Source organism: Aequorivita sp. Q41, from assembly GCF_039831855.1.
Taxonomy (GTDB): Bacteria; Bacteroidota; Bacteroidia; order Flavobacteriales; family Flavobacteriaceae; genus Aequorivita.
On sequence record NZ_JBDPMS010000001.1, the window covers coordinates 1497558 to 1555228 of the forward strand.

Here is a 57671-nt window from a genome sequence, read left to right on the forward strand (position 1 = left end):
ACCAAATGGCTTACAACCGTTGTGTGGGTACACGTTACTGTGCCAACAACTGTCCTTATAAAGTACGTCGTTTCAACTGGTTTTTATACAGTGAAAATGATGAGTTTGATTACAACATGAACAATGACCTTGGAAGAATGGTGCTTAACCCAGATGTGGTGGTTCGTTCGCGTGGGGTTATGGAAAAATGTTCTATGTGTATTCAAATAACACAAAAAACAATTCTTGATGCGAAGCGTGATGGAAGGGCAATTAAAGATGGTGAATTCCATACAGCTTGTTCAAGAGCTTGTGATACTGGCGCAATGACATTTGGAGATGTAAACGATAAAGATTCCGAAATCTTAAAGTTGAAAAACGACGATCGTATGTACCATCTCTTAGAAAACGTTGGTACTAAACCAAATGTTTTCTATCAAATGATAGTTAAAAATACCTCGGAAGCATAAAAATTTTAATCAAGAACCAATTATTTAAGAATTAAATATGTCGTCACACTACGAAGCACCTATAAGAGAGCCTTTGGTTCTGGGAGAGAAGTCCTATCATGACATCAGTGTAGATGTTGGGGCGCCCGTTCTGGGAAAGGCCAATAAATCTTGGTGGATTGTATTTACCATCGCCCTGATAGCATTTTTGTGGGGATTGGGTTGTATTATTTACACCGTCTCAACCGGTATTGGAGTTTGGGGATTGAACAAAACCATTGGATGGGCTTGGGATATCACAAACTTTGTATGGTGGGTAGGTATTGGTCACGCAGGAACACTGATTTCAGCAGTACTTTTACTTTTCCGTCAAAAATGGAGAATGGCTGTTAACCGTTCTGCAGAAGCAATGACCATTTTTGCGGTTGTGCAAGCAGGGTTATTCCCTATTATCCACATGGGTCGCCCATGGTTGGCATATTGGGTACTTCCAATTCCAAACCAATTTGGGTCGCTTTGGGTAAACTTTAACTCACCATTGCTGTGGGATGTATTTGCAATTTCAACTTATTTATCGATATCATTAGTGTTCTGGTGGACAGGATTGCTTCCTGATTTTGCGATGATTCGCGATAGGACTAATAGCCCATTTCAGAAAAAAATATACGGCATTCTTAGTTTTGGATGGAGTGGACGTGTAAAAGATTGGCAACGTTTTGAAGAAGTTTCCCTTGTCTTGGCAGGTTTGGCAACTCCGTTGGTACTTTCTGTGCACACCATTGTATCGTTTGACTTTGCTACTTCGGTAGTACCAGGGTGGCACAGTACTATCTACCCGCCATACTTTGTTGCGGGAGCGATTTTCTCTGGCTTCGCAATGGTGCAAACGCTACTTATTATAATGCGTAAAGTTTCAAACCTTGAAGACTATATTACAGTGCTACATATTGAATATATGAACAAAGTAATCTTGCTAACGGGTGGTATTGTTACTGTAGCATACCTAATCGAATATTTTATCGGTTGGTATTCTGGAGTGCCTTATGAAAACTATACCTATCTTTCTTTTGGTGCCGCAACTGGTCCATACTGGTGGGCATTCTGGGCATTGATTATTTGTAACCTTATTGTGCCCCTAACACTTTGGGTGAAAAAATGGAGAAGAAATATTGTTTGGACGTTTATCGTAGCGCTTATTATAAACATAGGAATGTGGTTTGAGCGATTTGATATTATCGTTATCGACTTAAGTAAAGATCGATTAACATCTACTTGGGCAATGTTTGAACCTACATTTATAGATATTGGAACGTTTATGGGAACCATTGGTTTCTTCTTTGTGCTCTTCCTTCTTTATGCTCGTACTTTCCCAGTTATTGCACAAGCAGAGGTAAAAACAATTCTGAAATCTTCAGGAGAATCTTTTAAAAGATTACGTGCTGAACATGGGGATGACTGTAGTCATGTGCCTGCAGGAGCAGTAAGTGCTAGACCCACTGCAAAAAAGACTAATGTTGTTGTAGAAAACAATGAAGTTGACTTGGTGTTACACAGCGAAAAAATAGAAAGCTTGCTTAGCGGCATTGGAGCTTTTGATCCAACAACTCAAAAACAAGATGATTTAAAGAAGATTAGTGGCGTAGGTCCAGTTATGGAACAAAAACTTCACCAATTGGGAATCTTTACTTTTGAACAAGTAAGCAAAATGACCGATCGTGAATACGATTTGTTGGACGAGATAATTAGTGATTTCCCTGGAAGAGCCAAACGTGATGATTGGGCTGGTCAGGCACTAACGCTAAAAAACAAAAACTAATTATGGCTTCAAAAAAGATACACGCAATTTATACGGATGACGACCTGTTGATGCAGGCTGTAAAACAAACCCGTGAGGCAAATTATCATATTTCAGACGTGTTTACTCCATTTCCTGTTCACGGTTTGGATCACGCAGTGGGATTAGCACCTACACGATTAGCAATTACTGCCTTCCTTTATGGATTGGTTGGGTTGAGTGTTGCTGTTACCATGATGAATTTTATGATGATTCAAGATTGGCCTCAAAATATTGGTGGTAAACCTAGTTTTACTTTTTACCAAAACATGCCAACCTTTATACCAATTATGTTTGAGCTTACAGTATTTTTTGCCGGACATTTAATGGTTATTACTTTTTATATGCGAAGTAAGTTATGGCCCTTTAAGAAAGCCGAAAATCCAGACCCTCGTACGACTGATGATCACTTTTTGATGGAAGTTGATGCTGATAATCACGACCTTGAAATGCTTTCGAAATTTTTATACGACACAGGCGCATCAGAGATTAGTTTAATTGAAAATGAGCAAGACCACTAATATGAAAACATTGAAAAACATAGCGATTGCAATTTTTGCCTCTGTAATTATGGTTTCTTGTTTTAACGATAAAAAACCAAATTATCAGTACTTTCCAAACATGTACGAGCCAGTAGGGTATGAAACCTATGGTGAATACGAAGTGTTTCCAGGACAACAAGCAGCCATGATGCCAGCTGAGCATTCTATACCACGTGGTTTTAAGCCTTATGATTATGAAAATACTACTGCTGGATTGGAATTAGCAAAGGCTGAACTTAAAAGCCCATATAAGGTAACCAAGGAAAATCTAGCCGCAGGAAGCCAATTATATACCGTTTACTGTGCAGTTTGTCACGGAGATAAAGGGGATGGAAAAGGAATTTTAGCAACTCGCGAAAAATTTCTTGGAATTCCAAGCTATGCTGATCCAGGAAGAAATATTGTTGAAGGTGGTGTTTATCACGTAGAAACATATGGTTTAAACTCCATGGGGTCTTATGCTTCACAAACCAATGAGAAAGAACGCTGGCAAATAGCAATGCACGTTATGGATTTAAAAGCAGCACTTAATGGAGAGCCAAGTATTTTGGAAACATCAGATGCTACTGCAACAGACGATAACGCTAAAGGTGAAATGACTCCTACTGAAGCTACTGTAGCTTCAGAAATGGATCCTAAATAAAGATTTTAAAAGAGAATAGCTAAAGATATGTATACGCTACCAAGAAATTTAAAACTGTTTTCTATTGTTCTAATAGTCCTAGGACTTGTAGGAATAATCTTCGGGTTTTTAAACACACCGAAAACCATAGACGATGTTAAAAAAATAATGGCCGAACAAGAAGGTCATCACGGTGAAAGCCATGCAACCACTGACCATGAAGATGATCATACTGCAAATTTTGTTGATGTAGCGCGAGGTGAAGAAGGATATTCTGGAGCAGCAATGGAACATGCTACAGATTTAAAAGCAGAAGGCCATGGTTCAGCTTCACACGATGAACACGTTTTACATCAAATGCAAACAAGACCTTGGTCTGCAACTTTTGTAGCAGCATTTTTCTTTATGATGCTTGCGCTTGGGGCATTGGTTTTTTATGCAATACAGTATGCTTCACAAGCAGGTTGGTCTCCCGTTTTGTATAGAATTATTGAAGGAATTACAAGTTATTTGTTGCCAGGTTCTATAATTGTATTTTTAATTGTGGTATTTGCCGGCACACACTTTTTTCCATGGCAAAACGAAGAATTGGTAGCTGAAGATAAAATACTTCAAGTGAAAGCAGGTTATTTAAACTTCCCATTCTTTGTAATTCGTGCAGTAATTTATCTTTTAGGATGGAACTTATACCGTTACTTCTCAAGAAAGAACTCACTGAAACTTGCAGAATCAAATACCTATGAGCCTTACAAAAAGAACTTTAAAGCTTCTGTATTGTTTCTAGTATTTTTCTTAGCAACGGAAGCTACTATGTCTTGGGATTGGTTTATGTCTATGACGCCACACTGGTACAGTACCCTTTTTGCTTGGTATATTTTTGCAAGTATGTTTGTTTCAGCAATTACAGTAATTGCTTTGGTGACAATTCATTTAAGAGGAAAAGGGCTTATACCATTTGTAAGTGATAAACACCTTCATGATCTTGGTAAATTTATGTTTGCATTTAGTATTTTCTGGACTTACTTATGGTTTGGGCAGTTTATGCTAATTTGGTATGCAAACATTCCTGAGGAAGTAACGTATTTCATTATAAGAATCCAAGAATATAAATTGTTGTTTTTCGGAATGCTTATTCTTAATTTTGTATTCCCTATTCTAGTATTGATGAATAGTGATTATAAAAAGATTCCTTGGTTTGTTGTTATAGCTGCTGTATTTATTTTGGTAGGACACTATATAGATATTTTCTTATTAGTGATGCCTTCAACAGTAGGACATAACTGGGGCTTTGGAATCCCTGAAATAGCCGCTTTGTTATTCTTTTTAGGTTTATTCATTTTTATTGTTGGACGAGGACTAGGGAAAGTTCCATTAAGACCGAAAAATGATCCATTTATTAAGGAAAGTGAAAACTACCATTTTTAATCATTTAGTTTAAAGAAGATATTTTAAGATGACCGCATTTCTAGTTGTATTAGTAATTATTCTTTTTGGAATCTCTGTTTGGCAAATGAACAGGATTTTCCAATTGGCAAAAATAAAGCCATCTGTCAATTCTGAAGTAGCTTCAGATAAAGACAACAATACTCAAGGTTACTTGATGATGGGCTTTTTAGCTTTTATGTATATTCTAACCATTGTTACCTTTTGGCTTTGGGGAGATGTTCTATTACCTGAATCAGGTTCAGAACATGGTACTAGAATAGACAACCTAATGTTGATTTCGATGATTGTAATTTTCTTCGTTGGAATCCTTACCCAATGGTTATTGCATTATTTCGCTTTTGTATATCGTGGAAATATTAATAAAAGAGCAACTTTCTACGCAGATAACGATAAACTTGAATTTATTTGGACGATAATCCCTGTAATAGTACTTGCCGGACTTATTATATACGGCTTGTTTACTTGGACTGATATCATGAACGTAGATAAAGACGATGACCCGTTGGTTGTTGAGCTTTACGCGCAGCAGTTTAACTGGAAAGCACGTTATAGCGGTGCAGATAATACTCTTGGTGATGCCAATGTTCGATTAATTGAAGGGATTAACCAATTAGGAGTTGATGCATCAGACCCAAATAGTAAAGATGATAAAGTTGTAACCGAACTTCACTTGCCAGTAGGTAGAAAAGTTTTATTTAAAATGCGATCACAAGATGTGCTTCACTCTGCATATATGCCACACTTTAGAGCCCAGATGAACTGTGTTCCTGGTATGATTACTCAGTTTGCTTTTACGCCAACCATTACCACCGAAGAAATGAGGAATAATGATAAGATAGTGGAGAAAGTGGCTAAAATTAACCAAATTAGAAAGGATAAAAGTAAAACTCTCATTGCGAATGGGGAAGAAGCTTTAGAGCCTTATGAATTTGACTACTTATTATTATGTAATAAAATATGTGGAGTCAGTCACTATAATATGCAAATGAAAATTATAGTAGAATCTGAAGAAGATTATAATGCTTGGTTGGCAGAACAGCCTTCCATAGAAGAACAACTTAGCAAAGAAAATCAATAATATTAGCTTAAAAAGATATGTCAGCAAACGCACAGGTCCACGCAGTAGAAGATCATCACGATGACGATCACGGGCATCATCATAAAGAAACATTTATAACCAAGTATATCTTTAGTACAGATCATAAAATGATCTCCAGACAATACCTTATTACAGGTTTGTTTATGGGAACTATCGGTATCTTGATGTCACTTCTTTTTCGCCTTCAATTAGCATGGCCAGATCATAAATTCACCATTTTTGAAATTTTCTTAGGAAAATGGGCGCCAGATGGAGTTATGGATCCAAGTATTTACCTTGCATTAGTAACAATACACGGTACCATAATGGTATTCTTTGTATTAACTGCAGGTTTGAGCGGAACATTTAGTAACCTCCTTATTCCCCTGCAGATTGGTGCACGAGATATGGCCTCTGGATTCCTAAATATGGTTTCGTATTGGTTGTTCTTTTTATCGAGTGTAGTAATGTTAATGTCGCTATTTGTTGAAGCTGGACCAGCTTCTGCAGGATGGACTATTTACCCTCCATTAAGTGCATTGCCACAGTCTATTCCAGGTTCTGGTGCAGGTATGACGCTTTGGTTGGTATCTATCGCAATTTTTATTGCTTCGTCACTTTTAGGGTCATTAAATTATATTGTTACAGTTATTAATATGCGTACTAAAGGAATGTCTATGACAAGACTTCCATTAACTATATGGGCATTCTTTGTAACTGCAATTATCGGGGTAGTTTCTTTCCCTGTATTGTTTTCTGCAGCGCTTATGTTGATAATGGATAGAAGTTTTGGTACTTCATTCTTCCTTTCTGATATCTATATTGCGGGTGAAGTATTACACCATCAAGGAGGTTCTCCAGTATTGTTTGAACACCTTTTCTGGTTCCTTGGTCACCCTGAGGTTTACATCGTAATTCTTCCTGCAATGGGAATTGTTTCTGAAGTAATGGCTACAAATGCTAGAAAGCCAATTTTTGGTTATAGAGCGATGGTTGCTTCTATACTTGCAATTGCATTTCTTTCAACGATAGTTTGGGGTCACCATATGTTTATTTCAGGAATGAATCCATTCTTGGGATCAGTATTTACCTTTACAACATTATTAATTGCAATCCCTTCAGCTGTAAAGGCATTTAACTGGATTACAACACTTTGGAAGGGAAACCTGCAAATGAACACTGCCATGTTGTTCTCGATAGCCTTCGTTTCCACATTTATTACAGGTGGTTTAACAGGGATTATTCTTGGGGATAGTGCCTTAGATATTAATGTTCACGATACGTACTTTGTTGTTGCTCACTTCCACTTGGTAATGGGTATCTCTGCACTTTATGGTCTTTTGGCAGGTGTCTATCACTGGTTCCCAAAGATGTTCGAAGGTCGGATGATGAACAAAAAACTGGGGTATATTCACTTCTGGGTTACTGCTATAGGTGCCTATGGTATTTTCTTCCCAATGCACTTTGTGGGTATGGCAGGATTGCCACGTAGATATTATACAAATACGAATTTCCCATATTTTGATGATTTAGCAGATATAAATGTGGTGATGACTATTTTTGCAATCTTTACAATTGCTGTTCAGGTTATCTTTTTATACAACTTTTTCCACTCTATTTTCTTCGGAAAACGTGGGCCTCAAAACCCTTGGAACTCAACAACACTAGAATGGACTGCTGAAATGAAACACATCCACGGAAACTGGGCTGGTCCAATTCCACATGTACACCGTTGGTCTTATGATTATAGTAAGTTAAACAAAGACGAAACAGATTATGTAATCCCAGGACAGGATTTTATTCCGCAACACATTCCGCTTCAAGATAACGAAGACGAACTGGATCATTAACAGTTTAAACTATATATTTAAAAAAAGCCCTTTCATTTTTGGAAGGGCTTTTTTATTTGCATGGGGGTTTTTATTATTAGGTCTTTAATTTTATAGCTACAGTCAAAAAGTATGGTTCGCTTTTTAAAGTAGCTTCCAAAGGATTACTATATTTGTAATATGAATGAAAACCTCGATCCAACAGGAGAAAACCTTTCACCCCAAGAACTCGATCTTGAGAGAAAACTCCGCCCCCTTAGTTTTGATGACTTTACTGGGCAGGATCAGGCATTGGAGAATCTTCAAATTTTTGTGCAAGCAGCAAATTTGCGGAGTGAAGCGTTAGATCATACACTTTTTCATGGCCCTCCAGGTTTAGGAAAAACCACCTTAGCATATATTTTAGCAAATGAACTTAATGTTAACATACGGGTTACTTCTGGCCCTGTATTAGATAAGCCAGGCGACCTTGCAGGGTTGCTGACTAACCTCGACGAACGAGATGTGCTTTTTATTGATGAAATACATCGGTTAAGCCCTATTGTGGAAGAATATCTCTATTCGGCAATGGAAGATTATAAGATTGATATTATGATTGAATCCGGTCCAAATGCACGCTCGGTTCAAATCAATCTCAATCCTTTTACTCTTGTTGGTGCTACTACACGTTCCGGATTATTAACGGCGCCAATGCGGGCTCGTTTTGGTATTTCATCCCGATTGCAATACTATACCACCGAATTGCTTACTACAATTTTACAGCGAAGCGCAGGAATATTAAATGTGCCAATAACAATGGAAGCAGCAATCGAAATTGCTGGCCGGAGTCGAGGTACTCCGCGAATTGCAAATGCGCTTTTGCGTAGAATTCGTGATTTTGCACAAATAAAAGGAAATGGTAAAATTGATATTGAGATCGCAAAGTACGGTTTAGACGCTTTACATGTTGATGCTTTTGGGTTGGATGAAATGGATAATAAAATACTTTCAACCATTATTGAAAAATTTAAAGGAGGTCCAGTTGGAATAACAACAATTGCGACCGCAGTATCTGAAAGCCCGGAAACTATTGAAGAAGTTTACGAACCTTTTTTAATTCAACAAGGTTTTATAATGCGTACCCCACGTGGACGCGAAGTAACTGAAGCAGCATACAAGCATCTGGGGAAACTGAAAGGACCTAGTCAGGGCGGACTTTTTTAAACAGAAATGTCTTCTCGAATACAGTCGAAGCCTTAAAAAATGCTTCATCCAAGTGTCAGGCTGAGCGCAGTCGAAGCCTTAAAAAATGCTTCATCCAAGTGTCAGGCTGAGCGCAGTCGAAGCCTTAAAAAATGTTTCATCCAAGTGTCAGGCTGAGCGCAGTCGAAGCCTTAATGAATGAAAAACCATGATGTATTATTGCTACTATGTCTATATATTAAAATGTTCAGATAACTCGTTTTACACAGGGATAACAAACGATCTTTCAACAAGATTTGACCAACATAAAAAAGGGTTGAATAAAAATTGTTACACATATAAAAGAAGACCTTTGGTATTGAAATTTCACCAAGAATTCAATGATGTGTTACAGGCAATCTATTTTGAAAAGAAACTTAAGGGTTGGACTAAAGCAAAAAAGCAAGCGTTGATTGATGGAGACGGAAAAATGCTCCAAATTTTATCTGAATGTAGAAACGCCACACATTATACGTATAACCCAAATGATAAAAATGACACGAACAACTAAGCGCTTCGACTGCGCTCAGCGTGACATTCACTATTAAAAAATTGAATTCAAAAAATAAATATACCCAGCTTATCAAAACCGAAGCCAAACGCCTCGGTTTTCTTTCCTGTGGAATAAGTAAAGCGGAATTTCTAGAAGATGAAGCGCCACGGCTAGAAGATTGGCTTAAAAAAAATAGAAATGGTGAAATGGCGTATATGGAAAACCATTTCGACAAACGTTTAGATCCCACAAAGCTGGTTCCCGATTCTAAAAGTGTTATTTCGCTTTTACTAAATTATTTTCCTTTAGAACAACAGACTTCCGAAAGCTATAAAATCTCAAAATACGCTTACGGCACCGATTATCACTTTGTTATAAAGGATAAATTAAAGCAATTAATGCATTTTATTTCAGAAGAAATCGGGGAGGTTCACGGCCGTGCTTTTGTAGATTCCGCGCCAGTTCTTGATAAGGCTTGGGCTGCAAAAAGTGGCTTGGGCTGGATAGGCAAGCACAGTAATTTGCTTACAAAACAATTAGGCTCCTTTTATTTTATTGCAGAATTAATTGTAGATCTCGATTTAGAATATGATTCTCCCGTTACGGATCATTGCGGTAGTTGCACTGCATGTATAGACGCCTGCCCCACACAAGCTATTGTTGCAGATAAAGTTGTGGACGGCAGTAAATGCATTTCATATTTTACAATCGAATTAAAAAATGAAATCCCTGCTTCTGAAAAAGGGAAATTTGAAGATTGGGTGTTTGGGTGCGATATTTGTCAAGATGTTTGCCCCTGGAATCGATTTAGTAAACCCCATAATGAACCACTTTTTAATCCAAATCCGGAAATACTTTCAATGACCAAGAAAGATTGGGAAGAAATTACAGAAGCGGTTTTTCAGAAAATATTTAAAAATAGCCCCGTAAAAAGAACCAAATTTTCAGGCTTGCAGCGCAATATAAAGTTTGTGAAAGATTAGCAGTTTATATTTCTTCATTTAAGTTAACCTTTTATCTTTGTTAGTTATGCTTTTTGAAGTTAAAAATGGCATAGGAACATAATACTAAAATCAGAAATATGAGTAAGCAAAGCAGACGACGCGAGGCATTATTATATCACGCTAAGCCAAAACCGGGTAAGATTCAGGTTGTTCCCACTAAGAGTTATTCTACACAACGAGACCTTTCATTGGCGTATTCCCCTGGGGTAGCCGAGCCTTGTCTTGAAATTGAAAAGGACACAAACAATGTTTATAAATACACCAATAAAGGGAATTTAGTTGCAGTAATTTCTAATGGTACGGCTGTTTTAGGATTAGGAAATATTGGTCCCGAAGCCTCTAAACCAGTGATGGAAGGAAAAGGCTTGCTGTTTAAAATTTTTGCAGATATAGATGTGTTTGACATTGAAGTAAACACTGAAAATATAGATGAGTTTGTTGCAACGGTAAAAAACATTGCACCAACCTTTGGTGGAATTAATCTGGAAGATATAAAAGCACCTGAAGCCTTTGAAATTGAAAGAAGACTGAAAGAAGAGTTGGATATTCCTGTAATGCACGACGATCAACACGGTACTGCAATTATTTCTGCAGCTGCTTTATTAAATGCTTTAGAAATTGCTGGAAAAAAAATAGATGATGTATCAATAGTAATTAGTGGGGCAGGGGCGGCAGCTGTTTCGTGTACCCGACTTTATAAAGCCTTTGGTGCTAAATCAGAAAATATTGTGATGCTGGATAGTAAAGGCGTAATCCGTAGCGATCGCGAAAGTCTTTCAAAAGAAAAAGCTGAATTTGCTTCACATAAAAAAATAGATACTTTAGAGGAAGCAATGAAAGATGCTGATGTTTTTGTGGGGCTTTCAGTAAAAGATATTGTTACACCTTCCATGCTGGAAAGTATGGCGCCAAACCCAATTGTGTTTGCTATGGCAAATCCAGACCCAGAAATTGAATATGATTTGGCTATAAAAACCCGTAAGGACATTATAATGGCAACAGGGCGTAGCGATCATCCTAACCAAGTTAATAACGTGCTTGGTTTTCCATTTATTTTTAGAGGAGCACTGGATGTTCGGGCAACAAAAATTAATGAAGCAATGAAAATGGCTGCTGTGAAAGCATTGGCTGAGCTTGCAAAAGAGCCTGTGCCAGAGCAGGTTAATATTGCCTATGGTGAAACAAAGCTTAACTTTGGTAGGGAATACATCATTCCCAAACCCTTTGACCCTCGCTTAATAGCCACCGTTCCGCCTGCTGTAGCAAAAGCTGCAATGGAAAGTGGGGTAGCCACTACCGAAATAACCGATTGGGGAAAGTATCAAGATGAGCTTTATGAAAGAATGGGGAGCGATAATAAAATTATTCGTTTGCTGATTAATAGAGCAAAGTTAAACCCAAAACGAATTGTTTTTGCAGAAGCAGATCATTTAGATGTGCTAAAAGCAGCACAAATTGTTTACGAGGAAGGCATCGGGATTCCTGTTTTATTAGGAAGAAAAGAAATAATTCTCGACCTAATGAAGCAGATTGATTTTGATGATGACTTAGAAATAATAGACCCTAAAAGTGATGAGCAAACAGAAAAACTTCAGCGATATGCCCAAAAGCTTTGGGAAAAGAGACGTAGAAATGGAATTTCACTTTATACAGCTGAAAAACTAGTTCGTGAGCGTAATTATTTTGCGGGAATGATGCTGAGTGAAGGCGATGTGGACTGTATGATTTCTGGGTATGCTCGTTCGTATCCAACAGTTGTAGGGCCTGTTTTTGAAACCGTAGGGAGGTTTGAGGGCGTGAGTAGAGTGGCAACTACCAATTTAATGCTTACCAAGCGCGGCCCTTTATTTATTTCTGATACTTCAATAAATATAGACCCAACGGCAAAGGATCTTGCTAAGATTGCGCAAATGACCAATTATACCATGAAAATGTTCGGCTTACAGCCTGTAATTGCAATGATCTCATACGCTAATTTTGGATCTTCCAAAGATCCACATGCTACAAAAGTTCGTGAAGCTGTAGATTTGCTTCATAAGAGTAACCCAGACATGATAGTAGATGGTGAATTGCAAACTGATTTTGCTTTAAACCCTGAAATGCTTCAGAAGAAATTCCCGTTTTCAAAATTAGCGGGTAAAAAAGTAAATGCACTTATTTTTCCAAATCTTGATTCTGCAAACAGCAATTATAAATTATTGAAAGAGCTAAATAATGTTGAATCAATAGGTCCGATTATGTTGGGAATGCGTAAACCAGTTCATATTTTACAATTAGGAGCAAGTGTAGAAGAAATAGTGAATATGGCTGCCGTTGCCGTTGTAGATGCACAGCAGAAAGAGAAGCGAGTTCGAGAGCAAGCAAAGGCGTAGTTTTGCCTAATATTTTCACAAAAACCGCAATGGCGATTGTAAATAATTATGCTATATTTGAGCCTTTAAGTTTCCGTTAACATATGATAACCCATATACAGGGCAGACTAGTTGAAAAAAACCCAACAGATGTAGTAATAGATTGTAATGGAGTAGGGTACTTTATCAATATTTCGTTGCATACATTTTCCGAACTCCCCGCCGGTGAAAATGTTAAATTGTTTACTCATTTGCTGGTTCGTGAAGATGCCCATATTTTGTATGGTTTTTCTAGCGTTGCGGAACGTGAAATATTTAGATTGTTGATTAGCGTTTCTGGAGTTGGAGCCAGCATTGCAAGAACAATGTTATCGTCTTTAGCGCCAGAACAAGTGCTAGATGCCATTGCAACTAACGACCTACCAACAATCCAATCAGTAAAAGGAATAGGTGCCAAAACTGCGCAGCGTGTGGTTTTGGATTTAAAAGATAAGATTTTAAAAGTGTACGGTTTGTCGTCTATTTCTACAGGAACAAGCAATACGAACAAAAATGAAGCGTTATCTGCTTTGGAGACCTTAGGTTTTGTTCGCAAACAATCTGAAAAAGTGGTAGAGGCCATTGTCAAGGATAACCCGCAAGCGTCTGTAGAAATGATCATTAAACAAGCTTTAAAAAATTTGTAAAATTTGAAGGCAAAAAATTACGTTTACAAGAGTGGCTTTTTCAAGCTTTTAGCAATAGTAAGTTTAATCTTGGTCAGCAATAGCTCGCTGGCGCAAGACTCCACCGCTGTAGGGAATGAAATGGGAAGAATGGACCTTCCCAATCCTAGAAGCATTCAGGATTTGTATTCTTACGACCCTATAACAGATAGATATATCTATACGCAAACCCTCGGGAATTTCAATATTACGTATCCCATTATTCTTACACCTCAGGAATACCAACAATTAATCCAAGAGGAGGAGATGAAGGCTTATTTCAAAAAGAAAATAGATGCTGCAGATGGGCGTAAAGATGGGTCTGAAGAAGAACAGAAAAATTTACTCCCTACATTTTATGTCAATTCAAATTTCTTTGAATCAGTTTTTGGGGGAAATACAATTGAAGTAATACCACAAGGTTCCGTTGAGATGGACCTTGGTTTGCTTTATACAAAACAAGACAACCCAGCTTTTTCACCGCGAAACAGAAGTAATTTTTCTTTTGATTTTGATCAACGAATTAGCTTAAGCCTTCTGGCAAAAGTAGGAACAAGACTTCAGGTTACTGCAAACTACGATACCGAAAGCACCTTCGATTTTCAAAATCAAATTAAGTTAGAATACACACCAACAGAAGACGATATTATCCAGAAAATTGAAGTTGGTAACGTAAGTATGCCACTGAACAGCACCTTGATTCAAGGGGCACAAAGCCTTTTTGGTGTAAAAACACAACTTCAATTTGGTAAAACTACGATTACAGGGGTTTTTTCTGAACAAAAATCGGAAACCAGAACCGTTACTGCTGAAGGAGGTGCAACCATTACAGATTTTGAGCTTTTTGCCTTAGACTATGATGATAATCGTCACTTTTTCTTAGGGCATTACTTTAGAGATAATTACGATCGTGTATTAAAGCAATATCCTTTCATTAACAGTAATGTGCAGATTACTCGAATGGAAGTTTGGATTACCAACCGTACAAGTAGAACTGAAAATGTACGGAACATTGTAGCATTGCAAGATATTGGGGAGTCTGACCCTACAAATATTGGTTTGAAATTCCCTCCTGGCGGATTTATTAATGCACCAAGAAATGCTTATCCCGATAATGGAAATAACGATTTTAATCCTTTTGGAATTAATGGCGGTGCTCAAACTTTGCTAAACTCAGCAATTCGTGATGTAGCAACTGTAGGCCAAGGTTTTACAGGTGTTCAAGTTAGTGAAGGAAAAGACTATGTAACCCTAGAAAATGCGCGTAGGCTAGATGCTGGTGAATACTCACTTAATTCACAGCTAGGTTATATATCGTTAAACCAACGTTTAACAAATGATGAAGTATTGGCGGTTTCGTATCAATTTACTGTTAACGGAAAGGTATACCAAGTTGGTGAATTTTCTAATGATGGGGTTGAGGCAAATGGAGGTGTTCAAAATACAGGAACTGGAACAAATCCAGGTGATGAACAAGGCGGTATTGCACAAAACCTTGTGGTAAAAATGCTTAAGAGCAGCATTACAAGTGTTGAAGAACCAAATTGGGATTTAATGATGAAAAACATCTATCCAATTGGAGCGTACCAATTAGAAAAAGAAGATTTTAAACTTAATATACTTTATACAGATCCTTCACCGCTTAACTATATAAAGGAAGCGCAAGGAACAGTAGGTCACCCAGCAGCAGAACTTCCTGAGGATGTGAAAAATCAAATTCTTTTAAAGGTATTTAATCTTGATCGATTAAACTTTAATAATGATCCGGTACAAGGAGGTGATGGTTTCTTTGATTTTCTTTCAGGAATAACTGTAGATGCTCAAAACGGTCGAATTATTTTTACAACAGTTGAACCATTTGGAGAGCATTTATTTGAGAAGTTAAATGTTCCTTCGGTTCCGGCTACCTACTCGATGCCTGACACCTACAACGCCAACCAAGATAAATACGTTTTTAGAACACTTTATACAGGCACCAAAACACAAGCAGAACAGCAGGAAAGTGAAAAAAATAAATTCCAATTAAAAGGAAGCTACAAATCTACTGGAGCAGATGGCATCCCAATTGGGGCATTCAATATTCCGCAAGGGTCTGTTACCGTTACGGCTGGTGGACGAACCTTAGTTGAAGGGGTTGATTATACCGTAAATTATCAATTAGGAAGAGTTCAAATTTTAGACCCAACCCTATTAAATAGTAATATTCCTATTTCTGTAAGTACTGAAAATAATTCACTTTTTGGGCAGCAAAGCAAGCGATTCACAGGTTTGAATGTAGAGCATAAATTTAGTGATAAGTTTCTTGTAGGGGCAACCTACTTAAACCTTAACGAGCGTCCGTTAACACAAAAATCATCCTATGGTGTTGAGCCAATAAACAACAGTATTTTTGGTATTAATTTAAATTATTCTACCGAAGTTCCATTCCTTACTAGAATGGTAAACCACTTGCCAAATATTGATACCGATGTAGAATCAAATATCTCCTTACGTGGTGAGTTTGCTTATTTGAAACCTGGCGCGCCAAAAGTCTCAGATTTCGATGGAAAAACAACAGTATATGTCGACGATTTTGAAGCTTCACAAACAGGAAACGATATTAGTGCACCGTTAAGTTGGTCTTTAGCAAGTACGCCTCTAGGTTATGGAGGTGATTTAGCTAATGAAGACCTCGCTTACAACTATAATCGCGCAAAATTGGCATGGTACAGTATCGATCCGATTTTCTATAGCAGTCAACGTCCTGATGGTATAAACGATCAAGACCTTTCTTCTCCTTTTACACGACGTGTTTTTAGAGATGAAATTTTTCCACAGCAAGATATAATTCAAGGACAAACACAAGCCTTATTTACATTAGACTTGGCGTATTATCCTTCACAACGTGGTGAATACAACTTTAATCCTGCTGCTCAAGGAACTAATGAACTTCCAAATCCGCAAGATCGTTTTGGAGGAATAATGAGACCGATTACCACAACAGATTTTGAAAAATCGAATGTAGAATACATTCAATTCTGGGTGATGGATCCTTTTATTTATGATGAAAATACTTCCAACCCTGGGGGAATGTTAAATTTTAACCTCGGTAGTATTTCAGAAGATATCCTAAAAGACGGTAGAAAACAATATGAAAACGGATTGCCAAGAGACGGAAGCAAAGCGAATACGCTTTCTTCTTCAATGGCGGTAACACCTTCAAGCCAATCTTTAGTTTATACTTTTGATACCGAAGGGGATGAACGCACGAATCAAGATATTGGTCTGGATGGGTTAAATGATTTGGATGAATTAGTAGATCCTAAAAATCCAAGCAGCCCAAATACAGCTTTGAGAAGTGCTTTTGGAGGCTTGCCTGATCCTGCAAATGATAACTATCAATATTTTCTGGATGCTGAAGGGAATATTCTTAATAGGTATTTAAAATACAACGGTACACAAGGAAACTCACCATCAGAAGTTACGAATACAAATCGTGGAAGTACTGCTCAGCCTGATGTAGAAGACATAAATCGTGACAATACAATGAACACGATAAACAGCTATTTTGAATATAACATTCCGTTTAAAAACGTAGGTGGGCAATTAGAGACTGTAAATAATAAATATGTTACTGATGTAAAAACGCTCGATGTAACCACACAAGATAACAGTGTGATTCCTGTGCGTTGGGTGCAATTTAAAATCCCGGTAAGTAAACCAGATCAAGCTTTAAATGGAATTTCAGATTTCCGTTCTATTCGCTTTATGCGTATGTTCCTTTCTGAATTTTCTCAAAACACAGTGCTTCGTTTTGGTACTTTAGAATTGGTTCGTGGGGATTATAGAAGATTTGATAAAACATTAGATGAAGTTACTTTTGAAGACCCCTCTAACGACGATACCGTTTTTGAAGTTCAAGCTGTAAGCATTGAAGAAAACGAAAACCGTCAGCCAATTCCATACGTATTGCCTCCAGGACTTCAGCGTGAAGAGCTTAACAACAACAACAATATTATCCGCGAAAACGAACAATCACTTTCATTAAGAGTATGTGGTTTAGAGCCAAATGACGGGCGTGCGGTATATAAAAACTTTAATGTGGATATGCGCCAGTATAAAAATCTGGAAATGTTTATTCACGCAGAATCTTTAGAAAACGAAACAGCACTTTCAGATGGGCAATTGGTAGCGTTTATGCGTTTAGGAAATGACCTTACCAATAACTATTATGAAGTTCAAATTCCGTTGAATCCAACTAATTTTGGAGCACGAAGCGCAGAGGAAATTTGGCCACTGGCAAATAGATTGAATTTACCTTTAGAATTACTTCAACAAATTAAAACGAAAGTGCTTGGTGATCCAGCATTTGACCAAACTATTGTTAACTTTTTCAACCAATCTGAGCTTGATGGTGGAAGCACAAATGGCGAAAATGAACTACGAATTGGTATAAAAGGTAATCCAAGTTTTGGAAATGTCCGTACAATAATGTTGGGTGTTAGAAATAGCACAACGAACGATTTATGTGGGGAAGTTTGGTTTAACGAACTTAGAATGTCTGAACTTCAAAACCAAGGTGGTTGGGCAGCGGTTGTTAGTATGGATGCAAATATTGCAGATTTTGCTACCATTAGCGCTACTGGAAGAAAAAGCACTGTAGGTTTCGGTTCTCTTGAACAAGGACCAAACCAAAGAAGTAGAGAAGACCTACAACAATATGATGTTGTTACTAACTTAAATCTTGGGCAGTTAATGCCTAAGAAATGGGGTGTGCAATTACCATTTAATTATGGCCGTTCAGAAGAGTTGATTACGCCGCAATACGATCCAGAATTCCAAGATATTGAATTGGATTCGAGAATAGATAATACGGACGATCAAGAAGAAAAAGATAGAATAAAGGAGCAAGCTGTAGATTATACTAAACGTCAGAGTGTAAACTTTATCGGGGTGCGTAAAGAACGTACGGGCGACAGCAAACCTCAGTTTTACGATGTTGAAAACCTTACGGCTTCCTTCTCCTACAATCAAACAGATCATCACGATTTTGAAGTAGAAGATGCATTAGAGCAAAATGTGCGTGCTGGCGCCACGTATAATCACAATTTTACAGCAAAGCCTGTAGAACCTTTTAAGAAAAATGATTCGTTATTTACAGGCAAGTACTGGCAATTTCTTAAAGATTTCAACTTTAATTATTTGCCGACCAATGTTTCTGTAACCTCAAATATTACACGTCAATACAACGAGCAAAAGTTTAGAGAGATTGATTTGCTTGATGATAATATTGGGCTTCCAAGATTGTATCAACGAAATTATTTATTCGATTGGCAGTATACAATTAATCACAATTTAACCAAATCGCTTCGTTTTAATTTTACGTCTTCAAATAATAGAATTGTAAATAATTATGTAGACGAAGGCGGTATTGTTAATAATGAAATTGGTGTCTGGGATGGCTTCTTTGATTTAGGAGATCCTAACCAACACGTGCAATCTTTACAAGTAAATTATGACTTGCCTTTTAATAAATTCCCATTCTTGAAATTTATTAGAGCTACCTATTCTTATACAGGAGATTATCAATGGCAGGCAGGAAGTGATCAATTTACTAATTTGCCTATCCAGTTAAGTGATGGTACGACAAACACTTACAATTTGGGTAATTCTATTCAGAACGGGAGTACGCATCAAATCAATTCGTCTATAGATATGAATGGGTTTTATCGTTATGTAGGGCTTACAAAAATTAAAACCAGTAGAGCGTCAAGAAAATCAGCTGGTGGCGACGGTGGCGATAGTAAATCTGGTGGTGATGAAAAGAATTCGCTTTCAAATGGAAAAAGTAGTGCGCCGAGTGTACTTGGTAGAGGAGCTGCTGGAGGAGCAGGTGGAACTGGGGGAGGCTTGAATGCTGGCGATAAAGCACTAAATTCTGTTATTGGTTTGGCAACAATGCTAAAGAAAATACAATTCAACTATCAAGAAAATAATGGTATTTACTTGCCAGGTTATTTGCCTTCTATTGGTTTTATTGGAACACTTAAACCAACCACAGGTTTCATATTTGGTAGTCAAGCAGAGATTAGAGAAATGGCTGCGAAAAAAGGGTGGCTAACATTATACCCAGAATTCAACGAACAATATACAGAAGTTGAAAGCAGACAGATGGATATTCAAGCTAATTTGGAGCCAATAAATGATTTAACCATAGACATTAATGGAAGCAGAATTTATTCTGAAAACTATGCTGAAAACTTTATTGTTAATGATGGGCTTTATAACTCATTAACTCCAAATACTTTTGGAAACTTCAATATTTCAACAGTATTGATTAAAACAGCATTTGGGGCTAGTAATGAAATTGGTTCTGAGGCATTTGACGAATTTAGAAGCAATAGATTAACCATTGCAAATAGATTGGCTGAAGAATATTATCAAGGTAGAGCTTTTAACCGAACAGATGATGGTTTCCCTGTAGGTTTTGGAAGAAATAGTCAAGATGTATTATTGCCATCTTTCCTTGCTGCATATAAAGGTAGCAACGCTTCAAAAGAAAAAACAGGAATATTTAGAGATATTCCACTTCCAAACTGGGATGTAAAATATACTGGATTGATGAATATTGCTTGGTTTAAGAAAAACTTCAAACGTTTTTCACTTACCCATGGTTATAGAGCGAGCTATACGGTTAATCAGTTTCAATCTAATTTAGATTACGATGAAAATAACCCAGAAGCTACCGACCAATCTGGAAACTTTAAGGCAAAAACCTTGCTTACAAATGTAAACCTAACAGAACAGTTTTCTCCTTTGTTGCGCATGGATTTTGAAATGAAAAATTCAGTAAAAATCCTAGCGGAGATGCGAAAAGACCGCGCGTTATCGTTAAGTTTCGCGAATAATTTACTTACTGAAATAAAAGGGAACGAATACATTATTGGTCTTGGGTATAGAATTAAAGACCTGCGCATTGCAACAAACTTTGGCGGTAAAAAATCTGTTATTACTAGCGATTTAAACTTTAAAGTAGATCTTTCTAGAAGAGATAATGTAACAATTATTAGGTATTTGGATATTCAAAATAACCAAACAACGGCTGGTCAAACAATCTATGGCGCTCAATTGTCCATTGATTATGCATTGAGTAAAAACCTTACAGCTTTGTTCTATTACGACCATACCTTCTCTGAGTACGCTATTTCAACAGCGTTCCCACAAACAACAATTAGAAGTGGATTTACACTTCGCTATAACTTTGGAAACTAAAAAAAACTTATATATTATTTATTATGAATGTACCATCTAACCTAAAGTATACAAAAGACCACGAATGGATTAAGGTTGAAGGCGATATTGCTACTATTGGTGTAACCGATTTTGCTCAAAGTGAGCTTGGCGATATTGTTTATGTAGAAGTTGAAACCGTTGGCGATACAATGGATAAAGAAGAAGTGTTTGGAACTGTAGAAGCTGTAAAAACCGTTTCAGATCTTTTTTTACCACTCTCTGGTGAAATTATTGAATTTAATGATTCCTTAGAATCGGAACCTGAAAAAGTAAATACCGATGCATACGGGGAAGGCTGGATGATTAAAATAAAGATTTCAAACCCAGATGAAATAGCTGAATTATTGGACGATGCTGCTTATAAAGCGCTTATTGGGTAGTAAACCCCTCTTGCTTATTGCCGTATTATACAGCTGTGCTATAACAACCCTATTTTTTATTCCAAGCCCAGAAATACCAAAAATAGAATTTTCAGATACAGATAAAATAGTTCATTGTTTGGTTTATTTTATCCTGATAAATTTATGGATGTTATATTTTTATGTGAGAAATAATTTCCAATTTACATATAAATTGGTTTTAATGCTTCTTCTTACAATTCTGGCTTATGGCATAATAGTTGAGATATTGCAAGGACTGTTAACCGTTTCTCGAAGTGCAGATGTTTTTGATGTACTTGCAAACTTAACAGGCTCATTATTTGGAATATTTTTTTTCAATAGCATTAAAAAAAAATTAAAATCTTGAAAATTTCAATTAAGTTTTAAATTGAATGATAATTTCTATATTTTAGCAACACGTTAAACACACTATTATGGAACCCAAAAAAAATCCGAAAGCAGACGTTAGTCGTAGAAGTATGCTTTTTTTCCAACTTGGAATGGTTGTAATGCTTTTTCTTGCATGGCAAGCAATTGAATGGAAATCGTATGATAAATCCGATAGCGACTACGGAAAACTAGACTTAGGCGATGAATTGGAAGAAGAAATTCCAATCACACAACAATTAACGCCACCACCACCGCCACCACCACCACCACCAGCACCTGAAGTAATTGAGGTTATGGAAGACGAAGATGAAGAGGAGGAAACTATAATAGAATCTACGGAAGCGAAACAAGATGAGAAAATTGTTGAAGTAAAGGAGATTAGAGAAGAAGTTGTTGAAGAAGAAATTGCTGATGTACCTTTCGCAGTTATCGAAAATGTGCCAATCTATCCAGGTTGTGAAAGCGAAAAAGGAAACGACGCAAAAAAGAAATGCATGTCTTCAAAAATTAGTGCATTCATTAACAAAAAGTTTGATACTAACTTAGCTTCAGACTTAGGCTTAGAAGGAAGACAGCGTATTGCCGTTCAATTTAAAATTGATAAAAGCGGAAGAGTTGTAGATGTTCGTGCACGTGCACCGCACCCAAGACTTGAAAAAGAAGCGATGAGTGTTGTACAATCACTTCCAAATATGACGCCAGGGAAACAAAGAGGTAAACCAGTTGGGGTACTTTATTCACTTCCTATCGTGTTTGATATTCAGTAGATAAACATAGAAATATTATTATAAAAGTCCCGTCTTTGCCCAGCAAAGACGGGACTTTTCTGTTTTGGCATAACAGTTGTAATTAATAAGATGTATTAATCTTTTAAAACCATTTATTATGAAAGCAAACACAAAAAATGCCAGCACAAAAAGAGCCGAAAAAAAACAGATAAACATCAAATGGAATTCACGTTTGTTTTTTCAATTAGGTATAATAGTTAGTTTACTATTTGTATTTTTTGTAATGCAAATGGATTTTGAGAAGAAAACCATGGTGGTAAAAAATACAACCGCTAAAGGGATAACCGAACCGCCGATGATTACATATGTTTTGGATGTTGACATGCCTAAACCACAAGCAGAAAAAGTAAAGGTTAAGCCAAAGCAACCTGTACAAAAAATAGTGAAAAGCAATGAGTTTGTTGTAAAACCAAACAGTTCTACAGATATTGAAACTCCAGTTTTACCAACTGATGCGCCAGTAATTGAAAGCCCAACGATACCAATTAGCCTTCCTGTTGTAGATAAGCCAGAGGGTCCAAAATCTTTAAATAGCGTAGAGTTTGTTCCTGTGTTTCCAGGATGTGAAATGTTAGGTACAAACGCTGAGAAAATAGAATGTATGTCTTCAAAAATTAATTCCTTTATAAATAAAAATTTTAGAACAGAATTGCTTGAAAACCTACAGTCAAATGAGACTCATAGGGTGTATGTTAACTTTAAAATCGATGCGAATGGATATGTAACGGATGTTATGGCAAACTCACACGATATGAAATTAAAAAACGAAGCGCAACGAGTAATTGCTGGCCTTCCAAACATGAGACCCGGGAAACAAGGAGATAAAAATGTAGCTGTTTTATATACTGTTCCTATTGTTTTTAAAATTCAATAAATTACCTCTTTTATCCATAGAAAAGCTCCCTTTTATTTAACGGGAGCTTTTTTTAAATCCAGCCATTGTAAAAAATCTGTATCTTTCGCCTTTAATTGATTAAACTAGCAAATGAAGTATTTTTTCTTCTTTTTTATATGTAGTATTTCGGGAGTGTCTTTTGGGCAAACTTCTTTAGCGCAATATGAAAAATATCCTGTTTTTGAGGAATGTAAAACTGTGACGGTTGATTTATTGGAAGATTGTTTTAAAGATACATTACACCAATTTATTTATGAAAATTTTAAAGTTCCTGAAAAAGTTTTTACAGAAAATTATAAAGGAAATGTAAATGTGCTTTTTGAAGTTACAAAAGAAGGTAGGTTTAAAGTATTATACATAGACGCAATATATAGCGAATTAAAAGAAGAAGCAAAACGGGTTTTTGAATCACTTCCGGAAGTGGAGCCAGCAACTTTTAATGGTTCTCCGGCATATGTGCAATTTTCGTTTCCTATAACAATTCCACTTGTGGCTCCAGGAGAAAGTATTGTGCATTCTACGGCTGGTTTAACAGAAAATGAAAGAGAGGCTTTGGCAGATGAATTTGATGCAATTGTAAATTTGCCATATACTAATGAGGAATATAGAAGCAATATAAATATTCCGCTTTCACACCATAATTATAGTCTTTTTGATCCAGCATTAAATAAAGTTGGTTTAAATAATCATACCGCACAAAAGCCATATATATATTCAGAGGTAAATAAATATTATGATTTTGAAGCTGCGGAGAAAGAACTTCTAAAAAATAAAACGTCTTGGTTCGGGCGAAAATTTTGGAATGAACATCTTGTTACAGTTAAAGGTAAAGACTATTGGTTAACATTTGATGCGGGAGTCGATCTGCAGGCTGGAAAAGATATAGACGCGGCTATTGATACTTATAATAATACTCGTTTGGTATACACCCAGGGCGGTATTGGTAAGCATCTTAATTTTTTTGGAGTTATTTATGAAAGCCAAGGGCGATTTGCTGATTATTTTAATAGATATGCTGAATCTATTTTGCCTGCTGGAGGTAATCCGGCGATAATTCCTGGCCACGGAATAGCAAAAAGATTTAGATCAGATTCATACGATTATCCGGTAGCTACGGGTCATATTTCATATACTCCTTCTAAATTTTTTAACCTTCAGCTTGGGCATGGAAAAACATTTATTGGTGATGGGTATCGCTCTTTGTTGTTTAGTGATAATGCCAGTCCATATCCTTTCCTTAAAATGAATACTACTTTTTGGAAGTTAAAATACACTAATACATGGATGTCACTTCGTGATGTGCGACCAGAGGCAACGGTAGATCGTGCGTATCGAACAAAATATATGGCGACCCATTATTTAAGTTATAATATTACAAAGCGACTTAATTTAGGTTTCTTTGAATCTGTAATATGGCAAAGTGATAATGATCGCGGTTTTGATGTTAACTATTTAAATCCAATTATTTTTTATCGTGCGATAGAGTTTTCTACAGGGTCTCGCAGTGGGAATGCATTAATGGGTATTAGTGGGAAATATAAAATTAATGATCGTGTAAATATTTACGGTCAGCTTATTATAGATGAATTTTCTACTAGTGACGTATTTGGAGGAGCAGGGAGTTATAAAAATAAAACAGGATATCAGTTGGGCTTAAAGTATTACGATGCGTTCGGTTTAAAAAACCTCTATTTGCAAACAGAATACAATAGAGTGCGGCCATATACTTATTCGCATAACTCTATTGTTTTAAATTATGGTCATAATAATCAATCTATGGCTCATACACTTGGGGCTAATTTTTCTGAGTTTATTGCCATTGCGCGATACCAAAAGGGAAGAATTTATGGCGATTTAAAGCTTATTTCTGCAAAACGTGGCTTTGAGTTTAATACAGAAGAAGATGCTAGTTTTTATGGAGGAGATATTTATGGTACAGAAAACGATCGTGTTTCCGAAAACGGAAATGAGTTGGCGCAAGGTAATACTACTGATTTTTTCCATGCGGAGCTTCAAGCAGGCTATGTTATAAACCCAGCTACAAACTTAAAAATATATGGAAGTTTTATTTATAGAAATTTTGAGCCTAAAATAAATACCGAAACAGTATTTGAAAATCAAACCTCTTGGGTGAATTTTGGCATTCGCACCGATTTGTTTAATTGGTACTACGATTTTTAAGAAGAAGTTCTTGCCTTCAAACAAGTCATTTTTCTTCTGAAGTAAGATAAATTGTTACTCTTTTTTTTCTTTCATTTGATCCCTAAGTTTTTCACGGGCTTTTTTGTTATTCTCTTCATTAACTTCAATTGACTTACGTGATTTTGCAACTTCTGCATAAACCATTTTTAAAAACGCATCCCTATCTATAAAGCCAGCACCATAACCTTGTTCGTCGTATTCTTTGGTTAATTCAGGCATATTTAAAATATCTTCTTCGGTTTTTTTAGTGATGTAGAGGGCAGAAACTTTTTTATAAATATTTGAAAGCATTAAAGTGGTTTTTTGAAGATCTTTAAAGGTGCCTATGTTTCCGTGTCCGGGTATTATTTTTGTATCCTCATTAATAACCATCATTGCTTTTTCTATAGCTGCAATATATCCTAAAATACTTCCTCCATTTTTAGTGTCTATATAAGGATATTTGCCATTAAAAAAAACATCTCCAGTGTGGAGTACATTACTATTTGTAAAATAAACCATGGCGTCTCCATCAGTATGGGCATTGTGGATGTGAAAAACATAAATTTTTTCACCGTTGAAATTAAAAGTTAAATCTTCAGAAAAAGTCACCATTGGAAGGGTGTTTGCTTGTACCTTTTTCTTCTCTTCCTGTATTATATTTAACAAACGATTACGAACATTCTCTTGGGAAAAAATGATGGTTCCACTATCAGCCATCGCCGAGTTTCCTCCAGTGTGATCTCCATGAAAATGCGTATTAATCAATAAACGGATAGGTTTGTCGCTGATTTTTTTAATTTCGTTTTGAACTTGTTCAATGCCATCGGCATACTGATCGTCTATCATAAAAATACCGTCTTTACCAATACTTAGCCCAATATTTCCACCTTTACCTTGAAGCATATGGATATTGTTTTTGACCTTAATTATTTTTAAATGTGTTTTTTCACCCGTATCTGTCTGAGCGATAGCTGTTAATGAAAATAATATAAAAATTGTGCTAAAAAAAAGTTTGGACGCCATGTTTTTTTGATTTGAATAATGGTTGAAATTACTAAAAATGCTGAAATAAAAGCATAAGATTGTTGATAATATATTGCTGAAAAAATTAAGGAAGCGTATCTTTGCATCGCTAAAAATTAAAGATATTGTCCGTTACACAATCACACTCTATTACTAATTCTATAGTAAAGAATTTTACTGAGATAACAAAGCTGAGGCTTTCAGTGAGTGTGGTGTTTTCTTCTGTGGCAGGCTATTTATTAGGAACTGATGCTGTCGATTTTTACATACTTTTCTTATTATGTGTAGGGGGGTATTGTATGGTTGGTGCTTCAAATGTGTACAATCAAATTATTGAGCGAGATCTAGATGCATTAATGGATCGCACCAAAAATAGACCGTTACCTGCAGGGCAAATGCGTGTTCAGGCTGCTTTTATTCTTGCTAGCATTCTTACTATTATAGGGATTGCCGTGCTCTATGCCATCAATCCGATTACCGCAATGTTTGGGGCTATTTCTATTTTTATGTATGTTAGTCTATATACTCCTTTAAAAACCAAAACGCCACTTTCTGTTTTTGTTGGTGCCTTTCCAGGAGCTATTCCTTTTATGCTAGGCTGGGTGGCTGCTACAGGAAAATTTGGTATTGAACCTGGAACCTTATTTATGATTCAGTTTTTTTGGCAGTTCCCACATTTTTGGGCTATCGGTTGGTTTCTTTTTGATGATTATAAAAAAGGGGGATTCTTTATGCTTCCCAATGGAAAAAGAGATAAAGGCACCGCAATTCAGGTGGTTTTATATACAATTTGGACAGTTCTAGCGTCGTTGATACCTGTTCTTGGAATTACTGGAAAATTATATCTAAGCCCAATTTCAGGTGTTTTAATTGGTATGTTAGGAATGGGACTAATTTATTATGCAATTCGACTTTATAAAGAGAAAACATCAAAAACGGCTAAAGAATTAATGCTGGCAAGTGTAAGTTATATAACACTGTTGCAGATAATTTATGTGGCAGATAAATTTTTAAGATATTAAAAGCCTACAGGCATTCAATATGCCATTTAACAATTAAAAAGAATGGATTTAACCCAAGGGAGTGAGCAAATAAAAGTAAACAGAGCAAAAAAGAATATGCTTTGGTTTGGACTTATTAGTTTAACAATGAGTTTTGCGGGCTTAACAAGTGCATATGTAGTAAGTAAAGAGCGTCCAGACTGGCTAACTACTTTTGAGATTCCGCAGGCATTTTATATAAGCCTTGCGCTGATAATTTGTAGTAGTTTGACCGTGCATTTTGCCTTGTTGAGCATTAGAAAGCAAAAAAATAGACTTGGAATGCTTCTGTTAATTTCCACATTTATAATGGGAGTTTTGTTTGTGTTTTTTCAATTTGAAGGATTTTCTGAAATCATTCAAAACGGGTATAATTTTACTGGGCCAACAAGTAGTATTACAACATCATTTATATATTTGGTCGTTTTATTGCACGTAGCACACGTTTTTGCAGGGCTAATATCCCTTTTGGTTGTAATTTATAATCATTATAAACTAAAATATGAAAACGGTAAAACCCTTGGCGTTGAACTGGCTGCAACTTTTTGGCATTTCGTTGACTTCGTCTGGATTTATCTGTTTTTATTTTTATATTTCGTTAAATAAAAATTAAACGTATTTTTGAACCTTATTTAAAACCAATTTCTTTTTATGGAAACTACTGTTGTTAGAACAGGTACTGAGGGAAAAACCTGGGGCGGCGGAAACCATCCGCTTAAAGCCAGTTACGGAAAAATGATGATGTGGTTTTTTATCGTTTCCGATGCCTTAACTTTTTCAGGATTCCTTGCCGCTTACGGATTTTCAAGATTTAAATTTGTGGATGCATGGCCAATCCCTGACGAAGTATTTACCCACTTCCCATTTCTTCATGGAGTAGATGCACCTATGTATTATGTGGCATTTATGACCTTTATTTTGATTTTTTCATCTGTAACTATGGTGTTGGCTGTAGATGCAGGTCATAAAATGCAACAAAATAAAGTGATTATGTACTTATTCCTTACCATTATTGGAGGTTTCATTTTCTTAGGCTCACAAGCTTGGGAGTGGAACACCTTTATAAAAGGAGATTACGGCGCAATCGAAACGAAAGGGGGGCAAATTGTTCAATTTCTCAATAAAGACGGAGCGCGCGTGGCACTTCGTGATTTTGCTGCACCTGCAACGGGTGATCGTGCAGAACAAACGCGTGAAAATGGAATTTGGTTCGAAGGCGAAACCGAATACTACCCTAGTGTTTCTTTTGAACAAGTAAAACAAGGTTTTCTTGCCGATGATAATCTATTGGTGAGAGTTCAATATAAAGATGAACACGGACATCATATTGTATTAAACCGTGAAGAATCCATCGCAAAGGTTACAAATGACGGCGTTATGGTGGTTGAAGGTGCAAATCTTCGCCATAATGAATACGGACATCCACTTTTTGCAGATTTCTTCTTCTTTATTACAGGTTTTCACGGATTCCACGTTGCTACGGGAGTGCTTATTAACTGTATCATATTTTTCAATGTAATTTTGGGAACTTATGAACGCCGCGGAAGCTATGAAATGGTTGAAAAAGTTGGACTATACTGGCACTTTGTAGATTTAGTATGGGTCTTTGTATTTACATTCTTTTATCTTGTATAATAATTTAGTATTGAAAAATGGCACACGAACACGAGCATAAATTAGCAATATTTAGAGGAGCTTTAAAGTTTAAATCTAATGTTTCAAAAATTTGGGGAGTATTTATTATACTTTCTATAGTTACTATTATTGAGGTGGTTCTTGGTATTATCCGTCCCACATTTTTAGTAGAACAACACTTTTTGGCTTTAAAACTTCTAAACTGGATATTTATAATTCTTACAATCTTTAAAGCATATTATATTACTTGGGATTTTATGCACATGCGTGATGAAGCCTCAGGTTTAAGACGATCTGTAATCTGGACAACAATATTCTTAATTGCATACCTAGTGGTGCTTTTACTAATTGAAGGCGATTATATTTTTGAAGTATACAGTGATGGTTTTATAAAATTTAATTTCTAAACCACCATTTTAATTTATACAAAAGCCCTCTTATTGAGGGCTTTTTTTATTGCGATACTTTTTAAAATTTACACCTAAAAAATTGCCCAAGGGGGTTTTACCCTGTATTTTTGTAAACGATAAATAATGCAAAATGAAAAAGTATTTAGTTCTTGGAATTTTATTCTTATTACCCATTACAGCCTATGTTTTTTTTGCTTCCGGAGTAAATAATTTTGCAACCTTACCAATTATAACACCTACAATTTCTGAACTTGATGGTTTTAAATCTTTAGAAGGGAAACCAGTAAAACTTGAAAACCATATTACCGTTTTGGGGTTCTTCGGAAGCGATCTTGAAGTGCATAGAGCGTATGCATACAATCTTGCACATAAAATTTATACAAAAAACCATGGGTTTAAAGAATTTCAATTTGTTATCCTATTGCCCAATGGTACCGAAGCACAAGCAAAAAAGATTGATCAAAAACTCCAGGAAATAGCACCAACAGATTCTTGGCATTTTGCTTTTGGTTCTGCTGATGCTATAAATCGTGTTTTTAATTCTTTGAAATCGACTATTGCCTTAGATTCTAATTTCTCGAGTCCGTATGTTTTTATAGTAGATAAAGAAAGAAATTTAAGAGGAAGAGATGATGATGAAGATGAAGGTGTAATGTATGGGTTTGATTCCAGTACAATTGCTGAAATTAATAATAAAATGAGCGATGACGTAAAAGTATTGTTAGCAGAATATAGACGCGCCTTAAAAAAATACAATACCTCTTCAGAAACGCCTAGTATAGCAGAATAAATTATTAGTAAAAAATAGTGTAAAAACACCCAACGTATTTCTTTCAAAATGAAAAAACAATATTCATACATCGGTATTTCATTCATTATTTTAATTTTTGGAATTTGGGCTGTACCAAAAATTATAAATTCACTTTCACAACCAGAGCTTGATGTAATTGGTACTGTACAAGCTTTTAGTTTTACAAATCAAAACGGTAAAACAATTACCAATAAAGATTTTGAAGGTAAAGTTTATGTGGTTGAATTTTTCTTTACAACCTGTCCGAGTATTTGCCCGATTATGACAGAAAATATGATAAAAATTCAAAATGAATATTTAGGCAATCCAAAAGTAGGAATTGCATCATTCTCTATAGACCCCGAATACGATACTCCCGAAATCTTAAAAGAATACGCTACGAACAAAGGAATTACAAAGCCACAATGGCATTTGCTTACAGGTGAGAAAGATGCCGTTTTTAAACTAGCAAATGAAGGGTTTAATATATATGTTGGGGAAGCTTCTGAGGTTGAAGGAGGCTTTGAACATTCAGGATTTTTCGCTTTAATAGATCAAGAAGGCAATATCCGTTCCCGAAAAGATGAAAATGGAAACCCAATTATTTATTATGATGGCTTGGATGACAAAGGAATTCAAATGCTAAAAGAAGATATTAAAGTACTTTTATAAATTTAGAATGGAAACAACCGAAGCACCTACTAAAAAATATACTGTCTGGATTTGGATACTCTCTATTATCATTCCTGTGGCAGTAGCTGTTTTATTTACTGTAAAAATCCCAGGAGTAGCTCGTATGGGATTTTTGCCACCTATTTATGCAACCATTAACGGAATAACTGCATTGCTTTTAATAACCGCAGTGTATCAAATAAAAAATGGGAATAGAAAACTGCATGAGCGTTTAATGAAAACTGCAATTGTATTTTCAGTGCTTTTTTTGGTTTTATATGTAATCTACCATATGACTTCAGATAGCACCCCGTTTGGAGGGGAAGGAATTATTAAATACGTTTATTATTTTATTCTTATAACCCATATTTTACTGTCTATTGCTGTTATTCCTTTTGTGCTCATTACCTATGTTCGTGGTATTTCAGGACAGTTTTATAAACACCGAAAAATTGCCCGAATAACATACCCACTATGGTTGTATGTTGCTGTAACTGGGGTTATTGTTTATGTAATGATTTCTCCATATTATTAAAATTGAAAAGTAAAATGAAAACAAAGATTCTTTTCATCATATTAATACTCTTTCTGGTTACAATAACTCCGGCAGAATCGCAGTGCGCTATGTGTCGTGCAGTTTTGGAAAGTGAAGAAGGTGGGCAAGCGGCAAAAGGCATTAATAATGGAATTGTATACCTTATGATCTTCCCATACTTACTTGTTGGAGCTGTAGGTTATGCCATTTATAGAAGTAGAAAAAAAGCGCGCGCTAAAAAAACAAATTGATTTTTTGTAACACATTTCTTTTTTTTAAGTCTTATAAGTAACCTAAACCCTAAGTCTTAACAAGAAATTCACATTAGTAAAGGTATTTCCCCTTTATTTTGTAACCCAACAATTTTCAGAATGATAGAAATTAAAGATCTTCATAAGTCATATCACATGGGTAAAAACTCGCTCCATGTTTTAAAAGGTATCAACTTTACAGTTTCTGAAGGTGAAATGGTGTCTATTATGGGATCTTCTGGCTCTGGAAAATCTACATTGCTAAACATTCTAGGTATTCTTGATGAAGCAGATGAGGGAACCTACACTTTAGATAATACCTTGATAAAAGACTTAAATGAAAAAGTTGCTGCGCGTTACCGCAATAAATTTTTAGGATTTATATTTCAATCTTTTAACCTTATTAACTATAAATCTGCATTAGATAATGTTGCCATGCCACTTTATTATCAGGGTGTAAAGCGTAATATTCGTACCGACAAAGCGATGCATTATCTTGAAAAAGTAGGGCTAGCAGATTGGGCTTCACACCTTCCCAATGAACTTTCCGGGGGTCAAAAGCAACGTGTTGCAATTGCAAGAGCTTTGGCTAGTGACCCCAAAGTGTTACTTGCTGATGAACCTACGGGAGCACTAGATACAAAGACTTCCTATGAAGTTATGGAGCTTATTCAAGGAATTAACGACGAGGGAAAAACGATACTTATTGTTACTCACGAAGACGATATTGCACATATGACCAAGCGTATTGTGAATCTTAAAGATGGACTGATTATAGATGATTCTATAGTAAAACAAGTTCGCGCTAAAAGAGAAACCTATGTTTAATATTGAACGGTGGCAAGAGATTTTTGAGGCAATTCAAAAGAATAAATTACGAACTTTTTTAACGGGACTTTCTGTAGCATCAGGTATTTTTATCCTGGTAATCCTGCTTGCTATCGGGCAAGGAATGTCTAATGGGGTTGAAAAAGAGTTTGAAAATGATGCCACCAACCGTATTAGTATCTGGACTAATGTAACTTCAGTAGAATATAAAGGGCTAAATCCAGGACGAATAATCGAAATGGATAATCGTGATTACGAAACAGCGGTAAATAAAAACAGTAAAACTATTGAACTTAAATCTGGAGTTTATAGCAGATGGGGGCAATTAACTACCTATAAAAAAGAAAATGGAAGCTATAGAGTAGAAGGTGTACGTGGGGATTATCAATTTCTTGAAAACGAAACACTAGTAATTGGAAGGTATATAAACCAAGCGGATTTAGATAACTTCGAAAAGAATGCAGTTATCGGAAATCAAGTATATCTTGATCTTTTCAAAGGAAAAAAGGCATTGGGAGAATATATTGACATTTCTGGAATAAAATTTAAAGTGGTTGGTGTTTATACCGACCCTGGAGGAGAGCGGGAGGAAACGCGTATATTTATTCCACTTACAACCTCACAGCGTGTTTATAATGCTGGAGATAAACTTCGTTCGTTGGCTTTTACACTTGAAAAACACGATAAATATGAAGATGCACTCGCTGCTTCTGAAGCTTTTTCTGCTTCACTAGAAGCAGATTTAAAAGCAAAGCACTCCATTGCTCCTTCTGATGAAAGAGCTGTAAATATTAATAATACACTAGAAAACACAAAACGATTCTACGATTTAAATAATATGATACGCTGGTTTTTTTGGGGCGTAGGTATATGTACAATTATTGCGGGAGTTGTTGGGGTTAGTAATATTATGCTCATCATCGTTAAAGAACGCACCAAAGAAATTGGGATTCGTAAAGCTATTGGCGCCCAACCGTGGTCTATTATCGGGATGATACTTCACGAATCTATTTTTGTTACCGCTATAGCAGGTTTTATAGGGCTTATATTTAGTATGCTTTTACTAGAATTGGTAGGCCCTTTTATTGAAACAGATTATATTCGGAATCCTTCCGTCGATTTTACGGTGGCAATAACAACTGTAATTATTCTTGTTGTTGCAGGAGCCTTGGCGGGTTTTTTTCCTGCATATCGTGCAGCAAATATTAAACCCATAGAAGCTTTGCGTGATGAGTAAACTTTTTAGTAGAGATAGCTGGGCAGAAATCATTGAAGCCCTTAGTAGCAACTGGTTTAGGACGGTAATGACTGCTTTTGGAGTACTCTGGGGGATATTCATTCTAGTTATTCTGCTGGCTGCAGGTAACGGCTTGGAAAATGGAATAAAACAAGGCTTTAATGGAATGGCTACAAACTCAATGTTTATGTGGTCCCAAACTGCTTCACAACCCTATAAGGGGTTGCCAAAAGGGCGTAGATACAACTTTAAAACCGGTGATGTTACTGCTATTAAACAAAATGTGGATGGGCTTCGCTTTGTTTCTCCAAGAAATCAATTAGGAGGATTTCGAGGTAGTAATAATGTGGTAAGAGGGCTTCAAACAGGTGCGTTTAATGTATATGGCGATTATCCTGAAATTATCCAACAACAACCGATGGACATAACTTCGGGTAGGTTTATTAACTACTCAGATATAAATGAAAGCCGCAAAATTGCGATAATCGGGAGTGGTGTTCAAAGTGCTTTATATGAACCAAACGAAGAAGTTATTGGTTCGTACATTAAAATAAATGGAGTCAATTTTATGGTGGTCGGCACCTATAAAAAGAAAGGAAATAATGGCGATCCCGAAGAGATGCAGAAAGAAATATACGTTCCATTTACCTCTTTCTCTCAAGCTTTTAATATGGGTGATATTGTAGGGTGGATGGCGATTACTGCCGAAGACGGCTCTTCAATTACTGGGTTAAAATCTCAAATAATCGATGTAATTAAAACCCGCCATACCATACACCCTGACGATAATAGAGCTGTAGGAAATTTTGATCTTTATGAAGAGTTTAGCAAGATAAACGGTTTGTTTATAGCATTAAATTTTGTGGCTTACTTTGTGGGAATTTTAGTATTGCTTTCAGGAATCATTGGGATTAGCAATATAATGTTGATAGTAGTAAAAGAACGTACAAAAGAAATCGGTATTCGTCGTGCTTTAGGTGCTACACCGTGGAGTATCCGTGCACAAATATTATTAGAATCTATTTTCTTAACCATAATTTCAGGAATGGCAGGAATTGTTTTGGCAACAACAGTACTTTGGTTGGTGAATTATAAATTAAGCAGTATGGATACGAGCGACATGATGTTTATAAACCCCTCAGTTAACATAGGAGTTGTTTTTATAGCCCTTACCATATTGATTGTTTCAGGACTTTTGGCAGGTTTAATTCCCGCACAGAATGCGATAAAAATTAAACCTGTTGAAGCATTAAGAACCGAATAAGATAGAAAGAGGTGATGGAATTAATACGGGATCCGAGAGTAGAATCAGTTTTTAATAGCTACCCCGATACGGTAAAAAAACAAATGCGTTACCTTCGGAAATTAGTTATAGACACAGCCTCAGAAATCGCTATGCTGGAAAAAATGGAGGAAACCCTTAAATGGGGTGAGCCAAGTTATGTAACAAAACATGGAAGTACACTACGTATGGACTGGAAAGAAAAAACTCCCAATCAGTATGCATTGTATTTTAAATGCACCTCTAAGTTGGTGCCATCATTTAAAAAACTATTTAAAGATAAATTCAATTTTGAAAAAGATAGAGCAATAGTTTTCGAACTAAATGACGAAGTACCTGAGGCCGAATTAAAACAGTGCATTACAATGGCACTAACCTATCATAAAGTAAAAAAGCTGCCATTATTAGGAATGTAGCAGCATTAAAAAGTAGAATAAATCATCAAGTAGCGCATAATTTCAACAATCAAGAAAAATGAAAAAAACAAAAACAATAATCATTCTTAGCACGATTGCCATACTATTTATAGTTTCTATGTATTGGTTGTATTCAAAAAATATTGAAGACCCAGTTGTTTATGAAACCGAAAAACCTACAATGGGTTCAATCGTTAAACAAACCGTTGCAACTGGGAGCATTGTGCCAAAGGAAGAAGTGCTTATTAAACCAAATATTTCGGGAATTATAGATGAAATATTTGTGGAAGCGGGAACCGTAGTAAAAGCTGGCGATTTGATAGCAAAGGTAAAAGTGGTTCCAAATGTTTCTTCTTTAAATAGTGCCAAAAGCAATATAAACAGTATTCGAACACAGGTTGAAACTGCGCGTCTTGCTTTTGAAAACCAAAAAAACATGTACAACCGTCAAAAGGAACTATTTGAAAAAGGGGTGATTTCTGCCAATGAGTTTGACAACGCTCAGCTAGCTTACGATCAAGCACAGCAAAGGCTTAAGCAAGAACAAGTAGGACTTACGGCTGCAAATCAAAATTACGATATCGTTAAAACTGGAACAACCAGTGGAATTGGAGCTTCTGCAAATACAGAAATTCGCGCTACAGTTTCAGGAATGATTTTAGATATTCCCGTTAAAACCGGAAATCAAGTTATTGAAGCAAATAACTTTAATGACGGAACCACAATTGCAACTTTGGCTGATGTTGATAAAATGATTTTTGAAGGGAAAGTTGATGAAAGTGAAGTAGGAAAAATAAAAGTAGGGCTTCCTTTGGAAATCACCGTAGGTGCCATTCAGGATAAAACCTTTAATGCCGAACTAGATTACATTGCCCCAAAAGGTATAAGTGAAAACGGTGCAATTCAGTTTGAAATTAAAGGAACTATGAAACATTTAGACACGATTAATACATTTATTCGTGCAGGATTGAGTGCTAATGCTTCCATTATTTTGGCTAAAGCTGAAAACGTACTTACGTTAAAAGAAGCATTGGTTCAGTATGATACAAAAACGCAAAAACCTTTTGTGGAAGTTATGACTGGGGAGCAAAAATTTGAAAGACGCGATATAGAATTAGGCGTTAGTGATGGTATAGATGTAGAAGTAAAGAGTGGAGTTTCGGAAAACGATGCTATAAAAGTGTGGAACCAATTAAAACCAGCAAGCTCTTCTGCACAATAGTAATTTGTTAGACCTGACTCCTAAAACAGAAATTATAAATTTTAATTTTAATTTTTTTGTAACGCAATAGCAATACAAAAGACTTATTCAGCAATAGAAAAACTTATGAAGAAGATAGCAATCCCTTTCTTTTTTTTGATGCTAAGCATTTCCTTGACCGCTCAAAACAAACAGTGGACATTAGAAGAGGCAATTGAAAAAGCTTTAGAAGAAAATATTGCCGTAAAACAAGCTCAGCTAGATCTTGAATTAGCGGAAATTGATAAACTCAGCGCACTTGGTAATTATTTGCCTTCCTTTAATGTTTCTGGATCAAATTCTTGGAATACAGGATTGACGCAAAATATTACAACTGGAGTTTTACAAAATCAGACTACACGTAACTTTTCAGCAAATGCAACTGTTGGAGTAACTATTTTTAACGGCCTTAGTAATCTACGCCAATCGCAGCGTGCGAAATTATCTAGGCTTGCAGCCCAATATAATTTAGAGCAAATTAAAGATAATACGGCGCTTTTTGTTGCAAACGCATATTTGGAAATTCTTTTCAACAAGGAAAATCTAAATGTGTTACAAGCCCAGCATAAAATTACTTTAGAACAGCTTGAGCGCTCAAATCAATTGGTCGATGCAGGTTCAATTCCACGTGGGGATTTGTTAGAAATTCAATCTACTGCAGCAAATGAAGAACAACGTATTGTACTTGCGGAGAATACAATTCGGATTTCATTAATAAACCTTGCACAAATTCTTTTAATAAAGGATTATGAAAATTTTGATATTGCAGAAAGCTCATACGACGCTCCCTTAAGTGATATTGCCAATACTACTCCAGCGCAAATAATTGCAAAAGCTAAAGAAGCAAGGCAAGAGATTAAAATTGCAGACGCCAATATTGCGATTGCAAACAAGGATGTTCAGATTGCAAGAAGTAATTACTACCCTACGTTATCGGGTTTTATAAATTATAATACTAGAGAATCTGGTGCTGAAAGAATTTCAGAAGGAGGGATCGATCCCGATCAACCTACTAAAGTTATTGGGCAAGTTGCGGGCACAGGAGATGTGGTTGTAGCACCAAACTTTACACTGTTTACGAGTCCGCCAGCGCCATTTTTTGAACAACTATACCTAAACGATGGTATTTCGTACGGGCTTCAATTAAATATACCTATCTTAAATGGGTTTTCAGCAAGAGCAGCTGTGCAGCGAAATAAAATAAATGTAAAACGCGCCGAATTTCAAAAAGAGCAAGTAGAACTCGAATTAGAGTCTAATGTTTACCAAGCTTATACAGATGTTGTTGGTGCGCGTAAAGCATACGAAGCTGCTTTAGTAGCGGTACATGCACAGGAAAAAGCGTATGAATATTCTACAGACCGTTTTGACGTAGGTTTGTTAAATTCATTCGATTTTAGCCAAGCAAAATTTAGATTAGAGAATGCGCAAAGCGAAGCATTACGTGCAAAATATGATTATATATTCAAAATCAAAGTATTGGAATTATACTTTGGTGTTCCTCCTAGCGAGTTAAAATTTTAAGTATGAAGAAAAAAACACTTATTTGGCTTATTGTTGGTATTTCACTTCTTTTAACACTGCTTATCATAGGAAAAAAAGCAGGATGGTTTGGAAAATCTGGGGATTATAAACAAGTTGAAATAGTTAGTATTGCACCTCTAAATATTATTGAAACCGTTGCTGCAACTGGAAAAATTCAACCTGAAGTAGAAGTAGCACTTTCTTCCGAAGTTTCTGGAGAAATCATTGCGCTTCCTGTAAAAGAAGGGCAAACAGTAGCAAAAGGGGATCTTTTGGTAAAAATTAATCCAGACCTTATTCAAGCTGCTGTAAGCCAATCGCAAGCTGGGCTACAAAATGTACGTGCACAATACTCACAAGCCCAAGCAAGTGAGAAAAATGCAAAGTTAAATTTTGAAAGAAACAAAGCTCTTTTTGAAAAAGGAGTGATCTCAAAATCTGAATGGGATAAATCTGTTGCTGATTACGATATGGCGCAAGCTAGTTCAAAAGCCGCATTTTACAATGTTCAGAGCGCTTCAGCAAATGTTAAGCAATCTGTAGACAATCTTTCTAGAACTTCAATTTATGCGCCAATGAGTGGTACTATTTCAAAGCTTTCCGTAGAATTAGGAGAGCGTGTTGTTGGAACTGCGCAAATGGCAGGTACTGAAATAGTTCGCGTTGCCAATCTTCAAAATATGGAAGTTGAGGTTGATGTAAATGAAAATGATATTGTAAAAGTTGCAGTAGGCGACTCTACTATAGTTGAAGTTGACGCCTATTTAAAGCGTGAATTTAAGGGGATTGTAACCGAAATAGCTAACAGTGCAGAAAGCACACTTACTGCAGATCAGGTTACTAATTTTAAGGTAAAAGTTCGTATTCTTCCAGAATCATATAAGGATTTAACGGAAGGGAAATCTGAAAGCTTTTCACCTTTTCGTCCAGGGATGACTGCTACGGTAGATATTATTACCAACACAAAGAGAAATGTAATTGGGGTGCCTATTAGTTCAATTGTTATAAAAACGGACACTACAGATGCTAAGAAACCGTACACGGGTGAAGTTGCCAATACTAATGCAGAAAAATTTGAAGCTGTTTATGTAAAAGTTGGAGAAGAAGCGAAACTTCGTGTTGTAAAAACTGGAATCCAAGACGATTCAAATATTGAAATAATTTCTGGCCTTAAAGAAGGTGAAACTGTTATTACTGGCCCATACAACACGGTTACAAAATTATTAAAACAAGGCGATAAGGTTGAAGCTACTTCAACTGAAAAAGATAAAAAGTAAAAAAATGGCTGTTATACTTTGTCTAGAAACCGCTACCACTAATTGCTCCGTTGCCGTTTCTGTTGATGGTATAGTAAAATCAATCAGGGAAGAAAACAATCAAAAGTTTTCTCACGCAGAGAAACTACATGTTTCTATTGAGGCGGTTTTAAAGGAAGCTAGAATAGATAAAAAACAACTAGATGCAATTGCGGTAAGCAAGGGTCCAGGATCTTATACAGGGCTTCGTATTGGCGTTTCAGCAGCAAAAGGACTGTGTTTCGCATTGGATATCCCTTTAATTTCTACTTTTACTTTAGAAGTTTTAGCGCAGCAAGTTGCTAGTGAAGATGCTTTTATTATTCCGTTGCTTGATGCGCGGAGGATGGAAGTATATTCGGCAGTTTTTAACTCAGAAAAAAAATTGCTTCGCGAAACGAAAGCCGAAATTTTAAATGAAAATTCTTTCCTTGAATATTTAGAAGTTAAAAAAACTATTTTTATTGGGGATGGTGCTGAAAAGTTTAAAGTGTATTGCCAACATAAAAATGCCTTTTTTATTGATGCCAAATATCCTTCTTCAGCTGAAATGGTACAATTGGTTGAAGCTAAACATAAAATAAGCGACATAGAAAATGTCGCTTATTTTGAGCCTTTTTATTTAAAGGAATTTATGTTAGGATAGCTATTGCTCTTTTACTATAATAAAGAATCGAAGTACGTTACTAGCTTAATTAAATCTCTTTCCTTATCAAGATCAATATCGTTTTGCTTAATAAAGTTTTTAACTTCATTTTTCTTTGAGTCCATCATTTTAAGGACTTTAGATTTGCTGTTAGGCATTTCTAGAAAAGTGCCATTTTGAACCAAGTAATATTTTACTGTTTTAGAAAAAGATGGTGGTGTATCTTTTTCATATGAAGTTTTAGCTTTGCGTGGTTCTCTAAAAAGAGAAGTGGTTTTTTTATAAAGATCGTAATGCTTACCATCAATCAAAACATTAAAATAGCCTCCTTTTTCGTTACTTCCTTCAAAAGGAACAAAGACGAAGATGTCTAACCCAATTTTTGCAAAAATCTTAGGATCTTTTGTTAAAGCTCCATAATTTTTATCCGATTTGTATTTTTTAATCTCAATTTCGTCTGCAAAAGCATTATAGCGCATTGGTACGTCTGCTTTAACAATTTTATCCTCCTGGAAAATATTACCCGTTAAGAAGTTTGGATTGGCGTAGGCTTCTTCTTTTATAGCTTCGAACTCTGCTTCAGTTAGTCCAAAAGCTAAACCTTTTTTTTCGTTAACACTTATGGTTCTAGAATATACATCAAAGCTACTGTTTTCTGCTTGGGAGAAAACTGACAACGAGCCTAGCGCAATAGCGCCAGTTAGTATTAATTTTTTCATATTTAATTTTATTTCTTATAAAGTTATAATTTTTTTAAAGAAGTGAATCAAAATATGAAACTAATTTAACTAAATCTCTTTCGGTGTTTAAGTCAATATCGTTTTGTATGATATAGTTTTTCACTTCATCTTTTTTAGCGGCCATCATTTTTAGCACTTTAGATTTGCTGCTGGGCATTTCTAAAAAAGTGCCGTTCTGCACTAAATAGTATTTAACTTTTTTAGAAAAAGAAGGTGGGATATCTCTTTCATATGATGTTTTGGCTATACGTGGCTCTACAAAAAAAGTTGTAATTTTTTTATAAAGGTCATATTTCTTGCCATCGCTTAATACATTAAAATAGCCTCCTTTTTCGTTGCTTCCTTCATAAGGAGCAAAGACGTATACGTCTAATCCTAGTTTTACAAAGATACTAGGGTCTTTTGTTAATGCACCATAGTTTTCATCAGAGGCGTATTTTTTTATTTCAATCTCATCTGCATACGCATTGTAGCGCATTGAAACATCAGCTTTTATTAATTGATCTTCTTGGTAAATGTTACCATTTATAAAGTTTGGATTTGCGTATGCTTCATTTTTTATTGCATTGATTCGTTCCTCATTAATTCCAAATGATTCCCATTTTTGTACTAAATCAATGTTTTTATTATTCAATACAAACCAAGCTCCATCTGATTGTGAAAATAATGGGTTTGAAATTAAGACTAGGATTCCAATAATTAATAATCGTTTCATTGTGAAGGTGTTTTTTTATAAAAATATAAAATATAAGTTTAAAATCAATGTTTTAACTTCTTATGGTTTCTAAGTTAAAATGGTGTACATCTCTTTGCGGGAAGGGAATTGATATTCCTGCAGCTTCTAACCTTGCTTTTCCTTCTTCCAAAATTAACCAGCGGAGATTCCAAAAATCTTCATTTCTAGACCAATAGCGAATGGTGAGGTTTACAGCGCTATCGCCCAGTTCAGCAACTGCCGCCATAGGGGTTTTATCTTCGTGTTTTAAAACGGTTTCTTGTTCCTTAACTAAATTCAATAGTATTTCTTTAGCTAGTTTAATGTCATCTCCATAGCCGATACCGAAAGTTATGTTTTCACGACGTATTCCTTCTGCCGAATAATTTATAATATTGTCGTTGCTTAACTTTCCATTTGGAATTATAGCAAGCTGATTTCCAAAAGTGGTTAGTTTGGTGTTAAATATAGAAATGTCTTTTACAGTTCCATCGATGCCTTGTGCACTAATAAAGTCGCCCACTCTAAAAGGTTTTAAAAGTAAGATTAATATACCCCCAGCAAAATTTGCAAGTGAGCCTTGTAGTGCTAAACCAATTGCAAGACCTGCGGCACCTACAATAGCAACCAGCGAAGCAGACTCAACACCTAGTTGGGTGACTACTAATACAAAGAGTACTATTTTTAACCCCCAGTTTATTAAACTAGCAATAAAATTTTCCAGCGTAGGGTCGTATTCCTTTTTATCGAAAAATTTTCGTATAAATCCATTTGCAATTTTTATTAGCCACATACCAATAAATAGCATCAGTATAGCGCCGATTAGATTTGGGAGAAAGTCGATTAATTTTTGTCCATACTCTTCGATGTATATATCCAAGTTCTGAAATTTTTCCATAGTATTCATTCTTAGGGTTGCTTTAATATTTAAACAGTTGATTTATATGTATTTATCCGTAGGATTTTTTGTTGGTTTTTTTTAAAATAAATATTTTTTTTAAAAATAAAAATGAAGCTATCTAAAAAGTAAGTTTCGATTTTGTGGGTAGCACAGTCGAATTCAGTTTTACTTTTTAGATAGCTTCATTTTATAATTACTCAGTGTGTTTTAATTTACTTCAAATGTAATTTTTACGTTTACACGAAAATGTGTAATTTGATCTTTATCGATTACGCAACTCTGTTCTTGTACATAGACCGATCGAATGTTTTTTATGCTTTTTCCAGCCTCTTTTACTGCATTTCTAGTTGCATCTTCCCAGCTGTCTTTTGAACTTGCAAGGATCTCAATTACTTTAAGTACTGCCATGATAATAGTTTGTTAAGGTTTATAAACCTCAAGATACAATTAATCGAGCCTAAAAATCTGAAAATTAAGTTAAAAGGAGGAAATTACTGCGTCCAAAAAAAGATTTTAGCCATTTACAGCCTCTACACTATTTATCTGCCCTTGCAGCATTTCTTTTAGCATGGTTTCTATCCCGTTTTTTAGTGTAATTGTAGAAGATGGGCAACCGCTACAAGCGCCCTGAAGTATAACTTTTACAGTTTTGGTTTCTACATTAAATGAATCAAAAAGTATGTGCCCTCCATCACTTGCTACTGCGGGTTTTACATATTCATCTAAAATGGAGATGATTTCTTTTTCAAGGGCGGTATGGTTTTTTACAACTGCTTCCGGAGTGTTTGCTTCTGAAATGTTTTTTGAAGCATTGGTAGCATTTAGTATTTCATCATTTAGCACAGGTTTCCCATCTTCAATAAATTTGCGAATAAACTCCCTAATCTCCATAGAAATTTCTTGCCATTCAGCTACGTTGTATTTCATTACGGAAACATAATTGGCGCTTATAAAAACTTCTTTTACAAAAGGAAAGCTAAATAAGGCTTTTGCCAAAGGTGAATGTACTGCATCATCAATATTTTTAAACTCAAAGGTTCCAGTTGCGAGCGGTTTGTTGGCCACAAATTTCATTACTGTAGGATTTGGCGTACTTTCCGCATAAATACTAACAGGAACTTTTTTTGGCGCATCCGTTTCTGTAATTACGGCTTTCCCAGTATTTAGGTAGGTTACAATAGATTCTGCCACTTCTTCTTGCACATCTTTCCACGCTACAATGTTATATTTTTCGATAGCGATGAAATTTTGTGAAATAAATACCGTTTTAACAAACGGAAGATAAAAAAGTTGTTGTGCCAATGGACTTGGTTTAGCTTCATCGATATTCTTGAATTCGTAGCTGGTAGCGCGTGTTAAGAAAGAATTAACAATAAATTTAACTATATTTTGATTGTTGGTTTCAGAAATTTCTATGTTAAATTGTGGCATTTAGTAGTTTTTTTTGCAAAAATATAAAAAGAAAAACAATGTATTCAATATATTTGGCACTGTAATACCCATATTTATGAAAAAATTAATACTTCTCTTACTATTTACGCTCCCATATTTTGTGTTTTCACAAAATATAGACACGTTTAAACAATTTAATGGTCGTTATGATTTTACGGCTGTTGGTAATACATTAAACACGGGCGAAAATAACCAAGGTTCCTGTGATATGCTGCTCCAAAGTAGTGCTACACTTAACCTAGGGCCAGGAACAACCTTGGTTTCGGCGCACCTTTATTGGGCGTCTATCGGTACAGGTGACTTTGATGTAAACGTTAACGGCACGCCTGTTAGTGCTGAAAGGACATTCGCACATACCTTTAATGGGGATCCGTATTTTGGTGCTTATGCTGAAGTAACTAATATCGTAGCTGCTACCGGAAATGGCACTTATACGTTCTCTGATATGGATGTACAGGCGCTATTGCCTCAATATTGTGGTACTAACTTTGGGGGATGGGCTATTTATGTTATTTATGAAGACCCTTCCTTATTGCTTAATCAAATAAGTTTGTTTGATGGGTTGGAAAGTGTAAATAACGTTAATTTTCCATTAAGCATTAACTTAGGAAATCTTGACGTAACCTCAGATCAGCTTTCAAAAATTGGGTTTTTAGCATGGGAAGGAGATGAAACACTTGCAAATCAAGAGAGTTTACGGATTAATGGAACGCTTATAGACAATCCTCCATTAAATCCTTCAACTAACGCTTTTAATAGTACCAACTCATATACTAACTCGGCAGTTAGTTATCAGATGGATTTAGATTATTACGATTTAGTAGGAATCGTACAACCGGGTGATACAAATATTCTTATTGAGCTTACTTCTGGGCAGGATTATATAATGGTTCATAATATTATAACCAGTGTAAATTCTGAATTACCGGATGCTACCATTGAAATAGACAACCTTGGTGTTTTATGTCAAAATGGTAATATCGATGTAGATTATACAGCGTATAATGTAAATAGTACAAATGAATTGCCAGGAAATACGCCAATAGCATTTTATTTAGATGATGGTGTTAATCCTCCCGCATTATTAGGGCAAACAAATACAATAAATCTAATTCCGATAGGGGGTTCAGAAAGTGGGACTATTACTTTAGCTATTCCTTTGGCTACTCCTAATAATTTTGACTTAATTGCTGTTATTGATGATATTGGTAATGGTACTGGAGTAGTTGCAGAAACTGATGAATCAAACAATGAATTTACATTTGCTGTAGACCTAAGTACGGCGGGAATACTTTTAGATCCAGGGCCAGCATGTTTGGGAAGCCCTGTAATTTTAGATTCTGGAGTTACCGATCCTCCATTCAATATTCAATGGTTTAGAAATACAGTGCCTATTCCTGGAGCAAACGGATCCACTTATGCCGTTACTACAAATGGAATTTATACTGTAGAAGCGGTAGATGGACTTTGTAGAGTAGAGAGTAATCCAGTGGTAATTACGTTTAGACCACAGCCTGTAGCCAATCCAAATGGAGAAGATTTAGATTTACACCAATGTGATTTTGGCACTACAACAGGCGTATTTAATCTAACCGATAACGATGCCGATATCTTAGGAGGTCAAAACCCTGCAGATTTCGATATTTTATATTATGAAACACTTCAGGCAGCAATGGATGGAGTGCCTGGAACAGAGATATTAGGGGGAGTTCACTTTATTGTTCCTCCTTCGCCACAAACTATTTATGCAAGAATTCAAGACAGTGCAAGTGGTACTTGTTTTGATATTGTAGACTTTAAAATATATTTTAGCCGTGCCATTTCTGGGATTGTAAATGACAGAAGCTTCTGTGATTACGATCAGGATGGAGGCGAACGCATTGATCTTGAGGCAGAATTTAATCCAGAAGTTTTGGATGGACAGCCTGCTTCAGATTATAACATTACCTATCATAGTAGTCAAGCAGATGCAGATGCCGGTGCTGGCGCGTTAGCAATTCCATATTTTGTTAATGCCCCAAGTGAAACCCTATATATACGTTTGGAAAACCGTGATAACCCTACTGTTTGTTTTGATACAAATGAAACGGTAACTATAACTATAGATTCGCCACCAACAATAAATACTACCCCACCAAACCTTATACTTTGTGATGATAATAACGATGGTTTTGCAACTTTCGACCTTAGTTTACAAGATAATGAAATAACATTAGGCGACCCGAACTTACAAGTTTCCTATCATGGAACATTGTTAGACGCTGAAAATGGAGCCTTGCCATTACCAAATTTTTATATCAATGACCGTAGGTATTTGGATTTTCCTGATACCGATCCACTTTCCCCTGGTTATGGAACGGGAGGTGTTTGGGCACGTGTAAGAAGTACAACAAGTAGCTGTGTTTCTGTTGTTCCTTTTACTTTAGAAGTTCGTTTTTCTCCAGTAGGAACTACTCCTGAGCCCTTGCGCTTATGTGATGATGCTGTAGCAGATGGAATAACTCGTTTTGATCTTACAGTAGTTGAGGCAGAAGTACTTGGCGCTTTAGATCCAACAGGTTTTGACCTTTATTATTATGAAAATTTCTCGCAAGCTGTAGCTGCGGGAGATTTAGCAATTACACCAACTCCTGATTTTTCACAGGCTATTGCAGACCCCACAAACTTTTTTAACAATACCAATCCACAGATTATTTATATATTAATAGTAAGTAATACTACGGGAACCATACCACCAAACCCAAACAGTGCTGAGGGTTGTTATGATATTGTGGAGTTGGAACTTCATGTGGATCCACTTCCTTTAGATTATGGCCCTTTTTCATATGAGTTATGTGATGATGACTTGCAAGGAAGTACCCTAACAGATGAAATTTCTACTTTTAATCTTACAAGTATTGATCCAGATGTAACTAACAATGATAATTCATTAACCGTAGAATGGTTTTTAAACTTAGCAGATGAAGCGGCTGATACACCTATTCCAAACCCAACAACCTTTCAAAATACAGTAACGCCACAAACGGTAATTGGTAGAGTTACGTCTGGGCGTGGTTGTGAAACATTGGTAACCCTTACGTTAACCGTATTGCCAAATCCAAATCCAAATATGACGCCAACGCCATTGGAGCTTTGTGATGACGATGACGATGGTCTTGTTGGTGGATGGGATCTTACCTTGGCAGATACAGATATTACTGCTAATGAAGCGGATGTATCTGTGCGTTACTTTAGAACCCGAGCACAGGCAGTTGCTGGTTTGCCAGCAACGGTAATAACAATGCCTTTTACTAATACAGTTCCATTTATACAAACAGTGTATGCACGTGTAGAAAAGGATGTTCCTCCTGCAAGCTTAGGGTGTTATACAATTGTTGAGCTAGAATTACACGTAATTGCATTGCCAGATAAACCTCAAATGCCTCCTTTTACAGATCCATTTATTGGGTGTGATGAAACGAATAGCGGGACGGCACTTTTCGATTTAACACGCCAAAATGTTGGTGTTATTGGAACTCAAAATGCAGCAGACTTTTTACCTATTTTATATTATGATACAGATTTAGCAACTGCACAAGCTGGTGTTCCTGGAACTGAAATAGGAAACCCAACAGCATATGTTAGTGCTGGAGGCGTACCAATATGGGTGCGTTTAGAGAGTATAATAACGGGTTGTGTTCGTATTACAGAATTTCAACTTGCTATTGAGCTTTTCCCTACCATTGGTGTAGGTAATGATTTAAGTGAATGTGATGACTTACTTAGCGGTAGCGATACAGATGGTCTAGCTACCTTCGATTTAACGGTTAATGATGATCTTATTTCATTAGGAGATCCTAATCTAGATGTATTCTATTACGCATCTCCAGGCGACCAAGCAGCTAATAACCCTATAGCTAACCCTTCTGCGTATCAAAATACTACGGCTACACAACAGCGTATTTTTGTTACTGCTTTTAGTCAGAATGGGTGTAGAGCAACAAATTCATTCTTAATTACTGTAGAGCCTACTCCAGATGCATTTTCACCTGGGGTAATGGTAGCATGCGATTCTGATTATGATGGTTTTGCGGATTTCGATTTAACAAGTCAAGATGACTTTATCACCAATAGCGATGCCAACCTAACGGTTTCATACCATACCACTTTATTGAATGCTCAAAATGATGATTCGCCAATTACAACTCTTTATGAGAACGATGTTCCTTATAATGATGTGCCAATCACAGACCCATTAGCGCCAGATTATGGAACAGGGGGTGTTTGGGCAAGAGTAACTACCACTGTAAACAGCTGTCATCGAATAATTTCATTTGCATTAGAAGTGCACGCCTCGCCAATTGCTTCAGAGCCAGAGCCTTTAAGAGCCTGTGATTTTGATGGGGATGGAGTAGAAATTTTCGACCTAACAGATGCTGAGGCTGATGTTTTAGGAAGTTTAGATCCTACGCAATACGATGTTTACTATTATGAAAACCTTATAGATGCGCAAACTGCGGGTGACCTTGCGTTATTAGCACCAGATTTTTCAGCTGCAATTGCAGCCCCTGGAGCATACCCAAATACTGCAAACCCACAAACTTTATTTGTACTTGTAGTTGGTAATGCGCAAAGCAGTATTCCTCCAAATCCAAATGGTGCCGAAGGATGTTATGATATTGTAGAATTGCAACTTTTTGTAGATCCTGTTCCAATTAATAACGGACCTTTTACAAATTCACTTTGTGATGATGATCTTCAAGGAAGTACCTTAACGGATGGGATCTCTACTTTTGATCTTACTCTAAATGACTTCTTAATAACAGGAGGTGCTCCTGGATTGACAGTAACATGGTTTGAAGCGTCTGGAACTCCAATTTTAAACCCAGAGACCTATCAAAACATTGCTACCCCACAAACAGTTATTGGAACAATTACTTCAGAATTTGGATGTGCAAACGATGTAACAGTTACCTTGAATGTATTGCCAAATCCAAATCCAAAAATGGATCCTGATCCAATCGAGTTCTGTGATGAGGGAGTTATTGACGATGGAATTGTAAATTTCTTCGACCTTACTGTACGTGATGCAGAAATAATAAACGGCCAGAATGATGTTTCTGTTCTTTATTATGAAACGGAACAAGAAGCGATAGACGGTGTTCCTGGAACAGAAATTTTAGGTCTTTACACAAATACAACCCCTTTCAACCAAATTATTTATGCAAGGGTTACCAATGATGTACCACCAAAACAATTGCCTTGTTATACAATTGTAGAGTTAGAACTTATTGTAGTGCCACTTCCTGATAGAGTAGATCCTACTACTTTTGAAGACCCAATCTTTGTTTGTGATGAAGATGGTAATGGCATGGCTATTTTTGACCTTACAACTCAGAATACCTCGGTTTACAATGGGCAAAACCCAGCAGATTTTGAACCAATTACCTATCACATTAGCTTAGCTGATGCTGAGGCAGGCACTCCTTTTATTACTACTCCAGATGCATTTGAAAGTGGAAGTAGAACAATATGGGTGCGTTTAGCAAGTATTGCAACAGGCTGTGCAAGAATTACACCTTTTGAAATTATAGCAGGTGTTTTCCCAGGTTCAGGAACTGCAAACGATTTGATACTTTGTGATGACGAAGTTAATGGAAGTACAAGCGATGATGGGATTTCAACCTTCGATTTAACGGAGAATACTCCATTAATAACCAATGGTGATCCTACATTAACAGTACTCTACTATGCTTCACAATTTGATCAGGATAACGATATCCGAATTGCAAATCCTACAGCTTATCAAAATGTTGATACTCCGCAGCAAGAAATATTTGTTACCATATTAGGTCAAAATACATGTAGAACAACGCTTAGTTTTATGATTATTGTTAATCCAATCCCAGAACCGGTAGCACCAACTCCGTTGTTTGCTTGTGATATGGATAATAATGGAATAGCATTCTTCGATTTAGAAAGTAAATCTGATGAAATTAGAGGAGGAGACCCTACTTTAATAATTACCTATCATGAAACAATGTTCGATGCCAGAACTGGCGATGCTGCATTAACTAGCCCGTACGAGAATATTTTCTTAAACAATCAGACCATCTATGTTCGTGCTGCTTATGATGCACCACCAGCAGGTTCGGGATGTTATACAATTGTAACCTTAGAGTTGATTGTAAATCCTACACCACTCGTTCCAAATGATCTTCCAGATCTTGTAGCTTGTGATGATAGTGGCTTTTATGAATTTGATTTAACGGTTCAAGAAGAGTTAATTTATGGCACTCAAACCCCAACAGATTATACCCTTAGATATTACCTTAATGAAGCTGATGCAATTGCCGGAGGAAACGGTTTTATTGTTCAGCCAGAGGTGTATACAAATACCGGTAGTCCACAGACTATATGGGTGCGATTAACCGATAATCTTACGGAATGTTATAAAGTAGCTAGTTTTAATCTAGTTGTAAATAGCGGTTTACTAATCGTTGACCCAACTCCATTGGTATTATGTGATGATTTAGGCGAAGATTTCGATGGAAAAACTAGTTTTAATCTTACAGATAAAAATGGGGAAATAACAAACGGTGTAGTTACACAGGGTGTTTCATATTTCTTAACAGAAGAAGATGCCCAAGACAACATAAACCGTATAGATCCTGATACTGCCTATGTGAATGAAGATGCTAATGGAAACCCAATAAACCCACAATTATTGTATGTACGTGTGGAAGATAGTAATAGTAAGTGTATTTCATTTACAACATTAATCATCAGAGTTGTTCCTAATCCAAACCCAGTGGATCCTGAACCAATAGAGCTTTGTGATTTAAATGAAATAGTTCCTCCTGGACCTTATGATGAAGTGGAAATATTTGACCTTACTATCCGTGAAACGCAAATACTTAATGGTAATAACTGGACTATAGGGTATTATGAAAACTATGACGATGCTATTAACGAGAACGACGAAATAGTTGCTCCAGAAGTTACAGCATACCAAAACACAAGCAATCCACAGATTATTTATGTGCGTACTACAAACCCAACATCCTTATGTTTTGAAATTGTAGAGCTTGAGTTAATAGTTAATCCGCTACCAGATGATAGCGCAATAGTAACACCATATATTGGCTGTTCATTGGATGGTAGTGAAATAGGAGTCTTTAACTTAGAAACAAAGGTTGATGAGATTTTGGGTGGACAAACACAACCACCTTTTGAAGTTACTTTTTATATAGATATGCTAGATGCTGAAAACGGTATCAACGCAATTGTAAATACAACTTCATACCAAAATAAGGATGGTAACAACAACCCAATAAATCCACAATTAATATATACTGGTATCCGTAATACGGAAACAGGTTGTTACATTGGCGGTGTTCAAAGTTTTGAACTTATTGTTCAAGATGGAGCTACTGCAAATTCACCATCCGAACCATTTATTATTTGTGATAACCTTCCGCCAAGCGATGGGTATGGTGAATTTGATTTTGATGATGTTACTAACCAACAGGTTTCAGATTTGAGAGCAGAAATATTGGGAGGACAAGACCCAGCTATTTTTGAAATTACATTCCATGAAACAGAAGATGAAGCAGCAGCAGGAATTGAGGCAATCACCTTCCCTTATGTAAACATCATTAATCCACAACGTATCTATATTAGAGTTACAAATAATGATAATCTTTTAGAACCTAAATGTTACGGAATCGCAGAGATGGTTATTAAGGTAGAACAAATAGAAGACGTAACTTTTGATGGCGATTATCGCTTATGTGTTGATGAGAATGGAAACCCAATACAAGAAGTAGAAGGAAGTCCTTCCCCACCAATTATAGATTCAGGTTTAGACCCAACACTATACACATTCCAGTGGGATCTTGATGGGGTAATTCTTGTTGGAGAAAATGGCCCTTCCATTATCGCACTTCAAGGTGGCGTATACACGCTTACTTATACTGAATTAGCTTCAAACTGTGAAAATGTTGTGAGCGCTACAGTAACAGTGTCATCACCACCATTTGTATACGAAGCAAACTTGATTAATGGGGCCTTTGCAGGAAACCATATAATAGAAGTGATTGCAGAAGGTGAAGGTACTTATGAATACCAATTAGATGATGGCCCATTCCAAGACAGCAATATTTTTGAAAATGTTGAACCAGGAAACCACACAGTTACAATCAAAGATAAATTTGGTTGTGGTGAGGTAACGTTTGATGTAGGTGTAATTGATTACCCACCTTATTTTACGCCAAATTCTGATGGATATCACGACACTTGGAATATTATTGGTATTGCAGCAGGAGATCCTACAGCTAAAATCTATATTTTTGATCGCTTCGGAAAACTGCTTAAGCAATTAAGTCCGTTAGATACAGGATGGGATGGAACCTACAACGGTAATCCACTACCATCGAGTGATTACTGGTTCCGAGTTGAATATACTGAGGACGAAGTCGCTAAAGAATTCAAAGGACATTTTACCCTAAAACGATAAACAGAGATTATGAACATCAAACAAATTCCTTTTATCCTACTTTTGATATCATCGCTTTATGGATTTTCTCAAGATGGAATACCTGTATATTCAGATTACTTATCTGATAACCTATACTTATTGCATCCATCAATGGCTGGTGCCGCTACGCATAATCAATTACGATTAACCGCAAGGCAGCAATGGTTTGATCAAGATGAAGCGCCAAATCTTCAAACGTTTAGTTTTAATGCACGATTAGGTGAACAATCTGGAATAGGTGCTATCTTTTATAATGATAAAAATGGTTACCACTCTCAAACAGGAGGATATATAACCTATGCCCACCATATTATGTTTTCAAGAAGTGAAGCAGATTTAAATCAATTATCATTTGGTTTAAGTGCAGGATTGACACAGTCTAGACTTGATGAAACCCAATTTGATTTAACAGATTTCGATCCTGTGATTGGAGGAATTATTCAGAGTTCATCATATTTTAACGTAGATGCAGGACTTTCCTATAATTTCTTAGACTTCTCTTCTCATTTTACGGTAAAGAATATCATATTTCAAAATAGATCGATCTATTCTGAAAAGTTTGAATCGAACAATCAGCGTAAATACATTCTTTCTGCAGCATATGCTATTGGGCAATATGGCGCAGACTGGAGCTATGAGCCTTCATTCCTTTTTCAATGGACGGAACGTACAGGAGAACAGTCAATAGATGTAAACTTCAAGGCGTATAGAACCATGGATTTTGGTCAGCTATGGGGTGGTTTATCTTATAGAAGAAGTTTTGACGGGGCAGAATATCTTGACGGACAAGAAATAAAAGGCCAGAAACTTCAGTATATTACACCTATTCTAGGTATAAATTACAATAACTTTATGTTTGCGTATACCTATTCCCACCAATCAGGAACTGTAAAGCTTCAAAGTGGCGGCTTTCACCAAATTACAATAGGATATGACTTTTTGGGGGGTAGAAAAGAACCATACGACTGTAACTGTCCAGCAATTAATTAATTTTATTGCTTAATAAAAAACCAATAAAGCCTGACATATTAATTTGTGTCAGGCTTTGTTTTTAACGAGTAAAATAGCTTACTCCCAAGAATAATTTTTTTGTTGTGCTTGTTTTTTTATAGCTTCCAGCATAGCGTTTTCTAACCCATTTTGAGCTTTATTTGTTTGTTCAGCTACATACGTTCTGCGCTTTTCGTTTAACTCCATGATCTGTTTCTGGATTGCTTCTCTTTCAGCGCGCTTTGCTTTAAGGTACTTTTTTATTTCTAAAGAATTCATCCCCTTTAATTCCTGTGGTAAATCTTCTTTTTTCAATTTTTCATATTTAAAATCTGCCTCAGCTTCTGCATCAACCAAATCCCAACTGCTATTGGTGTACAAATGGCTTCCTTTAGAAATCGTTCTGCTTACCGCATTTGCGATGCTATATTCTGCTGCATTTTCATCTTGCTCCTTTTGCACACGTACTTTATGACTCCCCGAACTTCCGTAAGGAACATACGTTTTGTTTAAATTCACATTTAATTGAATTATAACATCATCGTAGGGCGAAGGCACATAAACGGTCTGCTGGTTCTGATTTATCGCCATATAATCGCCATAGGTACGTTGAGCGCCATCTTTCCAATAACTATCAATCCCATGTTCGTAATTTCCACAGAAAATAGTATTTACAATCACACCTTTTTCTTTGGCGTTTGTAGTTGCATCTTTATAGTTTAGTCGCCCTTGATCAAAAGCTTCGTTTCCAGCAATAAAAATCATTTTTAAGTCATCACTCTCACTGCCCCAATCTAGCTTATCTAACGCTTCCTGAATTACAGTACCACAATATTCACTTCCACCATTGGTGGTTAAAGAAAAAAGCTCTTTTGAAACATCATCTAAATCTTCTGTAAAACTCAAAAGCTTACGAATGTAATTGTTATAAGCGCTTAAATTATCATTGCCATATTCATATAATGCTATTTGTAGTTTTGGTCGGTTGTTGTGGTATTTCGCATAACTCAACTCATTTACTATTTCCCACAATTGTGCTTTGGCTTGGTCTATAAGTCCATCCATACTATTACTTGTGTCTAAAAGCAAAGCTACTTTTATATAGTGCTGTTTTTTAGGAGTTTGAGCAGTAGCAATTGCTAAGGTTTCTGGTGTTTTTGTTTCTGCTTTGCATGAAGCCGTTAATGTAACGACTGCTAGCAATAGGATAAGCTTTAGCTTTTTCATAATTTTCTTTTTTTTAATCATTTCAATTTTCAATTGCGTAAACCTAAGACGAACTTTTTCTTAAAAAAAGCTACTTTGAGGCAGTACTTACTTTAAAATAGTAAAAGCATTGTTTGGGTGAGTTAACGTGTAGTTTTTGGTAGTTGTAAAAGCTATTTTGGAAAAACGTAATTTTATGCATTGCGCTAAAGTGCGTATGTTTACCATCCTGCATACACTTGTTTTTGTTTATTAAATGAAACAAACAATTTTTGTAGGTTATAAAAAACGAAATGAGAAGACTAATTTTTATCTTTTTTACGCTTTCTTTTTTACTTTCTGTTGAAGGATTTTCGCAAGTGAAACGCCAAACGGAGAAAAATTTTATGCTTCAAGGCGAGGTGCGAGACGGGGAAACAAATATGCCTATAGCTAGGGTGAATGTTGAGATTTTAGGCGGACAATACACCACCACAAATTTTTCTGGTAGGTTTACAATTTCTGCCAAAATAGGCGATGAGCTTGTAATAAAAAGTGATGATTTTGTAACGGTTTACTACACAATAAAAAGTGCTGAATTTATAACCGTTCGTGTAGAAAAAGCAAAGTTAGAAGAGGAATCCATTCTTTCAAAAACTTCAAGCGCCCCAAGTCGCGATAAGTTTAAAGTATACCTGGATTCTGCTAAATTCTTTTTGAAAAAAGATGCACAAAAAAGTATTGAATATATAACCAAAGCGCTAGAGCCTAAGCGAGGAGCAACAATTTCAAAACATGAAAACAGTCAAGCTTTTGAAACTTTAGGCGATATAAACCTTTTTTGGAGCCAACCAGATTTGGCCATTGATAAGTACAAACAAAGTCTTCAAAACACTAAATCGGTAGGGGTTTCTATTAAACTAGCGAAAGCTTTTGCACAAAACAAAAATTACCAGGAGAGCATTTTAGCGTTTCAAAAATTATTAAAAGAAAGCCTTTCTCCATACCAAAAAGTAGAAGTTTATGAAGGTTTAGGCGACACCTACAAAGCAACTGCTGATGGCGTAAAAAGTGTTTTTAATTATCAAAAAGCATTAGATATTGCAAAAGACAACAAGATAACGCCAAAAATCACCAACTTAAATTCAAAAATTGGGGAAACCTATGCGCAAAGTGGCGCCTTAAACGAAGCAGAAGAATATTTTGACAATTCCTTAAAGCTTGCTAAAAAGGAAAACATGCAGCGTGCAGCTTCTGAAAAAAATAAAGTTGCCGATTTTTATAGTCAAAACCGAGAATACGATAAAGAAATCCAGCTTCGTGAAGAGACATTAAATGAATTAAAATCTATTGAAGATGATGCAGAAGTTGAAGACGAAGCGTTAACGCCGCAACGCCAAAATTATAAAATTGCAAACGCATTTGTAGCTCAGGAAAAGTACCAACAGGCAATTCCATATCTTGAAAAAAGCATTGCTGAAGCAGATAGAAAGGAAGATTTGGTTGTTCAAAAAGATGCGGTTAGAAAGCTATCCGAAATTTACCGCGATATCGGAGAGTTTGATAAAGCCACTGAAAGTTACCAACGTTATGTAGAGGTTGTAGATGAACTTTATGTAAAAAAGGAACAGGAAATTAGTCAAGCTGCACGTTTTACCAAAGAAATCACTTTAAAACAAAACCGAATTGCAAGTCTTGAAAATGACCGAAAACTTAACGAAAGTCGGTATAAGCTTGCCTTTGAAAACCAAGAGTTGATTGAAAAAAACAATCAAATTCAAAAGTGGATTATAGCATCGTTAATACTCATTGTATTGCTTCTGTTTTTTGCAGCATCCACACAGTTTAAAAATGTAAAACAACAAAAATATGCCAATAATATTTTAGCATTAAAGTCGCTTCGGTCACAGATGAATCCACATTTTATTTTTAATGCGTTGAATTCCGTAAACAGCTTTATTGCGGTAAATGACGAACGAACAGCAAATAAATATTTGACCGATTTTTCTTTATTAATGCGTTCTGTTTTAGAAAATAGTGAAGAAGATTTTATTCCTTTAGAGAAGGAAATTGAATTACTAACATTGTATGTTAAATTGGAACATTTTAGGTTTAAAGACAAGTTTGAATATAAAATTACGGTCGATGAAAACATACATTTACATGAATTTGCGATTCCACCGATGTTGCTTCAACCGTATGTGGAGAATGCCGTTTGGCACGGACTTCGGTATAAAGATGAAAGTGGTTTGTTGGAAATCAATTTTCAGCAGCTTACTTCCGAAACCATAAAAATTTCGATTTCTGATAATGGAATAGGGCGTGAAAAATCAATGGCATTTAAAACAGAAAATCAAAAGAAACAAAAGTCAAAAGGCATGGGGAATACCCAAAAACGAATTGCTATTTTGAATGAAATGTATAAAGACAAAGTAACGGTAAAAGTTGAAAATGTGTTCGAAAATACTGAAGGAACTCGTGTTGAACTTATTTTAAGAAAAGACTAAATTTTAAGAACTAAAACTCGATATTCATTACTCAATACAAATTACTAACTATAATGAAACTAAACGCAATACTTGTAGAAGACGAAGAAACGAGTCGGGAAATTCTTAGAAATTATTTGGCAAAATACTGCCCAGATATAGTTTTAAAAGGGGAAGCGGCAAACGTGGATGAAGCACTGGTTTTAATACGAAACAATGAGTTGGATCTTGTTTTTCTCGATGTAGAAATGCCTTATGGAAATGCATTCGATTTGTTGGACAAAGTAGGCGATCGCCAATTTGAAACTGTGTTTGTAACTGCATACAATCATTATGCAATTGATGCGCTAAACGCACATGCTTCGTATTATCTGCTAAAACCTATTTCTATAGATAAAT

At 36.0% G+C, this 57671-nt stretch carries 44 protein-coding genes (2 of these 44 cut by a window edge); 37 read left to right on the forward strand and 7 right to left on the reverse strand.

Going from position 1 to position 57671, the window contains the following annotated elements; translation table 11 throughout:
* The 17 genes from ABJ955_RS06890 to ABJ955_RS06970 form a co-directional block, all read left to right on the forward strand.
* Positions 1-449, forward strand: the 3' end of a protein-coding gene (locus tag ABJ955_RS06890) for a TAT-variant-translocated molybdopterin oxidoreductase (protein WP_347373861.1). 2614 nt of this gene lie to the left of the window's left edge; only the last 449 of its 3063 coding nucleotides appear in the window; its start codon lies beyond the left edge, outside the window; its stop codon occupies positions 447-449.
* A gap of 37 nt (positions 450-486) precedes the next feature.
* Positions 487-2244, forward strand: a complete 1758-nt coding sequence (gene nrfD / locus ABJ955_RS06895) for an NrfD/PsrC family molybdoenzyme membrane anchor subunit (RefSeq protein ID WP_347373862.1) — start codon at positions 487-489, stop codon at positions 2242-2244.
* Positions 2245-2246: 2 nt separating this feature from the next.
* Positions 2247-2783, forward strand: a complete 537-nt coding sequence (locus ABJ955_RS06900) for a DUF3341 domain-containing protein (protein WP_347373863.1) — start codon at positions 2247-2249, stop codon at positions 2781-2783.
* Complete coding sequence (locus tag ABJ955_RS06905) at positions 2767-3447, forward strand: cytochrome c (protein ID WP_347373864.1); 681 nt, start codon at positions 2767-2769, stop codon at positions 3445-3447. Before ABJ955_RS06900 ends, ABJ955_RS06905 begins: the two co-directional genes overlap by 17 nt.
* Before the next feature lie 27 nt (positions 3448-3474).
* Complete coding sequence (locus tag ABJ955_RS06910) at positions 3475-4851, forward strand: quinol:cytochrome C oxidoreductase (protein WP_347373865.1); 1377 nt, start codon at positions 3475-3477, stop codon at positions 4849-4851.
* A gap of 28 nt (positions 4852-4879) precedes the next feature.
* A complete protein-coding gene (locus ABJ955_RS06915; protein ID WP_347373866.1) occupies positions 4880-5950 on the forward strand; it encodes a cytochrome c oxidase subunit II in 1071 nt (356 codons plus the stop codon).
* 17 nt (positions 5951-5967) lie between these two features.
* A complete protein-coding gene (locus tag ABJ955_RS06920; protein WP_347373867.1) occupies positions 5968-7800 on the forward strand; it encodes a cbb3-type cytochrome c oxidase subunit I in 1833 nt (610 codons plus the stop codon).
* A gap of 159 nt (positions 7801-7959) precedes the next feature.
* Complete coding sequence (gene ruvB / locus ABJ955_RS06925; protein WP_347373868.1) at positions 7960-8982, forward strand: Holliday junction branch migration DNA helicase RuvB; 1023 nt, start codon at positions 7960-7962, stop codon at positions 8980-8982.
* Positions 8983-9172: 190 nt separating this feature from the next.
* Complete coding sequence (locus ABJ955_RS06930) at positions 9173-9511, forward strand: GIY-YIG nuclease family protein (protein WP_347374373.1); 339 nt, start codon at positions 9173-9175, stop codon at positions 9509-9511.
* 41 nt (positions 9512-9552) lie between these two features.
* Complete coding sequence (queG, locus tag ABJ955_RS06935) at positions 9553-10476, forward strand: tRNA epoxyqueuosine(34) reductase QueG (protein ID WP_347373869.1); 924 nt, start codon at positions 9553-9555, stop codon at positions 10474-10476.
* A 98-nt stretch (positions 10477-10574) separates the two neighbouring features.
* Complete coding sequence (locus ABJ955_RS06940; protein ID WP_347373870.1) at positions 10575-12869, forward strand: NADP-dependent malic enzyme; 2295 nt, start codon at positions 10575-10577, stop codon at positions 12867-12869.
* 83 nt (positions 12870-12952) lie between these two features.
* Positions 12953-13534 (forward strand): Holliday junction branch migration protein RuvA, encoded by a 582-nt coding sequence (gene ruvA, locus ABJ955_RS06945; RefSeq protein ID WP_347373871.1) that lies wholly within the window; start codon positions 12953-12955, stop codon positions 13532-13534.
* A 3-nt stretch (positions 13535-13537) separates the two neighbouring features.
* Positions 13538-20803, forward strand: coding sequence for a cell surface protein SprA (gene sprA, locus ABJ955_RS06950; protein ID WP_347373872.1), 7266 nt, complete (start codon positions 13538-13540; stop codon positions 20801-20803).
* A gap of 23 nt (positions 20804-20826) precedes the next feature.
* Positions 20827-21204, forward strand: a complete 378-nt coding sequence (gene gcvH, locus ABJ955_RS06955; RefSeq protein WP_347373873.1) for a glycine cleavage system protein GcvH — start codon at positions 20827-20829, stop codon at positions 21202-21204.
* 434 nt (positions 21205-21638) lie between these two features.
* Complete coding sequence (locus tag ABJ955_RS06960; protein WP_347373874.1) at positions 21639-22361, forward strand: energy transducer TonB; 723 nt, start codon at positions 21639-21641, stop codon at positions 22359-22361.
* Positions 22362-22479: 118 nt separating this feature from the next.
* Positions 22480-23256, forward strand: coding sequence for an energy transducer TonB (locus ABJ955_RS06965; protein ID WP_347373875.1), 777 nt, complete (start codon positions 22480-22482; stop codon positions 23254-23256).
* Between the two features lie 111 nt (positions 23257-23367).
* Entirely contained in the window at positions 23368-25458 is a 2091-nt protein-coding gene (locus ABJ955_RS06970; protein WP_347373876.1) for a gliding motility protein RemB, read from the forward strand.
* A gap of 54 nt (positions 25459-25512) precedes the next feature.
* On the opposite strand, the gene ABJ955_RS06975 is transcribed toward ABJ955_RS06970, so the two are convergent.
* On the reverse strand, positions 25513-26484 hold the full coding sequence (locus ABJ955_RS06975) for an MBL fold metallo-hydrolase (protein WP_347373877.1): 972 nt from the start codon (positions 26482-26484) through the stop codon (positions 25513-25515).
* A 125-nt stretch (positions 26485-26609) separates the two neighbouring features.
* Here ABJ955_RS06975 and cyoE point away from each other — a divergent pair, with 125 nt between their 5' ends.
* From cyoE to tsaB, 16 genes are all read left to right on the forward strand, one after another.
* Positions 26610-27506 (forward strand): heme o synthase, encoded by an 897-nt coding sequence (gene cyoE / locus ABJ955_RS06980; protein WP_347373878.1) that lies wholly within the window; start codon positions 26610-26612, stop codon positions 27504-27506.
* A 42-nt stretch (positions 27507-27548) separates the two neighbouring features.
* On the forward strand, positions 27549-28130 hold the full coding sequence (locus tag ABJ955_RS06985) for a cytochrome c oxidase subunit 3 (RefSeq protein ID WP_347373879.1): 582 nt from the start codon (positions 27549-27551) through the stop codon (positions 28128-28130).
* A 45-nt stretch (positions 28131-28175) separates the two neighbouring features.
* Positions 28176-29159 carry a cytochrome c oxidase subunit 3 gene (locus ABJ955_RS06990; RefSeq protein ID WP_347373880.1) on the forward strand — a complete coding sequence of 328 codons (984 nt, stop codon included), beginning with the start codon at positions 28176-28178 and terminating at the stop codon, positions 29157-29159.
* A 17-nt stretch (positions 29160-29176) separates the two neighbouring features.
* Positions 29177-29566, forward strand: coding sequence for a cytochrome C oxidase subunit IV family protein (locus ABJ955_RS06995; protein WP_347373881.1), 390 nt, complete (start codon positions 29177-29179; stop codon positions 29564-29566).
* A 133-nt stretch (positions 29567-29699) separates the two neighbouring features.
* Positions 29700-30359 carry a hypothetical protein gene (locus tag ABJ955_RS07000; RefSeq protein ID WP_347373882.1) on the forward strand — a complete coding sequence of 220 codons (660 nt, stop codon included), beginning with the start codon at positions 29700-29702 and terminating at the stop codon, positions 30357-30359.
* A gap of 48 nt (positions 30360-30407) precedes the next feature.
* The gene (locus ABJ955_RS07005) at positions 30408-31031 is read left to right on the forward strand and encodes an SCO family protein (protein ID WP_347373883.1); all 624 of its coding nucleotides are present in this window, start codon (positions 30408-30410) and stop codon (positions 31029-31031) included.
* 7 nt (positions 31032-31038) lie between these two features.
* Positions 31039-31566, forward strand: coding sequence for a DUF420 domain-containing protein (locus tag ABJ955_RS07010; RefSeq protein WP_347373884.1), 528 nt, complete (start codon positions 31039-31041; stop codon positions 31564-31566).
* Positions 31567-31580: 14 nt separating this feature from the next.
* Positions 31581-31817 carry a hypothetical protein gene (locus ABJ955_RS07015; RefSeq protein WP_347373885.1) on the forward strand — a complete coding sequence of 79 codons (237 nt, stop codon included), beginning with the start codon at positions 31581-31583 and terminating at the stop codon, positions 31815-31817.
* Positions 31818-31937: 120 nt separating this feature from the next.
* Positions 31938-32645, forward strand: coding sequence for an ABC transporter ATP-binding protein (locus ABJ955_RS07020; protein WP_347373886.1), 708 nt, complete (start codon positions 31938-31940; stop codon positions 32643-32645).
* Entirely contained in the window at positions 32638-33882 is a 1245-nt protein-coding gene (locus tag ABJ955_RS07025; protein WP_347373887.1) for an ABC transporter permease, read from the forward strand. Before ABJ955_RS07020 ends, ABJ955_RS07025 begins: the two co-directional genes overlap by 8 nt.
* On the forward strand, positions 33875-35146 hold the full coding sequence (locus tag ABJ955_RS07030; RefSeq protein WP_347373888.1) for an ABC transporter permease: 1272 nt from the start codon (positions 33875-33877) through the stop codon (positions 35144-35146). Before ABJ955_RS07025 ends, ABJ955_RS07030 begins: the two co-directional genes overlap by 8 nt.
* Positions 35147-35160: 14 nt before the next feature.
* The gene (locus tag ABJ955_RS07035) at positions 35161-35580 is read left to right on the forward strand and encodes a DUF1801 domain-containing protein (RefSeq protein ID WP_347373889.1); all 420 of its coding nucleotides are present in this window, start codon (positions 35161-35163) and stop codon (positions 35578-35580) included.
* 58 nt (positions 35581-35638) lie between these two features.
* On the forward strand, positions 35639-36802 hold the full coding sequence (locus tag ABJ955_RS07040) for an efflux RND transporter periplasmic adaptor subunit (protein ID WP_347373890.1): 1164 nt from the start codon (positions 35639-35641) through the stop codon (positions 36800-36802).
* Positions 36803-36907: 105 nt separating this feature from the next.
* On the forward strand, positions 36908-38344 hold the full coding sequence (locus ABJ955_RS07045; protein WP_347373891.1) for a TolC family protein: 1437 nt from the start codon (positions 36908-36910) through the stop codon (positions 38342-38344).
* A gap of 2 nt (positions 38345-38346) precedes the next feature.
* Positions 38347-39621, forward strand: a complete 1275-nt coding sequence (locus tag ABJ955_RS07050) for an efflux RND transporter periplasmic adaptor subunit (protein WP_347373892.1) — start codon at positions 38347-38349, stop codon at positions 39619-39621.
* Positions 39622-39625: 4 nt separating this feature from the next.
* Positions 39626-40285: a tRNA (adenosine(37)-N6)-threonylcarbamoyltransferase complex dimerization subunit type 1 TsaB gene (tsaB, locus tag ABJ955_RS07055; protein WP_347373893.1), complete on the forward strand. Its 660-nt coding sequence runs from the start codon at positions 39626-39628 to the stop codon at positions 40283-40285.
* Positions 40286-40299: 14 nt separating this feature from the next.
* On the opposite strand, the gene ABJ955_RS07060 is transcribed toward tsaB, so the two are convergent.
* From ABJ955_RS07060 to ABJ955_RS07080, 5 genes are all read right to left on the reverse strand, one after another.
* A complete protein-coding gene (locus ABJ955_RS07060; protein ID WP_347373894.1) occupies positions 40300-41004 on the reverse strand; it encodes a hypothetical protein in 705 nt (234 codons plus the stop codon).
* A gap of 34 nt (positions 41005-41038) precedes the next feature.
* Positions 41039-41740, reverse strand: a complete 702-nt coding sequence (locus ABJ955_RS07065) for a hypothetical protein (protein WP_347373895.1) — start codon at positions 41738-41740, stop codon at positions 41039-41041.
* A 52-nt stretch (positions 41741-41792) separates the two neighbouring features.
* Positions 41793-42638 (reverse strand): mechanosensitive ion channel domain-containing protein, encoded by an 846-nt coding sequence (locus ABJ955_RS07070; protein WP_347373896.1) that lies wholly within the window; start codon positions 42636-42638, stop codon positions 41793-41795.
* Positions 42639-42848: 210 nt separating this feature from the next.
* A complete protein-coding gene (locus ABJ955_RS07075; RefSeq protein WP_347373897.1) occupies positions 42849-43049 on the reverse strand; it encodes a dodecin family protein in 201 nt (66 codons plus the stop codon).
* A gap of 105 nt (positions 43050-43154) precedes the next feature.
* Positions 43155-44072 (reverse strand): NifU family protein, encoded by a 918-nt coding sequence (locus ABJ955_RS07080; RefSeq protein ID WP_347373898.1) that lies wholly within the window; start codon positions 44070-44072, stop codon positions 43155-43157.
* Positions 44073-44148: 76 nt separating this feature from the next.
* Here ABJ955_RS07080 and ABJ955_RS07085 point away from each other — a divergent pair, with 76 nt between their 5' ends.
* Entirely contained in the window at positions 44149-52590 is an 8442-nt protein-coding gene (locus ABJ955_RS07085) for a T9SS type B sorting domain-containing protein (RefSeq protein ID WP_347373899.1), read from the forward strand.
* Positions 52591-52599: 9 nt separating this feature from the next.
* Positions 52600-53601: a type IX secretion system membrane protein PorP/SprF gene (locus ABJ955_RS07090; RefSeq protein WP_347373900.1), complete on the forward strand. Its 1002-nt coding sequence runs from the start codon at positions 52600-52602 to the stop codon at positions 53599-53601.
* A 78-nt stretch (positions 53602-53679) separates the two neighbouring features.
* On the opposite strand, the gene ABJ955_RS07095 is transcribed toward ABJ955_RS07090, so the two are convergent.
* The gene (locus ABJ955_RS07095) at positions 53680-54828 is read right to left on the reverse strand and encodes a vWA domain-containing protein (RefSeq protein ID WP_347373901.1); all 1149 of its coding nucleotides are present in this window, start codon (positions 54826-54828) and stop codon (positions 53680-53682) included.
* Positions 54829-55100: 272 nt separating this feature from the next.
* On the opposite strand from ABJ955_RS07095, the gene ABJ955_RS07100 reads away from it, so the two are divergent.
* Positions 55101-57293 carry a histidine kinase gene (locus ABJ955_RS07100; RefSeq protein WP_347373902.1) on the forward strand — a complete coding sequence of 731 codons (2193 nt, stop codon included), beginning with the start codon at positions 55101-55103 and terminating at the stop codon, positions 57291-57293.
* A gap of 53 nt (positions 57294-57346) precedes the next feature.
* Positions 57347-57671, forward strand: the beginning of a protein-coding gene (locus ABJ955_RS07105) for a LytTR family DNA-binding domain-containing protein (protein WP_347373903.1). Its footprint extends 407 nt past the window's final position; the window shows 325 of its 732 coding nt (coding positions 1-325); it begins with the start codon at positions 57347-57349; its stop codon lies off the right edge, out of view.

What these genes read in the sequence shown, in the direction of transcription:
- ABJ955_RS07065 (WP_347373895.1), bottom strand. Translation starts at nt 41,740, where the DNA reads ATGAAACGATTATTAATTATTGGAATCCTAGTCTTAATTTCAAACCCA.
- ABJ955_RS07100 (WP_347373902.1), top strand. Translation starts at nt 55,101, where the DNA reads ATGAGAAGACTAATTTTTATCTTTTTTACGCTTTCTTTTTTACTTTCT.
- ABJ955_RS07095 (WP_347373901.1), bottom strand. Translation starts at nt 54,828, where the DNA reads ATGAAAAAGCTAAAGCTTATCCTATTGCTAGCAGTCGTTACATTAACG.
- ABJ955_RS06985 (WP_347373879.1), top strand. Translation starts at nt 27,549, where the DNA reads ATGGATTTAACCCAAGGGAGTGAGCAAATAAAAGTAAACAGAGCAAAA.
- ABJ955_RS06930 (WP_347374373.1), top strand. Translation starts at nt 9,173, where the DNA reads ATGTATTATTGCTACTATGTCTATATATTAAAATGTTCAGATAACTCG.
- ABJ955_RS06920 (WP_347373867.1), top strand. Translation starts at nt 5,968, where the DNA reads ATGTCAGCAAACGCACAGGTCCACGCAGTAGAAGATCATCACGATGAC.
- ABJ955_RS06995 (WP_347373881.1), top strand. Translation starts at nt 29,177, where the DNA reads ATGGCACACGAACACGAGCATAAATTAGCAATATTTAGAGGAGCTTTA.
- ABJ955_RS07040 (WP_347373890.1), top strand. Translation starts at nt 35,639, where the DNA reads ATGAAAAAAACAAAAACAATAATCATTCTTAGCACGATTGCCATACTA.
- ABJ955_RS07035 (WP_347373889.1), top strand. Translation starts at nt 35,161, where the DNA reads ATGGAATTAATACGGGATCCGAGAGTAGAATCAGTTTTTAATAGCTAC.
- tsaB (WP_347373893.1), top strand. Translation starts at nt 39,626, where the DNA reads ATGGCTGTTATACTTTGTCTAGAAACCGCTACCACTAATTGCTCCGTT.
- ABJ955_RS06970 (WP_347373876.1), top strand. Translation starts at nt 23,368, where the DNA reads ATGAAGTATTTTTTCTTCTTTTTTATATGTAGTATTTCGGGAGTGTCT.
- ruvA (WP_347373871.1), top strand. Translation starts at nt 12,953, where the DNA reads ATGATAACCCATATACAGGGCAGACTAGTTGAAAAAAACCCAACAGAT.
- ABJ955_RS07085 (WP_347373899.1), top strand. Translation starts at nt 44,149, where the DNA reads ATGAAAAAATTAATACTTCTCTTACTATTTACGCTCCCATATTTTGTG.
- ABJ955_RS06940 (WP_347373870.1), top strand. Translation starts at nt 10,575, where the DNA reads ATGAGTAAGCAAAGCAGACGACGCGAGGCATTATTATATCACGCTAAG.
- ABJ955_RS07030 (WP_347373888.1), top strand. Translation starts at nt 33,875, where the DNA reads ATGAGTAAACTTTTTAGTAGAGATAGCTGGGCAGAAATCATTGAAGCC.
- ABJ955_RS07005 (WP_347373883.1), top strand. Translation starts at nt 30,408, where the DNA reads ATGAAAAAACAATATTCATACATCGGTATTTCATTCATTATTTTAATT.
- ABJ955_RS06965 (WP_347373875.1), top strand. Translation starts at nt 22,480, where the DNA reads ATGAAAGCAAACACAAAAAATGCCAGCACAAAAAGAGCCGAAAAAAAA.
- gcvH (WP_347373873.1), top strand. Translation starts at nt 20,827, where the DNA reads ATGAATGTACCATCTAACCTAAAGTATACAAAAGACCACGAATGGATT.
- ABJ955_RS06905 (WP_347373864.1), top strand. Translation starts at nt 2,767, where the DNA reads ATGAGCAAGACCACTAATATGAAAACATTGAAAAACATAGCGATTGCA.
- ABJ955_RS07050 (WP_347373892.1), top strand. Translation starts at nt 38,347, where the DNA reads ATGAAGAAAAAAACACTTATTTGGCTTATTGTTGGTATTTCACTTCTT.
- ABJ955_RS07080 (WP_347373898.1), bottom strand. Translation starts at nt 44,072, where the DNA reads ATGCCACAATTTAACATAGAAATTTCTGAAACCAACAATCAAAATATA.
- ABJ955_RS07045 (WP_347373891.1), top strand. Translation starts at nt 36,908, where the DNA reads ATGAAGAAGATAGCAATCCCTTTCTTTTTTTTGATGCTAAGCATTTCC.
- ABJ955_RS07090 (WP_347373900.1), top strand. Translation starts at nt 52,600, where the DNA reads ATGAACATCAAACAAATTCCTTTTATCCTACTTTTGATATCATCGCTT.
- ABJ955_RS06975 (WP_347373877.1), bottom strand. Translation starts at nt 26,484, where the DNA reads ATGGCGTCCAAACTTTTTTTTAGCACAATTTTTATATTATTTTCATTA.
- ABJ955_RS06915 (WP_347373866.1), top strand. Translation starts at nt 4,880, where the DNA reads ATGACCGCATTTCTAGTTGTATTAGTAATTATTCTTTTTGGAATCTCT.
- ABJ955_RS07070 (WP_347373896.1), bottom strand. Translation starts at nt 42,638, where the DNA reads ATGGAAAAATTTCAGAACTTGGATATATACATCGAAGAGTATGGACAA.
- ruvB (WP_347373868.1), top strand. Translation starts at nt 7,960, where the DNA reads ATGAATGAAAACCTCGATCCAACAGGAGAAAACCTTTCACCCCAAGAA.
- ABJ955_RS06990 (WP_347373880.1), top strand. Translation starts at nt 28,176, where the DNA reads ATGGAAACTACTGTTGTTAGAACAGGTACTGAGGGAAAAACCTGGGGC.
- ABJ955_RS06960 (WP_347373874.1), top strand. Translation starts at nt 21,639, where the DNA reads ATGGAACCCAAAAAAAATCCGAAAGCAGACGTTAGTCGTAGAAGTATG.
- ABJ955_RS07010 (WP_347373884.1), top strand. Translation starts at nt 31,039, where the DNA reads ATGGAAACAACCGAAGCACCTACTAAAAAATATACTGTCTGGATTTGG.
- ABJ955_RS07075 (WP_347373897.1), bottom strand. Translation starts at nt 43,049, where the DNA reads ATGGCAGTACTTAAAGTAATTGAGATCCTTGCAAGTTCAAAAGACAGC.
- ABJ955_RS07025 (WP_347373887.1), top strand. Translation starts at nt 32,638, where the DNA reads ATGTTTAATATTGAACGGTGGCAAGAGATTTTTGAGGCAATTCAAAAG.
- ABJ955_RS07000 (WP_347373882.1), top strand. Translation starts at nt 29,700, where the DNA reads ATGAAAAAGTATTTAGTTCTTGGAATTTTATTCTTATTACCCATTACA.
- ABJ955_RS07015 (WP_347373885.1), top strand. Translation starts at nt 31,581, where the DNA reads ATGAAAACAAAGATTCTTTTCATCATATTAATACTCTTTCTGGTTACA.
- nrfD (WP_347373862.1), top strand. Translation starts at nt 487, where the DNA reads ATGTCGTCACACTACGAAGCACCTATAAGAGAGCCTTTGGTTCTGGGA.
- ABJ955_RS07020 (WP_347373886.1), top strand. Translation starts at nt 31,938, where the DNA reads ATGATAGAAATTAAAGATCTTCATAAGTCATATCACATGGGTAAAAAC.
- ABJ955_RS06910 (WP_347373865.1), top strand. Translation starts at nt 3,475, where the DNA reads ATGTATACGCTACCAAGAAATTTAAAACTGTTTTCTATTGTTCTAATA.
- ABJ955_RS06900 (WP_347373863.1), top strand. Translation starts at nt 2,247, where the DNA reads ATGGCTTCAAAAAAGATACACGCAATTTATACGGATGACGACCTGTTG.
- ABJ955_RS07060 (WP_347373894.1), bottom strand. Translation starts at nt 41,004, where the DNA reads ATGAAAAAATTAATACTAACTGGCGCTATTGCGCTAGGCTCGTTGTCA.